Source organism: Spirosoma harenae (assembly GCF_054776975.1).
In genome coordinates this window covers 173,015-222,095 of the sequence record NZ_BAAHBD010000024.1, presented here as the reverse complement: position 1 = coordinate 222,095, position 49,081 = coordinate 173,015, and the positions used below count along the sequence as shown (strand labels likewise).

Sequence of the window (49,081 nt, the reverse complement as noted above, 5' to 3'; positions counted from 1 at the left end):
GATCGTTACCCTCACCAGTCTACTCAGCATCTCGGCTTGGGGGCAAACCCTAACGCCGGAACAGCTCCAGACGGATTTCGCTCGCTTCCGAACCGCCCTGACCGAAGCCCATCCGGAAATGTACCGGTTTACGCCAAAATCGACCTTCGACTCCCTTTTTGCCGCCACAGCTACCCGACTGAATCGCCCAATGACTCAGCAGGAGTTTTATGTAACAATGACCCCGTTGCTGGTCGCCCTGGGCGATGGGCATATCAAATGGATTGTATCGGGTCGAGATGAACATTATCCGTTTTCTACCGACAAATTGTTTCCATTAAAATTGTATTTTCTGGGCGAAAAAGCCTGGGTTGTAGGCAACTATGGAACCAACAAACTACCAGACGGCGCCGAACTCGTAGCGATAAATGGCAAGCCGATAGCAGGCATTATTCAGAAACTATTGCCAAACATGACCTTTGCCGACGGTAATCGGATCGGTGGAAAGTTGGAAGACCTGAATCGCTATTTCTCAGGCTATTACGCGACGTTTATAGAGACACCGAACAGCTTCGACGTGACCTATCAGGTGAATGGCGAAACCCAAACAAAGACGCTCCAACCCGTTTCGGAGCAAACGATTAAAACGTATGCTGAGCAGCATAAAGACAGCCCTCAAAAACCGTTTCGCCTGAAATTTGCCGACAATCAGACGGCCGTGATGACCATCGAACGATTCTGGAGCGATAAAAAAGAACAGGATTATGGCCAGTTTTTAAAGGAATCATTTCACGAGATCAACCAGAAAAATGTCCAGCATTTAGTGCTTGATCTACGGAATAATGAAGGCGGGGAAGAATCGTGGGGAGTTGAGTTGTATAGCTATTTAGCCCGGCAACCATTCCGATACTACGACCACATCCGTGTTCGGCAGAAAAAAGGATTCTCCTTTCCAGCCTGGTCTTCAAAACTTTACCGGATGGCCAAATTTATAGTCGTTAAAAAACGGGGAGATGCCTATGTGTTTACCCATCATCGGGGCCTGAAATTGACTAAACCTAGTTCAGACGCTTATTCGGGGAAACTGTATGTATTACTCAATGGCAACAGTTTTTCCGTTACGACAGAGCTATCGGCTCGGATACATGCCGATAAACGGGCGCTGTTCGTCGGGCAGGAAAGCGGTGGAGGCTATAAGGTGAATAGCAGTGGTATTTTTGCCATCACGCAGCTTCCAAATTCAAAAATTGACCTCGGTATTGGCATGTTTGGATTCAATATGGCTAATGTGGAGGCATATCCCTACGTTGATCGCGGCATTATCCCCGACCATCTGGTCGAACCTACGGTTGAGGATATTTTGACTAAACGGGATCGGGTTATGGATTTTACGTTACAACACATCCAGTCGCAAAAAACAGCGCTGACCAATACGAACTGAATTGTCGTCAGTCATGCCTATAATTGCTTTGTAACCGATTGGCTACGTCAACGGCCAGTTCATCGCGCATGCTGTTGTAAAGACTCCAGCGGGAAGGTGGAAATAAGTTGGCGCTTTTGAGCGACTGCCCATTCAGTGCCCGATCGTCGCCACTGAAACTTTGCCATTCGGTTTGCCACGTACGACTTTCCCATACGGGCTCGTCCCACAACACTTTTCCGTTCTGTGTATCAATTGCCCGCATTTGTAGGGTAAGACCAGCCGAAATCGTTCGAACATAAGTCGTTAGCGTTCCCTGAACCTTCTCCATGATATCGACCTTTGTTGAGTCGTTGATTTTCTTCTCGCCGACTTTATAGGTCTGATTACTGTATACCGTCGTGGATGACGACGAAGTAGTTTCGTTATAGGGAGAATAATCCGTAACCTGCATTTGCACGGCCTGATGAATTGGAAAGCCGTCAATGACAGTCGATTCATTTACGTTGAAGGCTCTGGCCATCTCCTTGGGTGAGTACAATTGGACAAAAGTCGATGGAGTTGTATTACGACTAATTTCCTGGAAAATAAGTTGTTCCAGTTCCTGATTGTCAGATCGATTCAGCGCTCGTGTTGGTCCGAGCGGCTCAATCGCTACGCGAAGAATGGCAAAGGCGAAGGCATCAGCGGCTTTCGCCTTTGCCTGTTTGTAATCAGCAACCCATTCTTCGGTTTTGCGGTATTGAAGATAAGCGTCTTTGGCTGCCAGCCGATTACTTTCCCGGTAAGCAAATGCCTGTTCAGCAGCCTCGTAGCGGTCAGCAGCGGCCAATTGGCGAGTTTCTTGTTGTTGAGTCTGATAGGAGGTAGGGTAAGAAACGAGCCAATCTATACAGTCTGCACAGGTTTGCTCAAGTCTACGCTGGTCAAATCCACGACGGGCATTATCGGTGAGGGCTTGTAGTTGCTCATATTCCCGAAAAACGCGTTCCCAGCGAAAATCGACCTGGCTGGACGGAGCTGAAAGCTGACGGATTGCTGTCTGATGTTGCTCGTAAGCCTGAGTAAACGCTTGTTTCAGTACCTGCGTAGCCAATTCGTGACCCCGTTTGCTAAAGCCAGGTCGCTGCTCCAGCCGTTTGGATGCTCGTTGAACCGCCAGATCATATTTTTCCCGTTTAAAAGCGGTTTTTCCACTGCTACAGGCTATCAGCAGTGGGAGAATGAACAGGCAGAGTAGGATGGAGCGGAACATGATAGTAAGGTACAATTTTCATGACAGTTAGACAACGCGCCGAGTAGTTGGTTTATCTTTGACAGTCAAACAAACCTGCCTATGTCGAAACGTCGACGCAATCGTTCGGCCGAGAAGCTGCTTGGGACCTCGCCGGGTACACTCACGTATGTGGGAGTGGATATTGAACACGCTACAAAAATCAAGCGCATTGAATACAATCCGACAGATTATCGGATCGATGAGAGTAGCCGACTAAGCGCCTGCCGATTACCCAACCTGACAACGCCTTACATTAACTGGATTGATGTCGACGGGATTCATGAACCCAAAGTAGTGGCCGCGCTGGGGCAGCAATATCATTTACACCCCCTTTTGCTGGAAGACGTACTCAATACTGACCAAAAACCTAAAATTGATATCTACGACGGATCGCCAGCCAATGGGGATGGGGTTAAGAATGGGAATCTAACAAGTTCGGTCGTGTTTGTAACCCTCAAAATGCTGCACCACAGTCGCCAGAAACAGGAAATCGATGTCGAACACATCAGCCTGGTTTTGGGTAAAAACTATCTGATTTCCTTTCAGGAAGAACGATCGAGGGATATTTTTGAACCGATCATTGACCGCATTAAAGCATCATCGGGCAAAACCCGACGCAATGGGGCAGATTATCTATTGTACGCGCTGATGGATGTGATTGTCGATCACTATTTCCTGATCACAGAGCGAATAGGTGAAAAGATGGACGAGCTGGAAGATCAACTCGTTCAGGAACAGGCCAATCAGCAAACGCTGGCACTTTTGTATACATTAAAGCGCGAGCTGGCGGTCATTCGCCGGACGATTTTTCCGGTCCGTGAAATCATAAGCACCCTATTACGTGAAGAATCAGACTTGATTCAACACAGTACATTACCCTATCTGCGCGATTTAGCCGATCACAGCAACCAGGTCATTGAAACCCTCGATTCCTATCGCGAATTAATTTCGGGTATGATGGACGTGTATTATTCCATTGTGAGCAACCGTATGAACTCGGTTATGAAAACGCTTACAATCTTTTCGGCGATTTTTATGCCATTAACGTTCATTGTGGGGGTTTACGGAATGAATTTTAAATACATGCCTGAATTGGAAAAAAAAGACGGATATTTTGTTGTATGGGGCGTAATGATTGCGGTAACCGTCGGCATGATTGTGTATTTCCGACGACGCGGCTGGATGTGAGTTACTTATACGTATGACAGCGACTATTTTTCAATTAGCCAATAAGCAATGGGTAACCGATTCCCGTCAGGTAACGGGGCATATCACACCCGATCGGGTAAGGGATGTCGTATTTTTTGCTATTCAGGGCGAACACCACGATGGACATGAGTTTGTTGGTGAGTTGTATCAGAAAGGGATCCGTCAGTTTGTCGTCGAGCGTACGGCATTAACACCGGAGCGACGCGCTGAGTGGTTAGCCTACCCAGCGGCTACATTTATCGAAGTGGACAGTAGTTTACAAACGCTGCAATGGCTGGCCACTGAACACCGACGTCAGTTTCGGATTCCTGTCATTGGCATTACGGGCAGTAACGGAAAGACCATCGTAAAAGAGTGGCTGGCGCAACTGCTTGATGGCGGATCGCCCGATGATTTTGTCGTGGTCAAAAGTCCGAAGAGTTATAATTCGCAATTGGGAGTACCCCTATCGGTGCATGAACTGGCTGAAAATCACACATTAGGTATTTTCGAAGCGGGTGTTTCCAAGGTTCAGGAAATGCAGGCCCTGGAAGCGATCATTCGGCCAACCATTGGCATTTTTACGAACATCGGTACGGCTCACGACGAAGGATTCCGGAGCCGCAAACAGAAGATCGCTGAAAAACTCCGGCTATTTATTCATGCCAATACGATCATCTACAGCACAGATTATACCGACATTGATGAAGAAGTAAATCTCTTACTAAAAGCCGTCAATACTGATTTACATACCATTACCTGGTCATTGACAGGCCAACCCGCAACCTATCAGGGTTTGGTAAACGGCGATTGGTTACACTTAACGAGTAAAGCGGCCTCTTTTACATTAAAACTTCCTTTTACAGACCCCGCTTCGGTCGAGAACCTGATGCATTGTCTGGTCGCAATGCTAGTGCTACGTCCCTGGCAGAATGTCATCCTGCAGGAACGCTTGACTCGTCTCCGACCCGTTTCTATGCGCCTGGAACAGAAAGAAGGCATTCATAACTGCGTGTTAATCGATGATTCGTACAACAACGATGTTGCGGGTTTGCAGATCGCGTTACGGTTTCTTAACCAGCAAAATACCCGTACGCGTCAGATGGTTATACTTTCGGATGTACTACAATCGGGGCAGCCGGAAGCCGAATTATATGAACAGGTCGGCGCGCTGATGCGAACGCATGAGGTTGCTCAGTTCGTCGGAATTGGTCCTGTTGTCAGCCGAAATGCGCATTTTTTTACCAGTGATAGCCTTTTCTACCCAACTACCGACGCTTTTCTGTCGCAGTTTCCTTTTCATACGTTACGTGACACGACGGTGTTGGTGAAAGGAGCAAGACCTTTCTCGTTCGAGCGAATCATTGCCCGACTGGAGCGGAAAATTCACGGGACGGTACTGGAAATAAATCTGGATGCCCTGACGCATAACCTGAATTTTTACCGGGAGAAGGTAGGTCCAGATACGAAGTTGATGGTGATGGTGAAAGCGTTTGCTTACGGGAGTGGCAGTGCTGAAGTCGCAAAACTGTTGCAATTTCATCGGGTCGATTATCTGGGCGTAGCCTATGCTGATGAGGGCGTAACCCTTCGGGAAAACGGAATTCAGCTACCCATTATGGTCATGAATCCCTCGCCCGAATCCTTTTCGACCCTGCTGAAATACGACCTCGAACCCGAAATTTACAGCATGCGAATTTTGCGGGAATGGGGAACGTGGGTGGAAGGGCAGGATGCCCCATGCCCTATGCACTTAAAAATTGATACGGGTATGCATCGGCTTGGGTTTATAGAGCAAGAATTGCCCGAAGTGGTGGAGTATATTAAGCAGCATCCGGCCTTGCAGATTGCTACAGTGTTTAGCCATCTGGTGGGTGCTGATGAGGCCCGGTTTAATTCGTTTTCCGAGCAGCAATACGAAACTTTTCAGCGGTGTACAGCCCTTCTAGAATCAGCATTAGGGTATCGACCCATGCAACATTTACTGAATTCAGCTGGTATTGTGCGCTTTCCGGCCTACAAGCTCGATATGGTGCGCCTGGGCATTGGTCTGTATGGTGTGGAAGCTAGCGGTATCGATCAAGTAGCTTTACAGCCAGTTGGTACGTTACGGACCGTGATCAGCCAGATCAAGACGGTTCCGGCGGGTGAAACCATCGGGTATAGTCGGCGGGGTGTTTTAGAACAGGAATCCCGCATTGCTACCCTGGCTATCGGGTACGCCGATGGTTACGATCGTAGACTGGGGAACGGCGTTGGGCAAATATGGGTAAATGGTACGCGCTGCCCAACGGTAGGAAATATTTGCATGGACATGACCATGATTGATGTAACGGAAGCTGCGGCCAGTGAAGGCGATGAGGTCGTGATTTTTGGACCAGATTTATCGATTTCGGAACTGGCTCAGAAAATAGGAACAATACCTTATGAAATTCTGACGGGTGTGAACGAGCGAGTAAAACGAGTTTTTTTCAAAGAGGGAAACTAACTCAAGCACCCTATAAAAAGCAATTATTACATGAAGCCCTGAAAAGGGCTTTTTTAATGGTATAGTTTGTTATTTGTTTATTCAGTTGATGATAACATAACTAATAATTGACGTAACAAATTCTAAAAATCAACCTTATACTGTTTAGTTAATATATTGATTAATAAATAGTTAACAACCGTTGTGATTTTGTAATTAGTTGAACATTTATCGAAATAATCAGATAAAGGGCACCGGCTACTTTTGAATCACTAAATCGCTCAACGGCATTTAGTGCGCATCGTAACTTGAACGAACTTTAAGAGGAAGAGTACCGTAACTTGACTTTACTATCAGAGTGCCAGCGTAACTTGAACGAATTGAAAAGGGAGTACCGTAACTTGAACTGAAATTGAAACTGAAAAAGGAGTTCCTATCGTAACTAACCTATTTGTGCCCAACTGAACAAACCAATCTTGACCACATCACTTTAGTAACCCAATTGCACTTATTGAGTTAAGTTGAACAGCCCGGCTTCTTTTGGAGCCGGGCTTTGTTTTCTGATTGAGATACAAAAAATCCCGACTCATATAGACATCGGGATTTCTGATTTACCAGCCAATAACTAAGCTGATGAAAGACTAGCGCAACAATCCAGCAAGGATTTGTTACATTTGAATGAAACAACTGTCAAGTTTACAAGTATGAAACAGCCCCCGCCTTTGGCAGGGGTTTTGTTTATGCAAACATAATAGTATACCCTAGCCCCGTAAAGTTTCTTTCGTGAACGGATGATTAAGCACTTCTGCTAAATGGCTTTTATGGCCCAATTCATGAAAATGATCTATAAACAGTACCCTCAAAGGAGCTTTTAAGAAGTTTCTTTGTTATAGGAAATATGAACTCAGTGATCTCTCCCGGCGACCGTGTATTAGTAACGCCCTATGTAAGGGGCTATGCTCGTAAATCCTACCGGGCAGCCGTAATTGATTGGACACCCAGGGGAAAGCTAAAAGTAAAAGCTGTCGGCGATGGCCGTGTCGTTGTGGTCAGTAGTGAATATGTCAGGAAAGTGGCCGATGGCGCTAAAAAAGAGTAATCAACTTATCCTATCACACGTTGTAGCTGTGGTCTTTTTTAGGATTGCTTCCTGGTTGGTTTCTCCGATTCATTAAAAAATGTGTCTGCCACATGAAAGCCGTACATAGTTATAGTGGCTAATAATACGGCCAGAACGCTATTTATCGAGTTTCGATAGGGGTGCATCTTCCCCGATTCATCTACTCGTCCCCAGTCGCTGGGTATAAAGGCCAGGATTTGCGTTAAGCCTCCATACATAACAACGACCAGTACCAGCCCGATGAGAAGTTGATGAAAAATTCCTGACCTGATTCGTTTGATGAGGTACCAATCCTCATGCAGCCAGCTACCGCTGATGAATTTCCACCCGAAGTCCAGGTAATGAGCTATGAAACAAAGTATGGCATATAAAAGTAAAATCGTGGCAAAAACAGTCAGGATAGTAGGGAAATAACTCATCATTCGTCTAGACCATAAAGGCCAGGTTCAGGTCATTGAGCTACAAAAGTAAACCCAGCGGGTCAGGAACAAAGAGAAGATTATAAAACACTTGTTGGCAACCACAGCCATCAAAAGGCTCCCTGTTGGCTCAAACCACCTTTTTTTAAATAGCACACTATACAAGATTACATTTGTCGGCTACAGGATGAGATACTAATTAATTGGCTCTCAAAATGCCTGTTACAGTCATTCAGTGAGTTAATTATCAAAAGTTTAAGCTTTTAGTTTCAGAGCAGAAGGGAGTTCACTATATTCTAATAATCAATTAAAAAGTTAAGCTATGAAGCAAAAGCAGGCTGAGTTGGAACGACGGCTTAACGAACTACTAATACAAAAGTAAAGGTGTCAAACGCCGACTTTGTGAAAAAACAAAACCCTAACCAGTGGCAAGGGTCTGTTGGGTCTTATGATAAGTCAAAGACTCATCTCCTTGTGTAAAAGTAATAACAAACAATATCGTTTACTTATATGTTAGCCTTTTTACAAAAACAAAGCCCCTGCTAACAACAGGGGCCAGTAAACATAACTTGAACTTTAATATGTAGTAAATGTACTCCTGATCGTACGATTTGGGTTATCCTTTAATTATAATTTAATGTTAATGCTATATTGGTAACATTTTGGCTTTTCAGGGTTTATGCGTTAGCGCTTTTATCAAAACTAATGAAGTAAACCTGCGTTTATAATCTGGATCCGTATTTGCTTACAATAAATATTGCTGCATGTAATACGTAAATACATAGTTACCACCACCAAGAATAAGTAGTACTGCGGCAATGGCTAATAGAATAACTGCCCACCCAAAGGCGCCAAAATAGGTCAATATCATTGGGTTTTCAGGGGCATCCGTGCGATAAACAATGGTGGCTTTTTCGCCAACTTGCCAATCGGGGGGTGAACTGGCGACCTTGTAGGAATGATGTATTTCCCGGCCGGTAATGGTTGTGAATCGAAAAACAGGCCTATAGGTATATTTGCCTTTTTTGCGATTTTCTTTAATAAGTTCTTCCACAACCGCGATGGTGCGATTGCCGGTTTTAATCAGTTGTATCGAATCATTGATCAAGTACAATGAGCCTAAAAGTAAGATAATGCCAGCCAGAAATGTGATAAAGTAGCCCATTTAAGTTGCGTTTGATTAGTTTAATTCAGCAAGAAGGATTGATGCTGAGCAAGATACTCAAACGGATAGAGTGCCTACCAGGTTTGTTTTTGATCGGTTAATAAATTTTAAAGATTAAATCGTATGGGCAGCAATCGCCGGGCTGATCTGGTCGAATCGTTCGAGAAGAGATTGATTAGTTCAGATCGTGTCCTTTGTGCAACAGAGACGTATAGCCTTACGTACTGAGTAATGTTGCTGGAGTAATTCCTGAAATGTCAGGGAGGAAAGTTATGAATGGTGAAACAACCCCCGAAAACTGACTTTTAGCTCCCAAAATAGGGCATTAAGCAAAAAAAAATAGGAAGGCTAATAGAAAGCAAAAATCTTTGTTTCTGCTGATTAGATTATCAACGTATATGTACGAAATAGAAACCCACCGCTTGCTGAATCGTTTGCAGACGATTTATTGGGATTTGATAAAAATTAGCCCCGTTGAACGGACAACTTATTACCAGTCGCGGATTGCTGCGATAACCTGCGCTCATCAACGGGTCAGTCAGGATATTGAGAATTGTCAACTAATTCTGGACGAGTTTGCTCCTGAACTACGAATTACTCAAAATGCACTGACTCACATTGTTAATGGTCGGTAGAGTAGACTCCGTTTAGCTCATCATGAACAGGCGTAAAAAAAGTGGCCTCAACTGTATTAGTTGAGGCCACTTTTTTTACGCCTGGCATTTATACTGACATACCATAAATTAATACGTTTCATACTCATAACGTAGGACATCTCTGGTTGTCGTGCTATTGGGAGCCGGGGTCGTAATGAGCCTGACACGTTCGGTCGGCAAATCGGACGAATTGTATTGATATTGATAAATGACCGATTCCGCCGTGTAACCCGGAGGAGGAGTTTCGGTCAGGACATTATTCTGACTTAGTGTCAAAACGTTATCTGTGCCGCCAAACAGAGCAGCTGGTGTAGATGGATTCAATAAAATATTGACAAATCCACTAAATGCCGATGGAATGGTGAATACGCCATAAAACGGATTTACTTTGTTGTCGTGCGTGTAAACCGCACTGTGGACGCCTGGGAATCCGGCACTCATTCCGGGGGGCATGCCCTGGTAAGTGATACCTGTACCACCTGTCGTTTGCGTTAAGTTTTTACCCGAAAAGGAAAACTGTACATTTCCATTAATACTGAAGCGGGGATGGGAATAAAACGAGAACGCGCGCTCTAATTGACCGGCACTGTTGTAACTATAGCCCCAAGCCAGCCCATTTGCGTAGTTAATACCAGCTACTTGGCCTAATGCATTATACGAATAACTATAATTCTCCACAGGCCCAGTAATAACTCCCCCTGCAGGACGCGGAAATGGAACTCCTACGCGTTGCAGTTGTATAAGTCGATTCTGAGCATCGTATCGAAAATTGCTGTAATAAATTGGCACCGTGGTACTATCGGGTGGCTGATAGGTAATCAACGAGCTAAGACGACCTTGAGAGTCGTACCGAAACGCAGTTTGTCGAACCGTGTTGTTAGACGATTCTTCTGTCAACGATTTTATTCGTAAACGAACAGGCGTTGACCCCGGAGTGATGTCGGGAAAACGGTGATCAAAACAGGAGGCTAAGCCACCCACCAGCATCAGAAGGATCAGGTAATTTGTGAAACGAATGTTCATGGTTGTGTATGTTTAAGGGAAGAGCTACCGCCTTTCGCAAGCATACATAGCCATGAGTTCAGAAAGGTAAGTTGCCATGTCCCCAATCTGAAAGGATTTGTCCCGAATGTGAAAGTTTATGCTTTTAGGCAGTTATGGAGCAGAGTAATACCCGGAAAATCATCCATATTGATATGGACGCTTTTTATGCATCGGTCGAACAGCGCGACAATCCTGAGCTTCGCGGGAAGCCTCTTGCTGTCGGTGGTTCTCGTCAGCGGGGGGTGGTGGCTGCAGCTAGCTACGAAGCTCGTCAGTACGGGGTTCGCTCAGCGATGGCATCGTCCATTGCGATTCGTAAATGCCCTGAGCTGATTTTTGTCAACCCCCGCTTCGACGTCTACAAGGCCGTGTCTAGTCAGATACGGGCAATTTTTGCTCAGTTTACGAACCTGATCGAGCCGCTGTCGCTGGACGAAGCCTATCTGGATGTAACCGATCGATCAGACCTTTCCCGAACGGCTACGCAGATCGCCCAGGCGATTAAAGAGCAGATTAAACAGGAAACAGGTTTGACGGCCTCGGCGGGTGTATCCTATAATAAATTTCTGGCGAAACTAGCTTCAGACTATCGAAAACCAGACGGGCTGTTTGTTATTAAACCCCACCAGGGGCTAGCCTTTGTTGAACAACTGGAGGTAGGCCAATTTCATGGCATTGGCCGGGTAACGGCCTCTAAAATGAATCAGATGGGTATTTTTACCGGCTTGGATTTAAGGCAACAGAGCGAAGCCTTTTTAATTCAGCATTTTGGTAAAGTTGGTCATCATTATTATTCCATTGCCAGAGCTGTTGACACTCGGCCGGTAACACCAGATCGGGAACGAAAGTCGGTTGGTTCAGAGAATACGTTTGAGCAGGATTTAACCGATACCACAGCTTTGGAAGCAGAACTGAAACCCCTGATAGCCGATGTCTGGAGCTATTGTGAACGGGTAGGCGTGTCAGGCCGAACAGTCACGTTAAAAGTGAAGTATGCCGACTTTCAGCAGATTACCCGTAGCCGAACAAGGGCCACTCCTGTGGCAGACCAGTTGATGCTCAGTCAGATTAGCCTGGATCTGCTGACTGCTTTATTTCCGTTACCACAGGGTGTACGACTGTTAGGAGTTTCTTTATCGAGTCTACAGAATTTATCGGCAAAACCAGGAGGTCAGTTATCACTGGATTTATAAAAATGGCCTGCCTGAATGGGTGAAACGGCCGTCAATCGCTTCCCCGGAAACGCTTCCCGATGCAGAAAAACGGTAATCTTTATCGGGATTTATCTATCTGCCTGACGAATTTCTATACTTTATGCCTTCCTTATTAGGGCTTTTTTGCTTACTGGATACAAGGTGCAGAGGATGGAAATTAATCACGATTTGCTCGAATCACTTGGGTTTGTTCAAGTGCCTAACCGACGATTTGGATACGCTTACAAAGGTGTCACGGGTAGACTTTTACCGCAGGATGGTACCTTTTACTTTTATGATTTTACACCAGCCATAACAACGAAAGAAGAGTTGACATTTATGGTAATGGCCATTGATTACCGATTACGGATAGAGGGAGATACGTTATTCTAATAAAAAAACTCCCTGCTTATCCGTGTACACACATCGGGAAGCAGGGAGTTTAAGTGACTGAACTTGACCAGCGATTAAAGTTGGTAATGATGGGCGTAAAGTGCTTTTATTTTTTCGCGACTCCGTTTCAGTCGCATCTTGATAGCGCTCTCCGAAACATGAAACCGATGGCTCAACTGCTGAATCGAAAGGTTTTGTTCGTATTTGAGTCGTAGCAGGCCGACTTCATCAGCCGGTAATCGGTTGAGAATGAGGTCTAGTTGCTTGAAACGATCATCGATAGGCTTTCGTTCGTCGGTTTCTTCCAGAGAGGACTCTATCTCGGGAGACAGCTGTTCCACAGTAAATCGTTTTTTGATACGCACATGATCCAGACAATAATTGTGCGCAATTGAATATAACCAGGTCGACAGGTTCGACTTGTTCTTGAAATGTTTCAAGTTCGAATACGCTTTTAAAAAGATCTCCTGTGTACAATCCTCAGCATCAGTCGTATCCTTGGTCATCGAAAGGCATTTCTGAAAAACCTTCTTTACATATTTTTTATAAAGCGTGTCAAACGTATCATTTTGCGTAGATATATCGAGAGCCTTATGGGTAGCAAATGTGGATTGTTTCATAGTTAGCGTTGAGTATGTTTGATACAAAAAGGACAAACAAACGCCAGAAATGTTTATTGCTAGTAACAATAAGTGCTTGTAGTTTATATTAAGAAATCTTCAAACTGTAATTAATGTAAACCTATTTATGGTAACATAATACCGCTATTAATGACTATTATATTACAGAAAATAGAAGAATAATCTAATTTTACTTAGATCTTTTTGTGGATTGTAATTAATTTGACTCGTCTAAAAATTCCCATTCATATTTACTAATCGGTAGATTTGTAAATATATAATTGAGTGAAAATTAAAGATATAGGTTTGTTAATTCGGGCAATTAATTATAAGTATTCGCTCCTCAGTTTGCGAGAAAATAAGTGCCGTAACCAGCCTGCATTCTGGACTGAAATGATCAATAGAGAAGCTCTATTCAGGAAAAGGAAAATGGAGTTTTTAGAAGAAAGGATTGGTATATAAGTAAATTATTTAATTTCGCATTGGTTTTCCGCTTGGTCCACACAATAAGGGCCCCTGGGTAGGCCCCCGTAACAGAACTAACAACCATCACGCACTCATTGCCCCAGTCTTATCGGCGGGGCTTTTTTGTTGGAAATTCTCAGCCAGAGTAGAACGAAGTCAATTAAGGTAATAGCATCTCGCAGGCTCTTATTTTCTGCTTCAGACGATCCAGTGCATCCCAGTTGCCTGCCTGATAGTCTCGTAAATACGCTTTTGCGTGTAAATCGAGCATTGTCCAGGCTTGGGAATAAGGGCTGGCGTCAGGGGCTAGGTCGATGAGTTTCCAGATCGATTCGCGAAAGGTGTTGAAGGCTTGGGTAACATCGGAACCAGGAGCAAGGGCGTACAGATTGGATGCGGCCAGTAACGCCACTGTATTTGGGGTTTCAGCAAGTTGAGTAGAAGATGTATAAGCCATACCGTACTGGGAAAGGGACCTTTTTCAGTTAACCTGAAAAAGGGGCAGATGTTTGGCTAATAGGCAGTTATCTGAGTCAATGGTTTAATCCCCGAGGATTGTTCAAAACTCGAATCGAACGGCAGGCAAGCTGATAAGCTGGTCAGAAACTATTCGGATGCAGACAGGATTTCCAGTAATTAATGATCAGGTTTATTTGTTCCTTAAATTCAACATATTCCTGCGCTTTGATGTGAAATCCCTGAATCGTGCCATTATAAGCCTGTTGGACTAATTCGGGGCCTGCCGACGTAGTATAAAAAATAAACGGAATTGCTTTCTGTTTGAGGTACTCATTCTGATCAATCATCTGGCGTAGTTCAAGGCCAGTTAAAACCGGCATCATAATGTCACATAAAATTAGGAGCGGCTTTTCCTCCGTAGTTTCTAAATAGTGGAGAGCATCCTGACCATTGAAGAAAAAGTGGATTTGATTCCGAAGATTTAATTCCTTGATGGCCCGTTCGAATAAAAATTGGTCATCTTCATCATCCTCAATATATACAAGTGGACCATCTGTTAAAGCTTTCATGGGTCTGTGGAAAAAAAGGCCTGGTTAATTACAGAAACTATCAGGCTCCGTAAAAAATATAGTTACTTCATAACGAAACAGTAACTGATCGGAAAGTTTACCGTATTGAGTGAATGAGTGACTAGATAACTCGGTAGGCGAGTGAACTGTTTTATTTTTTTGTAACTCAAAATGATTTAATGGGAGCTTATAGAGAAGTAAGGAGTTGAAGTGTCTATAAATCATACGAAAAGGTGTTGCAAAAAAAATCGGACCAGCCATTTGTTGGTGGCAATAGGAGAGTAGCTTCGTTGTTCATAGTCGTTTGGGATAGGAGACTCACTTGATAGATCGCAACTCGTTATTTGGAGCCACGGCTTTCCTTCCTGTATCTTCACCGAAGATTTCCCAAACATGCCTTCTTTGGTAGGCGTTACTATCCTCAGTATTTTACTCAATTGACGCTGCATGATTCTTATTGTAGATGATAGGCCCGAGAATATTATCCCGCTTAAGAAGATTCTTGAACTGCATCGCTTTTCAGTCGATACGGCTGAATCGGGCGAAGAAGCTTTAAAAAAGATTCTGAAAACCGATTACTCAGTCATTGTATTGGATGTACAAATGCCCGGTATGGATGGGTTTGAAGTGGCCAATGCCATTTCTGGATTCAGTAAAGCCCGTGATACATCGATTATTTTTCTGTCAGCGGTTAATACCGAAAAGAAATTTATTACCAAAGGCTACACATCTGGTGGCATCGATTACATTACCAAACCGGCTGATCCGGATATTCTGGTCCTGAAGGTCAAAACATTAGATCGACTGTATCATCAGCAGAAGGAATTACGAACCGCCCAGGAATCGTTGCGAAAAGAAGTCAATGATCGTCGGAAGGCGCAGGAAGAACTAGCCCGACGCATGCAGGAACTACAGACTGTACTGGGTTCTTTGCCACAAATGGCGTTTGCGGTCACTGCCAATGGGGAATTAGAATATGTCAACGAACACTGGCTGCACTACGCAACCGATACAAAATCATTGCCCACCACCCATCCCGACGATGAGATCGTTTGTGAAGAATGGAAACAGGCGTTGTCGGACGGTGTTGAATTGACGCGTGAAGTGCGGCTGAAAGAACAGAAAACGGGCGATTATCGATACCACCTGCTTCGTATTATTCCGATCTATCGGGACAATACTGTGGTGCGTTGGATTGGTACATTCACCGATATTCATGTGCAGAAACAGGCAACTGAACTACTGGAACAGGAAGTGGCAATACGAACCAGCGAACTAGTCCTTAAAAATACCGAGCTGGAGCAAACCAACCACGAATTGCAGCAATTCACCTGGGTCGTATCGCACGATTTAAAAGAACCGCTCCGGAAGATTCAGCTACTGAACGATACGATCAGGGAGAAATACCTGAATAATAACCCCGATGCGCTAGCGTATCTCGATCGGTCGATTCGCTCGTCTGCCCGGATGTCGGAACTGATCAAAGATTTACTAACCTATTCGCAACTGTCTGTTCCTGAGCCTTTTCAGCAGACGGATCTTACGGCACTAGTGCGCGATCTGTTGCTGGATTTCGATGAATCCATCACCCGAAAAGGAGCGACGATTACGCTGGATACCTTGCCTACGCTGGATGCCATTCCGACACGGTTACGACAGGTCTTTCAAAACTTACTAAGCAACGCACTTAAGTTTACCCGTCCCGATCAGCCACCTGTCATTCATATTCATGCCGAGCGAATTGATAACAAATCACTTAACGGTAATCCATCGCCAACAGGTGATTATTGCCGGATCATAGTTACTGATAACGGAATCGGGTTTGATGAAAAATTCCTGAATCGCATTTTTATTATTTTCCAGCGTTTGCACAATCGAACCAGTTACGAAGGCACTGGTATTGGTCTGGCCATTGCCAAGAAAAATATCGATAAGCATCATGGACTTATTTCGGCGTATAGTCAGCTCGACAAGGGGGCCACATTTGTGCTGATCCTACCTATGAAACAAACAACCTAATTTACGATTTTTGAGCGCGTCAGCCATTAACCAAACGTACTTCGTAATTCACTTACATGCCACTACGAAAAACATCTACGTCGGTCATTCGACAGTTACAAGTTGTCTTTTCACTTTCGACGTTACTATTGCTAATCAGCCTGGTTGCTTCGTTCTACAGCATCCAGAAACTGATTAGTAATTCGAAGTTAGTGAACCACACCAATGAAGTGCTGATTGAAGCGGAGAACATAATTTCGTTCATGAAAGACGCCGAAACGGGTCAGCGTGGCTATCTGGTTACGCTCGAACCGGTCTTTCTGGACCCCTACAACAACAGTTATGAGTCCGTAACGAAGAGCTATGACCGACTGCGCGACTTGACGGGTGATAATCCGGAGCAGCAAAAAAAACTGGATGAAGTGAAAGCTTTGTATGTTGCCAAATTCGCTCAGATGCGTCGGGTTATTGATTTAGCAAAGCGTGTTCGAGGATTTACGGTTGATACGGCTCGGCAGCAGAGCGAAATGTTGAAGGGCAAGCAGATAATGGATAAGTTGCGATCCGTGATCAGCCACATAAAATCTGATGAAGAAACACTGCTGAAAAACCGCACTGAACAGCAGCAGATTTATATCAATTATACGCCCTTTCTGCTGATCGTTGCCGCCATTATATCAATGCTCATTACGGGCTTTACGTATGTGCGCATCAAAAAAGACCTCGAAGACCGAATCGCCGAACAGGATATTGCCGAAGCAAAATACCGCGAAACGAACCGTCGTATAGCCATTATGGAGGAGGTGACGCAGGACATTGCTGATGGCGATTATACCGCGCGTAGTACAGATACTGCCGATGACGATTTAGGCCGAATCAATACAGCTTTGAACAAGATGGCTACTTCGCTGGAGCAGACATTTACCGATCTGAACCAGCGAAACTGGTTGCAGCTTGGCGCTGTGAAGGTGAGCGATGCCATCAGAGGACAAAAAGATTTTGCCCAACTGGGATCGAATCTGATCAATACACTGGTTGAACATCTGGGGGCTCCTTTGGGTACGATTTATCTGATTGATCATGATAAGCTGTTTACGCTGGCCGGGAGTTACGCGACGCAGCAGGTACCTAATACGATCGTAGCGAGTGAAGGATTGATCGGGCAGGCTATTGAACAGAAAAAACCAATTGTGGTTCGGGATTTGCCTGCTGATTATAGTCGAATAAGCTCCTCGTTGGGCGATAGTCGTCCAGTGGCGCTCATGATTGTGCCGTTGCTGTATGCAGATATCTGTCTGGGGGTCATTGAAATAGGAATGCTTCGGGAGCCTCGTCCAGCCGATATCGACTTCCTGACGATGAACCAGGAGCCGATTGCGATGGGCGTTAATGCGGCCCTCGATTTTGTCAAATTGCAGAATTTCCTGGAAGAGACACAGTCGCAGGCCGAAGAATTACAATCACAGCATTCGGAACTTGAGAATCTGAATGCCGAACTGGAAATGCAGGCGCAAAAACTGCAGGCTTCCGAAGAGGAATTGCGTGTTCAGCAGGAAGAACTCCAGCAAACCAATACGGAACTGGAAGAGCGAGGGTTACTGCTGGAAGAAAAGAACGACGAGATACAGAAAAAGGCCGACGAACTCGAATTGACCACTCGGTACAAATCCGAATTCCTGGCCAACATGTCGCACGAATTACGGACGCCACTCAATTCCATCCTGCTCCTGAGCCGACTGCTGGCTGAGAATTATGAGAAAACGTTGTCAGACGAGCAAGTTGAATACGCGCAGGTAATCCAGTCATCGGGCAACGGATTATTGGGATTGATTGATGAAATTCTGGATCTGTCGAAGATTGAAGCCGGACAGATGAAACTGGAATTTCAGGATATTGCCATCACCGATATTACCGATGAGCTCCAGGCTTTGTTTGGCTTATTGGCGAAAGAAAAAGGATTAGATTTTACAATCTCAGTGGCTTCCGAAGTCCCTCTTCGTATCGTAACCGATCGGATGCGGTTGGGGCAAATTCTGAAAAACCTGCTGTCGAATGCGCTTAAGTTTACCGCTACCGGCAGCGTGAGTTTGACGATTAAACGACAGGAGTCGGATAATCGCAAACTGGGCTTTGTCGTCAAAGACACAGGCATTGGTATTCCGGTTGAAAAACAACCGCTTATTTTCGAAGCCTTTCAGCAGGCCGACGGATCGACGAAGCGGAAATATGGTGGAACGGGCCTTGGCCTATCCATAAGCCGTGAGTTGGTAAAACTCTTGGGTGGAGAAATTACGCTCTATAGCCGCGTTAACGAAGGCAGTGAATTTACGGTAATCCTACCTATCGACTCCGATGGCCCAACTATTATTCCAGAAACAAGCCCTGCTCCGGCGGAAGTAAAAGAGCCCAAGCCAGCACTAATTACACCCAGTACTGATACAACCTACATTAGTACGGTTATTCCCGAAGCTATTCCCGATGATCGGAATGATATCACCGAGAAGGATAAAACTATCCTTATTGTGGAGGATGACCGTAATTTTGCCAAGTCCTTGCTGGATTATGCCCGCAAAAAAGGCTACAAAGGGATTGTGGCCGTTCGCGGAGACGAAGGGCTCAAACTGGCGTCTATCTACAACCCAATCGGTATTTTGCTGGATATTCAATTGCCCATTATGAGCGGCTGGCAGGTGATGGATGCGCTGAAAGCAGATCCCAAAACCCGACCGATTCCGGTGCATATTATGTCGTCGCACAAGATGAAGAACGAAAGTTTGCTGAAAGGGGCGATTGATTTTGTCGATAAGCCTATGGCGTTTGAACAAATGCAGGATGTCTTTAAAAAGATCGAATATGTATTGAGCCGCGATCCTAAAAAGGTACTCATCATTGAGGATAACCCAAAGCATGCCAAGGCGTTAGCGTACTTCCTGGAGACATTCAACATTAATTCAGAACTAAAAAGTACGGTTGTTGAAGGGGTAGATGCGCTGAAGCGAAATGAAGTCGATTGTGTGATCCTCGACATGGGTATCCCGGATCATAAAGCGTACGAAACGCTGGAGGCCGTCAAGAAAAATCCAGGCTTCGAAACTCTGCCGATCATCATCTTCACCGGCAAAAGCCTGTCGATGGCCGAAGAGCTGAAAATAAAAAAATACGCCGATTCAATTATTATCAAGACAGCACACTCGTACCAGCGGATGCTTGATGAAGTGTCGCTCTTCCTGCACCTGGTCGAAGAAGCGAAGCAACCCACGAGCGAAAAAGCGAAAAAACTGGGTGGCCTGAGTCAGGTACTGACCGATAAAACCGTGCTGGTTGTCGACGATGATGTGCGAAATATTTTCTCTTTGTCGAAAGCGCTGGAACAGTATAATATGACGGTCATTGCCGCGCTCGATGGGAAAGAAGCGCTGAAGAAATTGGAAGAAAATCCTACGATCGATGTCGTTCTGCTGGATATGATGATGCCGCAGATGGATGGCTACGAAACCGCCAGCAAGATTCGTGAGCAGTACCAATGGAAAAACTTACCAGTTATTGCCGTAACAGCCAAAGCGATGACGGGCGACCGGGAAAAATGCATCAAGGCCGGTGCATCCGATTACATAACAAAACCTGTCGATATTGACCAATTGGTATCACTGTTGCGCGTGTGGCTATACGAGCGTTAATTACGGTTTATAGTAAACCCTTTTGAGGATGGGAAAGAAACAAGTATTGATTATCGACGATGATGCACGCAATATTTTTGCCCTGTCGGCAACGCTGCGGTCACGATCATTTGGTTGTGTATCCTGCATGAATGCGCAGGATGCGCTGACCCTATTGCGAACAGATCAGGTAATCGATGCGGTTTTGATCGACATGATGATGCCTGATATGGACGGTTATGAAGCTATTCCCCGAATTAAAACCATTGAACAGCGCAAAAACACGCCCATTATTGCGGTTACGGCCCAAGCTATGGTTGGGGATCGGGAGAAATGCCTTCGGGCCGGTGCTACCGACTATATAGCCAAACCAATCGATGTGGATCGGTTATTCGCGATTCTCGACACGGTTTAATTGCTTGTCATGATTGAAGAAGAAGAAATTGATTTGTTGTTAACGGATTTATTTGAGGTGCATGGGTATGATTTTACCCATTACGCCCGAGCTTCGCTGAAGCGACGGATTAATCGTGTTCTAACGCTCGACAAATTTCCTAGTTTCGCTGAAATGCGTTACCGAATTCGGACGGATGGAAACTACCTGAAGCGGTTCGTTGAGGAATTGACTGTCAACGTAACTGAAATGTTCCGCGATCCGTCATTTTACAAAACCTTACGTACTGAAGTACTAAGAACCCTGACAGCCAAGCCCTTTATCCGAATCTGGCATGCCGGTTGTTCAACTGGAGAAGAAGTATTTTCGATGGCTATTCTGCTGAAAGAAGCCAATCTCCTACATAAATCACTGCTCTACGCTACCGATCTGAATCCTGATGTGCTGATCTCGGCTCGTAAAGGTATTTTCGGATTATCGCAGATGAAGCAGTATTCCGAAAATTACCTGCTTTCGGGAGGGATAGCTGATTTTTCATCTTATTATACAGCCCAATACGGCTACGCTAAATTCCGGGAAGAACTGGCCGAACGTATGGTATTCTCCACGCATAATCTGGTTTCGGATCGATCTTTTAATGAATTCGATCTTATTCTTTGTCGCAACGTGATGATATACTTCGATAAAGAATTGCAGCAGCGTGTGCTGACTCTTTTCAATGACAGCCTGAGTGTGTTGGGCTACTTAGCATTAGGTACTAAAGAAACCCTGCGATTCTCTTCGTTAGAACCTGTTTTTAAGCAATTGACTGGCGAAAAAATATGGCGAAAAGTTGGCTAGAAAAATCGTACCGGGCCGTAGTGATCGGTGGTTCTACAGGAAGTATCGACGTGCTGTTGAACGTATTGCCCGCCTTACAGGCACCTTTGCCTTACACACTTATAATTGTCCTTCATCGCAAAAATACCGCTGATTCAACTCTGGTTGACTTATTTTCGCTGAAAACGAAAATTCCCCTGCGAGAGGTTGACGATAAAGATTCCGTACAGCCGGGAGTCATTTATCTGGCCCCCGCTGATTATCATTTACTGATTGAAAAGACAGAACGATTCGCTCTGGATGACTCGGAGAAAGTAAACTATAGTCGCCCGTCAATTGATGTTACGTTTGAATCGGCGTCGGATGTGTATGGGGATTCGTTAATTGGAATTTTGCTGTCTGGAGCCAACGCCGACGGTACGCAGGGGTTATTGGCGATCAAAAAAGCCGGTGGTCTGTTGATTGCTCAGCAACCCGAAACTGCCCAGGTTGCGTTTATGCCCCAACAGGCAATTTTAAATACGCCCGTCGATTTAGTTTTGGATATTGAAGGAATTACCAATTTTTTGGCCTCTCTGAATCGATCTTTAGCCTAGGTCTACAGGGTATTCAAGGGTTGTTCTCTGATACAGCGAAAATACGGTTTAACAAATGACGAGCAGTAATGGCTTCATAGCAGAAACCGCCCGTAAACAGCACATATAGACAGGCAAGTACGAGAGTAGGCGTCCTGAGCGTTTCCTCAAAATGACCTGTCACTATCAATCGGTAGACGATTGCAGCCAGAATAGGAAGTGCACATAAGCTCAAACCAATGCCTATGAAAAGGGCTAACACGTTCAACATCATGACAATATGAACCTGTAAGCCCGCTTCGGTAAGTAGAAAACGACCATGTATCGTGGGTAAAAATGAATTCCTGTACTGGATAATCCGCTCAATATAGAAGTCAGTTTTCGAGAGGGTTCCCGTAAATTCGTGGGGTCTGGTTTCCCGCGAAAAAAGAGGACGTCCTTGTACAGGAGCCACTTCGCCCGACAATCTTGCCAAGGCCTCTTCGTGACTTAATGGTGAGCGGATGACGAATTTCCAATAAGGAAAAAGCGGTATCATATCAATTCGCCTTCTTCGCCTTTACGGCTTCGACGTTACTCTTGCGACTTTCCAGTTCTGTAAGTGCCGTTGCCTGCTCCGTTTTATTGGTTTCAATATCCTTCTGGAGTTGTTCCAGTTCTTTGGCATTATCGTCGATTCGCTTTAGAAGCCGTTCTTTGTCTTTAGCATTCTGTTCGATAGCCCGCTGGAGTTGCTCTCCACGTCGAACCAGTTTCTGGTGATTTTTCTGAGCTTCATCGAAACCTCCTTCAGCCGTTCGCACTTCCTGTCCATAAGATGTATTTTCTGCGAAATTCTTCAAAACGCTTTCAGCAGCCGAATACCCTGAATCACCAGCTTTGACGAAATTGCCATTACCCCGATCAAACGCAACAAAAATAGTGGCCGATGATCGTGATGATTTGACTGTACTGACCAGGTTTATGGGTTCGGAGGAAATGGCGGAAATGTCAGCATTAGGCACCCGGTACGTGCCTCGCGAAGAGGTGAGCCGACCATATTTCTGCAGTTCGGTTTCCCAATCTTTCTCGATTTGTTTACCATCGCCCTGGATGGTTAAATACAGCCCAGATACAGTAGCTTTATCCACGGTGCTTTCTCCAGCGTAAACGGTTTGGGCGTAGCTGGAATAAGTCGATGTGAAGAGAAAAAAGGCTGTTAGAAAGCGTGCTGTGGTGTTCATGATTGCATTTTGTTTATCCGGCTACATAACCGGGCTGGGTAAAATTTGTTACAGATGGCGTTCGTCAGGAATCAACTTTTTGAGTGATCAATAATCGTTTGTCGCTATTTCTGAGCGTCGTTGCCAGTATATAGACGGCTCCTCCCTCGCGTAGTGACAACTTTTTGCGCAGCTCGGCTACCGTTTGCGGAAAGTTACGCACGGTCAGGTTCGCTTTTAAATCAGGAATAATTCGCTTGAGACTTTTTGCATCGGGTTTAATTACCTCCTGAAGCAAAAAAATCCGACCGGGAAAATCACTTCGTAACTCATTACTGGTGTATAAATGACTGTGTGGAGCAAGTTTGGCGAGACCAAATCGGGTGGCTGCCAATCGAAATGCACCTGCCTTTAATACGGCAGCGTTCGGTTCATAGATATAGCGTTGCGGATCGTTGAGAACTATCTGTGCATCAATTTCTTGCTGCCATTGAAACGAAAACGATATAGTTGCCTCTTTACTCAGATTAACAGCGTTAACCTGAACAGTTTCCTGCGCTGTATGTTGATTGGTTAGCACAAATAATACTTCTTTTACTTCTCCCTGAACCGCAACTACGTGGACGAACTTAACCCGACCCGATAGCTCTCTGACGGCCATATCGATGTCAAGTAACGGAGATGCCTTTAGTAAAATGTGCTGAGTGTGGCCGAATAGCTTGTCGATCATCCCCGGTTTCGTGACATCAGGCTCACAATCGCCCAGTCGGACAACTTTACCCCCCTGGTCATCGCGTCGGTGAGGGTCCAGAAAAATCCAGTCAGCAGCCTGGCGAAGAAAATCAGGTTTATCCAGCAGATCTACTCCATTGCCAGTCTGGAAGGAAACATTCGTAGCACCCAGCTCCGGTAGATTGTGAGTTGCCAAAGCCACCAGTCCGGGCTGCTGTTCAACATACACAACCCTCGTCATTTGTTGGGCAAATGCCCAGGTATCGACGCCCATTCCGCCAGTAAGATCAAGCAGTAGATCGCCCTGCACCAGGGATGCTTTATACTGAGCTGTTCGCTCCGAAGAAGCTTGTTCAACGGATAAGGGCAACGGAAAAATTAACTCATCATTCGCATACCAGGTAGGTAATTTCTCTCTGGCTTTTTGACGAGCGATAATCTGTGCTGCCACCGTTTTGAGATCGATCCCGGCGGGCTGGGCACGCAAAAGTAAATTTCGACCATCAGTAGTCAGGTGGGCGCGAATAAAAGCCCGTTCGGTAGCAGATAGATGGATCAATTAGATAGGCTTAATTAATTTTTAATTTATCTTTAATCAATTTTTAATTGATCTCTAATTTTACGTGTAAATTCATCGTTTTCAAACGTTGATAGAACCCTTGACGGATACTATTCCCTTTCATGCAACGCGTTAGCCCTTTTCGCACACTCAGTCACTATAAGATGGCTGATTTTCGGCAGGATTTACCTGCTGGCCTGTCTGTTTTTCTGGTAGCGCTACCACTATGCCTTGGTATTGCACTAGCTTCAGGAGCGCCCTTATTCTCAGGTTTAGTCGCCGGAATGATCGGCGGCATCATAATCGGATTGTTTTCCGGTTCCGAAGTCAGCGTCAGTGGCCCAGCGGCTGGTCTGGCCGTGATCGTTGCCGATGCCATCGCAAAAATAGGGTCTTACGAAGCATTTCTAGTGGTTGTTGTGCTGGCCGGAGCCATGCAATTTTTTCTGGGACTCATCAAAGCGGGGAGATTCAGTAGTTTTTTCCCCGACAGCGTCATTAAAGGCATGCTTGTGGCAATTGGGATTGTTATCATTCTCAAGCAAATTCCACACGCACTAGGCCGGGATAACGACTACGAAGGTGAGTTTGAGTTTCAACAATTGGCAGACGGAGAAAATACGATCTCTGAAATTTATCGGGCCATTGAAACGGCTAGTCCCGGTGCTGTCGTCATTAGCGTCATTTCACTGACTTTTTTGATCTTTTGGGATCGAATAGTTGGCAGAAGTCAGCGGAGCCTGTTGAAAAACTTTCCCTCTCCGCTGATTGTCGTCTGCGGGGGAGTAGCCCTGAATGAGTTCTTTCGGGTAGCAGTTCCCGAATGGTATCTGGGCGATACGGCGCATCAGCACATGGTGCAGATTCCGACAATTGCACCGGGGAAGAGCATCTTTTCCATCTTCGATTTCCCGAATTTCAGTATTCTGAGTAATCCGCAAGTTTACGGAATTGCGGCTACCATTGCGCTCGTAGCCAGCCTGGAAACCCTTCTGAATCTGGAAGCATCGGACCGGCTCGATCCGGCCAAACGCATTTCATCCACCAATCAGGAATTAATCGCCCAGGGCATTGGCAATATGATATCGGGTCTGATTGGTGGGTTGCCAGTAACGTCGGTAGTCGTGCGAACGTCGGCCAACGTATATGGTGGTGCCCGTACGCGTGTATCGTCAATTCTTCATGGCGTATTACTGCTTGTTGCGGTGTTTTTAGGTGGCCCGTTATTGAATTTGATCCCTCTGTCCTGTCTGGCTGCGGTGCTGATTATGGTTGGGTATAAACTCGCGAAACCGGCCATTTTCAAGAAAGTCTATGCCGACGGTTGGAGTCAGTTTGTTCCGTTTATTGTGACGGTTGTCGGCATTATTTTTACTGACCTGTTGATCGGGATTGCACTAGGTTCGGTCGTTGGGATTGTGTTCGTGCTTTACACGAACGTTCATAATAACTTCCGTCTGGATCGTCAGGGCCGTAAAGTAATTATTGAATTTGAAAAAGATTTGTACTTTTTAAGTAAACCGCAACTGAAGGAAATTTTAGGAACACTAGAAGCGGGCGATGAAGTCCTGATTGACGGCACGAAAGCACCATTTATTGATCACGATATTTATAATATGCTTCACGATTACAGGGAAATTGCTAAAATTCAGGGAATTAACTACGAACTTCGAAATGTTGCCTTGAATCGAAAAAAACGTCGATTTAAAGAAAAACTGGTGAGTTAGTGGAGAAACGCTTTACCTTGTAGCCATAACGCAGTAAGCAGGTGGGATGGCTACAAGTGACAAGCATGAGTAAGTTTCGTCTGAAATTCGTTTACTTTTCGCAGTGGTGCGGAAGCGTTATCGAATCCCGGCTACTTACCCATTTATGAGTCTTCGTATTCTTTTTCAACTCATCCTTTTGATTGGTACACTGCTGACGAACCTAAGTCGCAGCAATGGCCAGAACTCGCCAAAACAAGCCCGGAAAGAACCAGCCAAACGAACGTCAATCGAGTACTGGCTCACAGATCCTGGCAGACCCGTTTTATTTCGCAAACAGGCTGATCTTTCCTGGGCTGACGCGAAAAAAGTAGAGCCAGTTATTCATATTGATGCTTCGCAGACTTACCAACCCATTGATGGATTTGGCTATACTCTGACCGGCGGTAGCGCCATGCTTCTCAACCGCATGGAGGCTAAAGCACGAGCAACGCTGCTGAACGAGCTGTTTTCGACCAGGGAAAACGCTATCGGAGTCAGTTATTTACGCGTTAGCATTGGGGCATCGGATCTGGATGATCATGTTTTTTCGTATGATGATTTGCCAACTGGTCAAACTGATCCAACGCTCGTTAAATTCAGCTTAGCTCCCGATCAGGCCAATTTGATTCCGATCCTGAAACAGATTCTGGCCATCAACCCGGCCATTAACATTCTGGGTTCGCCCTGGTCTCCGCCTGCCTGGATGAAAACCAATGGCGACTCGAAAGGGGGGAGCCTGAAATCGGATTATTACGACGCCTATGCCCGCTATTTTGTCAAATACATCAAGGGAATGGCGAAAGAAGGGATTCGGATCGATGCCATTACGATTCAGAATGAACCCTTGCATCCGGGAAATAACCCTAGTTTGCTCATGCTGCCTGCCGAGCAAGCCATCTTTATTAAAAAGAGTTTGGGGCCAGCCTTCAAAGCCGCAGGTTTGAAAACAAAAATCATTCTGTACGACCACAACGCTGACCGACCCGATTATCCGATTTCGGTATTAAACGATAAAGATGCCCGTAAATACATCAATGGCTCTGCGTTTCACCTCTATGCTGGACCCATTAGTGCGCTCTCAGAAGTACATAATGCCTATCCGGACAAAAATCTGTATTTCACTGAACAATGGATTGGGGCACCCGGCAATTTGAAAGGTGATCTGGCCTGGCACGTTCGGGAACTGATTATTGGCGCTACCCGTAACTGGAGTCGAACTGTATTGCAGTGGAATCTGGCTGCTGATCCTAAACAGAATCCGCATACGCCGGGTGGTTGTACAGAGTGCCTTGGCGCCCTGACTATTGATGGAAATTCGGTTAAACGGAATCCTGCCTACTACAATGTCGCAGTAGCCTCAAAATTCGTCCGGCCTGGTTCTGTTCGGATTGCTTCGGATCTGCCCAAAAATTTGCCGAATGTCGCGTTTAAAACCCCCGACGGACATACTGTGCTGATCGTGTTAAACGATAGCTCATCGACGCAAACGTTTGGAATTGAGTTTGCCGGCAAATCAGCAAAAGCAAACTTGCCGGGTGGGGCCGTTGGTACCTATATCTGGTAGGCTAAAAAAAGAAAGCCAGACGACCTGAGTCACCTGGCTTTTACTTTTCGCTTTCGACGGGTTCTGCTAATACTAAAATTCTGTCTCAAGCGAAATACAACTATATAACAGATGGACTTGATGAGTTGTTTGAAAAAAGTTGATTTATTTTTTTAACAACTCAATTATTAACCTGACAATGTGGTTAACTACTTGAAAATAAGTGTGTTTATTTGTTGCCGGTTGGTATCAAGATAACCATATCTTTGGCAGGCCATCCGATGTGCCGAGAATTGGGTCAGTAGTAGGAATAGGTAAGGCGGCTATGGTTTGATCGACCTGTGGACGCTCGCCCGGCAGCCCCCGATTTAGATCCCAACTTCGTCCATCTGGGTAGGCACCGACAATACCTAACTGCGAGCTGCCCAGATTTTTATGACCGACACCGGCTGGAAGAATGAGAATATCACCGGCCTGGACGCTGATTTTCGGGCCACGTTCCCCGCCAATGTGCAGACGAGCGTTGCCGGAATAAATGCCTAACACCTCATGCGAGGTGCTATGGTAGTGATGAAAAGAATAAATCCCGTTCCGCCAGGAGTTTGTCCAGTTATTTTCGGCAAATCGTTTCTCTAGCCATTCCGCTCCCGACGTATTTCGTTCCGTGAATACATTCCGATAGATCAGAACTGGAAATTTGCTGTTGGGTATTTTGCCATCATCTTTGACGTAAATCGTTTCAGGTTGCATAGCTGATTTCTTGGCTGTCTTTGCTTTGTGTATTACGAAAAGGAAGCCGAGAAGAGCTAAAAATGTTTGACGATTCATAGCGAATTTTAATAATTACGCACTATTTGGTAAGATTTGATGGGCCAACAGCTTCGATTTCTGGTGGGCCACCGGGATAGTGCCGGAACGCCGTGTTGGTAATCAGGGTAGGGTAAGGTTTGAAGGTAACCCAGCGGAGCGGCCATTTACGAACCCACAAAGCGCCCTTAGTCATTGCCGTGAACCAACCCGGTGGTTGTTTATACCCAAACGCCAGCCGTAGTTTATCATTAATTAACGCGGCAAACGTGGGTTGAACAAGTCCGTGAAGAAAACCGGGAAACCAACCCTGCACAATTTTTACAGTCGCGTCGGCGATTTTTCGATTGCTTTCGGTGTACCGGAAATGCTGAGTCTCGTATGCGTCGGTGAACGCGCGCAACTCGACCATATTGTTGGGCAAATTCGTCAGGTTCATCCGATGGCCAACTTCCCGGAAAAAATAAAATAAGGCGAGTTCTTCCGAAGGGTTGAGTTTTCGCCAGCCATATCGACTGATCCAGTCAATCGGGTAAAAGACAAACGTAGCCAACACGAAAAGAAAATCGCTGTTGTCGATTCGATAATGGCCGTGAATGTGGTTCATGTGGGTAATAGCCCGCTGTCCTTTCGCACTGTCGTAGCCCGACTCCATAAATTCAGAAATCAATCGACTGGTATCATCATAGCGTTTCTGACCGTGATGCTCAAATTCGCCCGTCCGAGCCAGTAAACCCGACACACGTGGGCTGGCATACGTATGAAATAAGGCAAGTTCAAGCGCGCGGGTTATATCGAATGGGAATTCATAGGCTGTTAACAAATGCACCATCCGCTGGTGATCGCGAATAGGATCGAGGGTTTCCAATTCCTGCTGAACGGCCGGATTTCTAAATAACCCAAACCGCTTTGAATAGACGGTATTCATCATAGCAAACGTGTCGATTACTTCCGAAAGATAAAGCCGAATTCCCTGGCGACACCGGAACATTTAGAGTAAAAATAGTTTAGTACTGCACGAGTAAGTGATTTATGCCTCAATAATACGAATCTGTATACCCTATGAATCCGTTTATCTTTTTGCAAAAATCGTCCGAGTCCAAAGCGGGCAATGAATACATGATCAATGTGAATCACCTCATCAAGGTAGATGCCGCCGTCGGAACAGGTTGTAGAATTCTGACGATAAGTGGTGAGTTTTATTGTGTTGAAAGCTTTGAGGAAGTAGTGACTAAGATTAAGAAGGTATTTGAGAAAACATAATGATTGTCAAACGCTTATCTCAAACATATTTCTATGAAATCGCTGCCAAAGCAATCGGTCATGCGGGCGATTCTAGCCGCCCTGCTGCTAACCTTTCAGGCCATCTACGGTTGGGCCGAAGATCCGAAAACACTGGAAATTGGTACGTCGGCACCTGATTTCAGTATGCCGGGGGTCGACGGAAAAACGTATACACTGAAGAGTTTCTCCGCTGCGAAGGTGTTGGTAATTGTTTTTTCCTGCAATCATTGCCCCACAGCGCAGGCCTACGAAGATCGTATCAAAGCCTTGACCAGCGACTATAAGTCGAAAGGAGTAGCTGTAGTAGCTATTTCTCCCAATTATCCAGCTGCCGTTTCGCTGGATGAAATGGGATATACCGACTTGGGCGATAGCTTTGCCGAGATGAAAATTCGGTCGAAAGACAAAGGCTACAATTTCCCGTATCTCTTCGATGGGGAGACTGAAAAAACGTCTCGTCTCTACGGGCCTGTGGCTACTCCGCACGCGTTTGTGTTCGATCAGCAGCGAAAACTACACTATACTGGTCGACTCGATGCTTCTGAAAAACCGGGTTCAGCCAATGCTGAGGATATCCGGGCTGCTCTCGATGCCATGTTGGTGGGAAAACCAGTTGCCGTTGCCAAAACGAAAACATTTGGTTGCTCGATCAAATGGATGGAAAAAGGCGACTGGGCTAAGAAAGCCCCATCTGTATGGGCCAAAGAGCCCGTTGACTTAAGCCTGATCAATGAGGATAGTCTTAAACGTCTGCTGGCCAACAAAACCGACAAAGTGCGGCTAATCAACGTCTGGGCGACCTGGTGTGGCCCCTGCGTAACAGAACTTCCCGAGTTTGTGACCATGAATCGGATGTACCGCAATCGTGAGTTTGAGTTCATCACCCTAAGTGCCGATGTTCCCGACAAAAAAGACAAAGCCCTGGCAACCTTGAAACGATTGCAATCGTCCAGCAATAACTACCTCTTCAACTCGACCGATAAATACAAGCTCATCGAACTCATCGATTCGCAGTGGCAAGGCGCTTTGCCCTATACGATTCTGATCGAACCCGGCGGAAAAGTCGCCTATCGACATCAGGGAAGCATCGACCCCGCTGAAATGAAAAAGAAAATTGTGGAAAAAATCGGTCGGTATTACTAATTAGAACTGTCCTTACCCCTAAATCCCCTGAAGGGGACTTTGCTCACGCTCAAATAAAGTCCCCTTCAGGGGATTTGGGGGTGAAATATGTCCCACATTGTTGTCCGGCCATGAACAACAATTGTCCGTAACTGGACAACAGCCAATCACAAAAACAGTCTCTATTTACTTCAAATGGTCTTTTTTGATATTGGCAATCTATTTGCTATACAAATGAGGAGGATAAGCACCATATACCAATGAAAGGTTCTCAATTAGGAGAGTTTGAGGAAATCGTACTGCTGACTATCGCCCTGCTCTTCGATGACGCTTACAGCGCTGCCGTCGTAGAAGAATTAGGTCAGCGATTGGAACGGCCGATGAGTTTAGGCGCTGTGCATCGGACGATGCAGCGACTCGAAGAAAAAGGACTGGTACAGTCCCGATTCGGCGAATCGACACCCGAAAGGGGAGGTCGGCGAAAACGACTGTTTACCGTGACCGCTGCCGGAGAGCAAGCATTGCAGGAAGCCCGCACCATTCGAAATCAATTATGGGCTGATATTCCCAATACCGCTTTTGGAGGAAGCCTGGCATGAATAAGAAACAGCCAACTCGCGATGCAGGACAATCACTTCAGCCGCCCCGATGGGCTCAGGCCTTGCTGATGCGCATTGCGGCACCACATCTGCGCGAAGAACTGCAGGGGGATATGAATGAATTATTTCACAAGCGGGCGCAACGCCACGGCTATGCAAAAGCTCGACGAATGTACGTCTGGGATTTAGTCCGGCTAGTGCATCCCCGACTTTGGCGACGTAAACCCGCACTGAGTTTTAAACCCCGTTATAGCAAATACAATGACGTTTCTAACCCTTTACTTTTTCACCCAACTATGCTACGTAATTATTTAAAACTCGCTTTCCGTAACCTGGCTAAATACAAAGGCTATTCAGGGATCAACATTGCCGGGCTGGCTGTGGGTATGGCTGTAGCGATGCTGATTGGCATTTGGATACAGGATGAAGTGTCGGCCAATAAGCACCATAAGAATTACGAATCCCTGTATATGGTCAAAATGAACCAGACGTTTGACGGAAAGCGAGGTACGCAGGATGCTTTACCGTTTGCATTGGGAGAGGAGCTAAGGACTAAGTATCCCGACTTTAAGGCGGTAGCCATGTACGAACGGAGCGAAAATACCCGTTCGGTGATCGTTGGCGGTGAGAAATTCCTCAAACATGGCATTTACATTGGCGAAGATGCTATAGATATGTTTTCGCTAAACGTTTTGAATGGTGATAAAAACCCACTCAGGGATCCGTATTCAGTGGTGCTCACCGATGAAACGGCCCAGGCGCTTTTCGGCAATCACGACCCCATTGGCAAAATCGTACGAGTTGATAATGCAGTCGATTTAAAGGTAACGGCTGTGGTGACTAAACAACCAGCCAATGCGACGCTTCAGTTTGATTTTCTCCTTCCCTGGCAGCTACAGGAAGCAAGATTTGAGTGGGTAAGAAAACAGGCGAAAACGGATTGGAGAAATAACGACTGGGGTGTTTTTGCTCAACTCAAAGAGGGTGTCGATCCTGCACAAACCAATGCTAAAATAAAAGATGTAGTCTTAACTCACTTAGCAGCCAATGATCCCACGTCAAGAAACCAGGTCAAGCCTGAAGTTTTCCTGCACCCGATGTCAAAATGGCGGCTGTATTCAGAGTTTAGCGAAGGGGAAAATACGGGTGGTTTTATTAAATACGTGCGGCTGTTTGGCATTTTCGGACTGTTTATTCTGGTCATTGCCTGTATCAATTTTATGAATCTATCCACCGCCCGATCGGAAAAACGAGCCAAAGAAGTGGGCGTGCGCAAAGCCGTTGGTTCGGGTCGTAGTCAACTGATTGGCCAGTTTTTAAGCGAATCCACGCTGATTGCAGGCATAGCGCTCGTGTTAGCGGTAGGTATAGTCTGCATTTCGCTACCGTACTTCAACACCCTGACCGAGAAAAAAATGGCCATCGACTTCGGAAATCCGGCCATGTGGGGTGCTGTACTGTTTTTTACGGTGTCAACCGGCTTACTGGCAGGGAGTTATCCCGCACTTTATTTGTCATCGTTTAATCCCGTCAGGATCTTGAAAGGGGGAATTCATGTCGGAAAAAGTGCGACGTTGCCACGAAAAATCCTGGTGATTGTCCAGTTTACGTTTTCCGTTGCGCTGATGATTGGTACCATCATTATCTATCAGCAGATACAGCATGGCAAAAACCGGCCGCTGGGTTTCACCAAGCAGGGGCTGATTTCGGTTAATTCGTCGAAAAGTTTACTAGACCACTTCGATGCGCTTCGGGAGGAATTATTGGCAACGGGAGCTGTAACCTCGATTTGTAAGACCAATGCCCCGCCTACGCAATGGTGGAGTAGTAATAGCGGTTGGAAATGGAAAGGAGCTGGCCCGTTAGATGAATCCGTCATTTTTACAACCATTGCCACCAGTTATGACTACACCAAAACCATGGGAATCCGACTCAAAGAAGGACGTGATTTTTCGAGGGACTTCATAACCGATTCTGCCGGAGTCATACTCAATGAAGCGGCTGTGAAGCGTATGGGGTTAAAACATCCCGTCGGTGAAATTCTACGATGGGCAAACCGGGAATGGACCGTCGTAGGGGTAATTCCCAACATCGTGGTCGAATGGTCTCCTTATCGTGATGTTGCACCAATGACAGTCCTTTTTGCTAAGGATTGGGTCAATTTTATCGACATGCGCATCAATCCGGTGATGTTACCCTCGGAAGCCATTCAAAAAATTCGGCCCATTTTTGAAAAATACAATCCGGCCTATCCGTTCGATTATCAGTTTGCGGATACCGAGTACGCTAAAAAATTCCATTACGAAGAACTCATTGGGAATCTTTCGGCCATCGTTTGCTTGCTGGCCATATTTATCTCGTGTTTGGGCCTATTCGGGTTAGCCTCGTTCATGGCTGAGCAGCGGATTAAAGAAATTGGTGTCCGGAAAGTACTCGGTGCCAGCGTAGCGAACGTGTGGGCATTGTTATCGAAAGACTTTGTTCAATTAGTCCTGATCGCCTGTCTGCTTGCTGCACCGATTGCCTGGTATGGCATGAATAGCTGGCTGGAAACCTATACGTACAAAATCAATATTAGTTTTGGCGTATTTATAGTCGTGTTTAGTGTTGCTTTACTCATCACGATATTGACGGTTAGCTACCAGGCCATCAAAGCGGCATTAGTAAACCCCGTGAAGAGTCTGCGAAGCGAATAGCTCATTCTCGCCCTGTAGCAAGCACGTCTATATTGGACGTACGAAATCTCAATAGCCTGATAAAGGAGGTATCTTTGTTAGACTATTGAGATTTCGTTATTCCGTATGCATGTCAAAGTTGCCGTTGTTCAGGCTACACCTGTTTTTTTCGATATCCAGAAAACGATTGATAAACTGGAGGCACTCGTCATGGAGTCGGCGCAGAAAGGATGCCAGTTCGTGTTGTTTCCCGAATCGTTTATTCCGGGTTATCCACGAAAATTTACCTTTGGTGCCTCCATCGGCCTCCGTACCGACGCTGGGCGTGAACTCTACAAAACGTATTGGGAAAATAGTTTTCAACTGCCCAGCCCTGAACTAGTCCGAATTGAACAGATTGCGCGCGAAAATAGCGTTTACCTGGCTGTCGGTGTGACGGAACGGGATGCACTGAATGGAAGCCTGTATTGTACACTGATCTATGTATCGCCAACGGATGGATATCTTGGAAAACACCAGAAAATCAAACCAACGGGCGTAGAGCGTTTGGTTTGGGCAGAAGGAACCGGCCAGGATTCTTTACACGTGTTCGATACGGGAGTGGGCCGAATGGGTGGATTGATTTGCTGGGAAAATTATATGCCGTTGGCTCGAATGAGTATCTACCAGCAAGCGCCCCAATTGTACCTGGCGCCCACTGCCGATGCTCGACCGACCTGGCCTACTACGTTACAGCATATTGCCTGCGAAGGCCGCTGCTTTGTGTTAGGCAGTAATCAATATTTTCAAGCCAGCGATTACCCCCAAGCCTATCAGAAGTTGCTCAACGACGAAGAAATTATTTTATGCCGAGGGGGGAGCGCTATTGTTTCGCCACAAGGTGAATTTATCGCCGGACCACTTTGGGATCAGGAGGGAATACTGATGGCGGAGCTGGACTTGGATGAGGTGCTAAAGAGCAAGCTCGATTTCGATGTGATCGGCCATTACACACGCCCGGATTTATTTGATTTCAAGCGACACATGCCGTGAAAAGTTAAACCTAAAAGGTCTCCAAGACCTTTTAGGTTTGTCCTGGTCAATTCATCAAACTATAGGCAATTTCCAGCCGTTGTGGTAATGCGCGGCAATCAACGCATTGGCTTGTGGATCGTTTTTGAAACCTTTGGCGGCCGCATCCCAATATACCTTACGACCCGTTTTATAGGCGATATTGCCCATATGTGCATTGATAGCGGCAACACTTCCCGTTTCGATACCGCATTTTAACATACTGGCATCATTCGCTTTAATTGCCTGGACAAAGTTTTTCGTATGCTCATTAAGGTATTCCCCGTTGCGAACCTGTTTTGGAATGCCATCCACCTTATAAACCTTGATGCCATTCTTGGTTTCAGTTTCGGGGACTAATTCCCAACCATCCCGATTCAATACGAGCGTAGCATTATTACCAATAAACGCAATGCCCTCTGTTCGGCCATAATTACCACCGTCAATCCCAGTTGCATGCTCCCACAACATATTAAAGCCATCATACTCATAAACTGCCTGTAAGGTATCGGGCGTTTCAGAAGCATCATCCGGATAAGCAAGTTTACCACCTGACGCCATGACTGATTTTGGTGCTTTGGCATTCATGGCATACAGGGCAATGTCAATTTCGTGTACACCCCAGTCGGTCATCAGGCCACCGGCATAATCCCAGAACCAGCGAAAATTGAAATGGAATCGATTGGGATTAAATGGTCGTTTAGGCGCTGGACCCAGCCACATGTTGTAATCGACACCAGCGGGAGGAGCACTATCGGGCCGAACCGGAACCGGATTCATCCAGCCTTGATAGGCCCACACTTTTACTAGGCGAATATTGCCTAGTTTGCCGGAACGAATGTATTCGATGGCCTTAGCGTAGTGCGATCCGCTTCGTTGCCATTGCCCGATCTGTACTAGTTTACTGGACTTTCGGGCAGCCGCCAACATCAAATTACATTCTTCGATGCTATTGGCCAATGGTTTCTCACAGTAAACATGTTTTCCCGCCGATACGGCATCGGTCATCGCCATACAATGCCAATGATCGGGCGTTCCGATGATCACCGCATCAATGTCTTTCATTTCCAGTAATTTCCTGTAGTCTTTGAATACCTGCGGTTTTTTATGCTGCATCGTCTCAACATCGCCAGACCGTTTATCCAGTACGCTCTGATCGACATCGGCTAAGGCCACGCACTCAACATCGCTCTGAAGTAAATGAGAGCGGAGGTCTGACCAACCCATGCCATTACAGCCAATTACCCCAATTCGGAGTTTGTCACTCGGAGCAACCTGAGCCCGTTGGCTGGCAATCGCTTCTACCGTCGGTAGGCTGATGAGTCCGACTCCAGTAGCAGCTGCTGATTGTTGCAAAAAATGTCGGCGTGTTGTTTTCATGTTATTATCGGGATTTAGGGATATCTCTTCAGTATTCGCTATAAAAGCCGTTCGAGTAAGGTAACTAATCAACACAGTCCTTATATTGGTCCGAGATTCACCCGTACAGAACAATTTGTAACGAAATAGTCTTTCAGTACGTTATTGACGTATTGATTCATACTTATGACCAAGCTTACAAAACCACCCGGCCAACGACTCGTCAAACGCATGAGTACCCGAACGAAAGGGCTAATAATTGCTCCTTTAGGCTTTCTGTTGTTCTGCGTAGGGTTGTGCGTCTTTAGTGTGGCCGCCCGGGCGAATCAGGACGGTGCTCCGTTTCGGCAGTGGTTTCTGTGGGGTACGTACAGCTTTATTCTACTAATTGGCGGGCTATTGTTGTTTGGGCAGGCAGTTCGGTATCGGGTGCAGATCGATTACCGTCGATTCGTTCGTCGGGAGTTGAAAAAGCGGGATCGCGAATGGCTCCGTATGCTCCATAAACGAAAAACCTCGCCCGGAAAAAGCGAGGTTAAATGAGGAATCAGATTCCTGGAAATAAGTCAGCGAAACTCGTCTTACGCTTTTTTCTCTGCGAACGAAGCCTTAATCGCTTCAACATCTACATTTTTGATGATCGGTTTACGAAGCAATTGCTTAATTGCGGCCGTTTTATTGTTAGCAACAGCCCGATTCCGGCGAGCTTTGCGTTTTAATTCGGTTACTGCCATGATTGTATAAACTAAATTAGTCGGTTCGTGAAAATCAGAGCGCAAAATTAGCTATTTTTTGCTTACAAAGGGCCGTAGTATCGGTTTTTTTGCCGATAAATTCATCATTATACCACAGTGTGGCCACAATTTCTACCGATTAGTCGACCTTAGCGATTAAAAAAGGCTTTAATTAAGTCTAGTAGAAACGTTTTTTTCTAAATAGTCGTTACACTATTCCCCTCTACAAAAACGGTGCTGAATTGGCCCGAACTTTGTGTTTTGTATACGTTGGGTGGATTAAGTATTTTCTGACCAAGTGAGTCGTTTCGCACCCACTGCCTTTTTGATTCGTATAAATGGAAGAAACAAAAGAGAATGTTCACCGTTCTGAAGCGCAGAGCACCGAACGCATTGCCCACGATTTACCCAAGCGCGACGAGTTACTCCTGACCCCCGACGAACAACGTATTAAAGAAGCTTTCCAGGATCACGACTGGAATGAGATCAAAACAGCGGATTCGTGGGTAATTTTTAAAGTATTGGCTGAATTTGTTGAAGGGTTTGATAAACTAGCTAAAATTGGTCCCTGCGTGTCGATTTTCGGGTCGGCCCGTACCAAGCCCGATAACGAATACTATAAAATGACCGAAGAAATTGCGGCCAAATTAGTACGACATGGGTATGGTGTAATCACGGGCGGAGGACCGGGGATTATGGAGGCCGGGAACAAAGGTGCCTTTGAGCAGGGCGGTAAATCCGTCGGTCTAAACATCAAACTACCTTTCGAACAACACAGCAATATTTATATAGATCCTGATAAAAGCATCAACTTCGACTTCTTTTTTGTTCGGAAAGTGATGTTCGTTAAGTACGCACAGGGGTTTGTCGTAATGCCGGGAGGGATGGGTACACTCGATGAGTTATTCGAAGCCATGACCCTGATTCAAACGCGAAAAATCGCTCGTTTCCCGATTGTACTCGTCGGACGCTCTTATTGGCAGGGGCTGATTGACTGGATTACGAATGTGATGCTGAAAGAGCAACACAACATTAATGAAGAAGATATGAAGCTCATCAGCGTGGTCGATACACCCACCGAGGCTGTTAAAGTCATTGATGATTTCTATAGTAAATACCTGCTTAAACCGAATTTTTAGGTTTACCTACTACTAAACAAGAACTCCAACTGACTATCAGACAGTTGGAGTTCTTGTTTAGTAAAGTACCTGCCAATAAAAGCAGAACTTGAAGGGGTTAAAGATTTCCTAAGAATGCATTAGAATGAAATCGGAACTTCAACCAGCGTATTATCCCAGGCAATCATCATGATGGAATCCTTCATGTTATCGCCCGCCTTTTTAAACTGAATGGAGAGGTTTTCAACGGTTTCCTCGGCCTTTTTTACCGGAGCGGTCACCCGCAAAACATCCAGTTCCGGTTTATAGCTATAGGCTCCCCATTGATCAAGATCGCTGCTGAAGATTAGAGTCCACTCATTTTCAGCAGGAATCGCGTAAAATGAATATACGCCCGCTTTGATCTTTTTGCCCTGAACGGTAGCGTCCGTAAAAAATTTAATTTCAGTAGCCTCATTAGCCCCGACGCGCCACACTTTCCCGAAAGGAGTTTGTTTGCCAAAGATCTCCCGACCATTTTTAGCCGGACGACTGTACGTTACTCGCGCATACACTTTATCCCCAACTTTAGCTGGAGCAAATTTACGGTCGTGCGCAAAATCATCGGGATAATAGGCCATATCCATCGGGCTTTTATCCAGACCCCTCAGCTTTTGAGCCTCGGTGTTGAATGCGATACAAAAAAGCAGGCATGCAAATAATCCAAGCGATTTCATAGGGTTGATGTACTGTAAAGTGAATGAGAAACCAATATACGCCCTTTCTGATCGAAGCATACGTACACCAGCCAAGATTATTAATTCTTCTGAAAAAGTAGGCTTAGAACGGCGTTTCCTGACTTGGGTCAGCGTTACCGAAATTCGACATGTCGTTAGCCTTGCTTCTGAAGACACTGCCTGCCGATGGGGGAGGAGTATCGAAGCTACTTAGCCCGTTCTGGTCTGCCCCAAATCCGTGCGCCTGAACTGGCTCGAAATACGAATCGAGGTCACAGAATTTCGTGAACTTATTGATAAACCGAAGTTGAATGGTATCGAGCGAACCACTTCGGTTTTTGGCAATAATGACCTCACCAATACCAGCGGTCGAGTTGCCGTTTTCATCCTGCGTAATGTTGTAATACTCAGGACGATACAGGAAGCAAACCATATCGGCGTCCTGCTCGATAGATCCCGATTCCCGTAAGTCGGAGAGCTGCGGTTTTTTGTCGCCCCCCCGGGTTTCAACGGCCCGGCTTAACTGCGAAAGGGCAATCACCGGTACGTTCAATTCTTTCGCCAGGTTTTTAAGTGCCCGTGAAATCGATGCAATTTCCTGTTCGCGGTTACCACCACCCCGGCCCGATGTATCGCCTGACATCAACTGGAGGTAATCGATCACCACCATCTGAATATCATGCTGGGCTTTCAATCGTCGGCATTTGGCACGCAATTCCAGAATCGACAAAGCAGGCGTATCGTCGATAAATATAGGGGCTTCGGTAAGGCGCTGGATTTTATGGTGCAACTGGGTCCACTCGTGCGGAGCCAGCGTACCTTTCCGGATTTTCTCGGAATCAATTTCCGCTTCGGCCGAGATCAATCGATTCACGAGCTGCACCGACGACATCTCCAGTGAGAAAATCGCGACGGGTTTACCATGGTCGACTGCTGCATTCCGAAGGGCACTAACAACGAACGCCGTTTTACCCATGGCTGGCCTGGCTGCCAGGATAATTAATTCGGTTGGTTGCCAGCCTGACGTAACCCGATCGAGGTTGGTGAATCCAGAAGGAACTCCAGTAAGACCTTCCTGATTCTTTTTGGTTTCCAATTCGTTGAGGGCCATCCGGACGATGGTACTCATGTCGGCATAGTTCTTCTTGATGTTCGATTCCGAAATCTTGAAGAGCGATTGCTCAGTACGATCCAGTAACTCAAAAACGTCGGTAGTATCTTCGTAAGCGTCGCGCAGAATAGTCGACGACATAGCGATTAATGCTCGCTTCAGTGCCTGCTCCGAAACGATCCGGGCATGGTATTCAATGTTGGCTGCTGAGTTGACACGGAAGGTCAATTCGGAGACAAATCCACCACCGCCAACTAGCTCAATTTCACCTGTTTTACGCAATTGTTGCGTAACAGTTAACAGATCTATCGGGTCGGAATTGCCAAAAAGCGTTAGAATAGCATTGTAAATCCGTTGATGCGCTTCTTTGTAAAACGTCTCAGGTTTAAGAATGTCAACAACAGATGATAATGCATCCTTTTCGATCATCAACGCACCCAAAACGGCTTCCTCTAGGTCCAGGGCCTGTGGTGGCAGTTTACCAAGACCTGTATCGAGCCAGTGGTTGCCGGCCTGCTGGCGCCCTCCGGCAAAAGTGGAGGGTTTACGAAGGTGTTGGTTAGGGCGTGCGTTGTTCTCCATTTTCGTACTGCAAGTTTACGAAATTAACACATTAAAAGGCAAGCCTTAATTTACTGACGTATAGACAACTGTAACAAAAATATTTCGTAACATTCTGGTAATGTTGACACTAGAGAGCGATTTTTTTTTTGCCCCTTTAGGCAACAGCAAATAGGAGAATTGGCGTATAGAATAGCATAATTCTGTAGGCGACTGGCAGTCAATAAGATAAGTATTTCCCCTTAGAAATAGTTACGTAAGTGCCAGTTGCACGTGTCAGATGAGAAACGAAGGCGGGCGAATAAATTTTTTATAAAATGCGTTGTAGAAGTAAAGAAATCGCTTACTTTTCGGAATCACACATTAAACTCATTTATCGTTTGGTCGAAAAAGTCATCACCCTCGACAACATATCGCTCATTGATTTTCTGGGCGTAGAAAACCACAACATCAAGGAAGTTGCAGCCGCCTTCCCAATGAGCAAAATTATCTCGCGTGGCAATGAAATCCGTATTAAAGGAACAACGCCCGAGATTAGCCGCATCAGCGATATCCTGGATTCGCTGATGGAACATTACCAAAAATACGGGAAAATCACCCATGAAAATGTCCAGAATTACATCAGCCACGCTGGTGGGGTAGCCAATAGTACTAACCCCATCCCGCCAACTATACCCGACGATGATGAAGTGCTGGTATACGGCAACCGGGGCGTTGTCGTGCGGGCACGAACCGATAATCAGAAACGACTGGTTGAAGCCGCCGAAAAGCATGACCTAGTCTTTGCGATTGGGCCAGCGGGAACGGGTAAAACCTATACAGCCGTAGCCATTGCCGTACGGGCATTAAAAAATAAAGAGGTCAAAAAGATTATTATCACCCGACCGGCCGTCGAGGCTGGTGAGAATCTGGGGTTTCTGCCTGGTGATCTGAAGGAAAAAATAGATCCTTATCTACGACCCATTTATGATGCGCTTGATGATATGATTCCGGCTGAGAAATTGAAGTTTTACACCGAAAACCGAATCATTGAGATTGCTCCACTGGCTTATATGCGGGGACGAACGTTAAATAATGCCTTTATTTTGCTCGACGAAGCCCAGAATACGACGTCGATGCAGATGAAGATGTTCCTGACCCGGATGGGGCCTACGTCGAAGGCAATTATCACCGGTGACCGCTCGCAGATCGATTTACCAAATCGGCAAAAATCGGGCTTGATCGAATCGGTTGATATTCTGAAAAATATTAAAGGAATTGCGTTCGTTGAACTCGATGGACGTGATGTGGTGCGCCACCGGCTGGTTCGTGAAATTATTACAGCGTATGACAAAGCAGGGCAATAATCGCCTGAGAATACATCAGCGGGCTGCCTGGCATTGGCTGGTCGGTTCGCTGATTTGTTTCGTAACCCCGCTGGCCGGCGCACAAACCCTGCCGGATACTCTTCTGAAACGATGTGCAATCGTGGATTATGAACAGATTCTACAGCGTAGGGACCCCGATCGGTTACGGCAGATTAATGAATTGAATCGCCGGGTTGAACAGCGCCTGGAACTGGCAAAATCACTGCGGACCGTGGCCGCTGATACAACAGTTTACCGCATACCTATCGTAGTGCATGTGGTGCACAGTACGGCTTCTGGTACCATTGGGGGAGCCAATAACGTGAATATCTCGGATGCCCAGATTGCTTCCCAGATTCAGGTGCTGAATGAAGATTATCGGCGAAAACCAAATACGAATGGGTATAATACCAACCCCCTTGGAGCAGATGCCCGTATCGAATTCTTTCTGGCAACGACTGATCCCGATGGCAATCCGTCAACTGGGATTACCCGCCATTATTATGCTCCCAAATCCTCGTTTGATATTCTGTCGGATGATGTATTACTTTCGCAGATTGCCTATTGGCCGAGTGATAAGTACCTGAATATCTGGGTGACCAGTTTCCAGGATAATTATCTTGGGTACACCCAATTCCCGACGGCAGCCGACACGTTGCAGGGGTTGCCGGGCTCCGCCAATGAATTCGTGGATGGTTCGTTGATTGATTACCGGGTCTTTGGGAAGCAAACGGGTACGGTTACTCGTTCACTCTATCTGTTAGGACGAACCGTTACCCATGAAATCGGGCATTGGCTTGGTTTAATTCATCCGTGGGGCGACGGAAGTGGCTGTAATGAGGATTATGTTGCGGATACGCCCCTGACAGAAGACCGTTCTGTAGCACCAAGTGTTTGTCGACAGACGTATTCGACTTGTGTGGCTGGGAAACAAACCCGGGATCTGATCGAAAATTATTTGATGTATTCGCCGGATGTCTGTATGAATATGTTTACGGCTGGTCAGGTAGCTCGCATGCGGGCGGTGCTGCAATTGAGTCCTCGCCGGGCGCGACTAGTCAAATCAGTTACGTCGCCTTTGACCGAAACCGACCGATTAACGCTGACTGTCTACCCAAATCCTGCCGTCACCGACCCACTCATTGATGTACAGTTGAAAGGTTTTCAGTCATTCAAGCTTGATCTGCTCGATCTAACCGGACGCCAATTGCGAACGACTGCCTATACCGATGCTCCCAGTACACGTCTAAGTTTGCCGATTACGGGCCTGGCAAAAGGTGTTTATATTGTTCGGGTAAAAACCGATACGGAAACCGTAAGCAAGCGCCTGCTGGTACAATAATTTTAGTATAATAATCCCATTCTATGATTGCTGTTCTACCGATTTCTAATCCCACAGATCTGGATATTGCTTTTGCAATTCGCCGGCAAGTATTTGTCGACGAGCAGCAAGTAGCGCCTGAGGAAGAGTACGATGAATTTGAGGGGAGCAGCACACACTTTCTAGCTTATGCAGACGAAACCCCCTGTGGAACGGCACGCTGGCGACGAACATCTAACGGTGTTAAGTTAGAGCGTTTTGCTGTTTTATCCGATTTTCGGGGGAAAGGGGTGGGGTATGCGCTGGTGCAGGCTGTGCTCGATGACGTATTCAGTCAACAGCCTGAGCCAATTGAGCGAATTTATTTACACGCGCAGCTGCCTGCAATGCCATTGTATGCCAGGTTTGGGTTTGTTGCTGTTGGGCCAATGTTTGAAGAAGCCGGTATTCAGCATTATAAAATGGTGTTGCCCGGTTCGGCGTATTCGAAGCAATGAAAGGCCAACCGTTTGTTCGTTATGTAGCTGCACTGGTATCCGGGATTATTCTATACGTTATCCTTCCCGATTGGATTTTCCTGCCAGCTAGTGCCCTCGTCGTTGGGTTTGGACTTTTTGCCGCTGGCTTTATCCGAAACGCCAAACGAGGGATAAAACCTTTGCAGTTGACGACAGGAGCTGGTGGCTTACTGGTGCTGTTAGCGTTTGGATGGGCCCTTACCTTTCAGCGAACCACTAGCCACCGCCCGGATAACCTGATTCACCTGACCGATACATTACAGGCGTATGTTGGCGTGGTGTCGGCTCAGCCTGAAGAACGGGCCAAAACGTATCGTGTTGAAGTAGAACTTCAACGAGGGAGTTGGCAACCGCAACCGGATTTGCGTAAGGAAAAGACCCTGAGCCAATCAATTGCGACCTGGCAGGCCCTTAGCGGACGGGTGATTGTGTATCTGGATAAAGCCGATCAACCGATGCCTCGATATGGTGAGGTTTGGCTGGTCAATGGAGCCCCCCGGCCGATTGATCCACCGTTGAATCCAGGCGAATTCAACTATAAACGTTACCTGGAGTACCGAAATATTCGGCATCAGCAGTATTTGCGTCCGTTTCAGCGCCAGATTCTGGCGATTGATCCACCAAATCCCATCACCCATCTGGCCACCCGCCTAAATCGTTGGGCTGACAGGGTATTTACGAAGCAGGTGGGTGCACGGGCTGAATACGGGATTGTTAATGCTATGATTCTGGGGATTCGAGACGATCTGGATACGGAACAATATCAGGCTTATTCAACGGCAGGTGCTATACATATTCTGTCGGTTTCGGGATTACATGTAGGTATTTTGTTTCAGGTACTGACTGTTCTGCTCGGCCTTTTTAAAGTTCGGCAGAATCGAAAAGTGCCGATGGCCATGTTGCAACTGACTATTTTGTGGTTTTATGCCTTGGTAACAGGATTTTCCCCGCCGGTGCTTCGCTCTGCCGGTATGTTCTCAATGGTAATTCTGGCCAATGCCCTTGGCCGCCAGCAGCAGCTACCTAACACGCTGGGTGCCTCAGCTTTTTTTATTCTTTGCTTCGATCCGTATGCGTTGTTTTCTGCAGGATTTCAGCTATCATATCTGGCTGTAGTGGGCATTGGAGCCTGGCAATCTCCCCTCAATCAGGCAGTTACCTTTCGGTCGAAATGGGCCAACAAGCTTTGGGAATTAACCGCCGTTGCTTTAGTGGCTCAGTTGATTACGTCTCCGCTTGGTGTATTTTATTTCCACCAGTTCCCTACGTATTTCCTGCTCGCAAACCCGATTGTTATGGGGCTGTCGCAACTATTATTGCCTTTATCGCTGGCAACGCTGGCGTTGAGTTGGATTCCTTTTCTGAATGATCTACTTGGGTGGTTACTGCAGAAAACGGCCTGGTTGCTGAATGAATCGGTTGGATTAATTAGTCAACTACCCGGTTCTGCCTGGGATGGCCTCTGGTTGGCTCCAGTTTCCTTGTTCTTGCTGTATGGGCTAATCTTTTTGGGAGCTGCTTTGTTACAGACTCGCAATCGGATTTATGTATGGGCCACTTGCTTAACTGCCATCCTGCTGTCGAGACTCACACTTTGGCGTGATTATCAACAGGCTCATCAGCAACAACTGGCCGTTCATTTTCTACCGCACCGAACGGCGGTTAGCCTGACCAATGGGCATCAAAGTACACTGCTGACCGATCTTGATTCGCATGATACGCGTTCGTATGAGTTTTACCTGAAAAATACCTTTGGGCAATGGGGGGTCTCTGACTTGACGGTTGCCCATATTAACCGGGGGACGGGCGCACTGGATTCACAGACCTCTCTGCCAGCCCTGTACCAATCTCCGTCTTACGTACTGGGTGTCTGGCAGGGTAAAACGCTTCTGATCGTGAACAAATTAACCGGCCAGCGTTCCTGGCGGTTGCCTGCCGTTGTCGATTATCTAATTATTCGCCGAAACGCGCTTCAGAATTGGGCGCAATTGAATGGGCGGGTGGTTGCCCGGCACATTGTCTTCGATGATTCGAATAAAACTCCGTTAACGGATAAGCTTCTGGCCGAAGCGAAACAGCGAAATATATCCTGCTATTCGGTTCGACAAATGGGGGCCTACGTTGCTGAGTTGGATTAATGCTAATCGGGTAATGAAACAAAAAATCCGGGAAAGACTGCGTACACGTCTTTCCCGGATTTTTTGTTCAGAGTAAGAAATCTGGTTCTAAGGTTGACCACTCGTTTTCAACGAGTCGGCTTTGGGTGCTGCTGGCCGCCAGCCGCCTACTGCTTTTTGCATATCCTCTTTTTTCGACTGATACAGCGTCCATTGTTCTGGAGTGAGCAGCCCTTTTAGTTTATCTTCTTTCTCCTCGTTCAGCATGATCATCATATCCTGAATCTGTTTGCGCGTATCGGGCCCCGGTTTGCCACTTGGGCCAATGATGTCTTTGATCGCCGACTGCTGCTGGTCGGCGTATTCATTGTTCAGTTGTTTGACCAATTTTACCTGATCTTTCGTTAAATCCAGATTTTCTTTCAGCCATTTGGTTTCCTTTTGTGCCAGATCACCGGCAATATTAGGAATGTTCGCACGCGGACTGTTGGTCATGTCCTGGCTGATGCTTCCGCCCATCCGGCGGCCCATTCCTCCCCCGTAGCCCCCATACCCCCCGTATCCGCCATATTGGGCAAAACTTTGGTGACTTGACAATAGGCTGACTATCAGGCAGAAAAAAGCAAATGAGTATAAGTGAGTTCGCGAGTTCATGACTAACGGCTTAATTGGGGAATACGCTATTCTAAGAACGAAGTTCGGGAAAAAATTGACAATTGCGGTAGTTTCTCTATCGGATCATCGGTGTTTCAGGAGTTTGTATACGCACCTGCATCTGCGGCTGCTCTCCCTGAGGAACAAGAACAATGATATTATTCGTAATCGTTTCGCCGTTTTCAAGCAAGTGTCCAGCCCGAACCTGAACCGTTGTGGTAATTACTTTTCCTTCCGGGTTTTTCGTTGAGGTTGAATAGGGTACGAAAAATTGCCGGGCGCGCACGGTTGTCGTCTTCGAGGTTAGCCGTGCACCGGTAGCATTCAGACAGTCGAAGTTGGCCAGCAAATCCTGATCCTGTAGGCCAAATGTCGTTTGGCGCGGGAAAAACAGTCGGGTGCAACCACTTTTATTAGTCACATAAACCGTTAGTTCATAGCGGCTGAATGTGCCTTTACTTCCCACATCCTTTTTGCTTTCATGTCGGATGGAATAGCCATATTCGATGCCATTGAAAACGGCCGGTTGATCCCGCGTAATTTCATAAGAAGGTTGCGCTATGAGGGGGAAAACCAGGATAAAGGTTAGGAAAGTCAGCAGATAAACGGTACGCTTCTTCATATGGAGAATCAAGAGGATAGGTTCAATCCGAAATTTACAAGTAAACTGCCAGATATGGTAAGCTATTGTGGTAGGAAACACAAACTTTTCTGCTGATCAGACCGTTCCCCTTGTATATGGAAACGCTCGAAAAAATCCGGAAAGCTTATACGGAATACGTGCTTGAACACGGTAAACAACCCATCTCGGTTTTTCAGTTTACGAAGAAATTGAAACTATCAGAAGGTGATTTCTATAACGAGTATACTTCGTTCGATGCCATCGAAGCGGATATCTGGCTGACTTTCTTTAGCGAAGCCAAACGCACCATCGAAACCGATGCGACCTATTCGGCCTACTCCGTTCGGGAAAAACTGCTGGCATTTTACTACACCTGGATCGAACTGCTGAAAGCGCAGCGGAGTTTTGCCGTCTACAGTTTCGAACGACTAAATGGTATGGGGCAGAGCATAAGGGGCATGGGGGGGCATGGTGCCTGGCGTGCGATCCAGAAATCGACTGTACTCGGGCCGTTTAAAGAAGCCTTTTTTGATTTTGCCCGTGATTTACTGGCCGAAGGACGTGAAAGCAAAGAAGTAGAACCTCGCCCTTTTATCACGGATCGGTACCCGAATGCTCTGTGGGGACAGACCCTGTATCTACTCGATTTCTGGATTCGCGATGTGAGTAAAAACTTCGAGAAAACGGATTCCGCCATCGAAAAAACAGTCAATACCGCTTTCGACCTGATCGGCCGTTCCCCCCTGGACAGCCTGTTAGACCTTGCCAAGTTTATGTATCAAAATAAATAGCATGGGGCAAAGGGCGTGGGGCAGAGGGTGAACTGTACTTATAACCCTTTACCCCACGCCCTCTGCTCATTGCCCATTGCCCATGAAAACCCAGACATCCGTTCCGACGACCAAAGTTGCCCGTGCCACCCAGTTTGTGAAGGCAGGGGTGAAGGTGGGCGGTAATTATATTAAGCATTACAGCAAAAAACTGCTTGATCCTGAGTTGCCACGTGAGGCACTTCATCAAGACAACGCAGCTGATATTTATGACGCCTTGAGTGAACTGAAAGGCTCCGCGCTGAAAATGGCCCAGATGCTCAGCATGGATCGGGGCTTATTACCGGTAGCTTATTCAGATAAGTTCACGATGGCGCAGTATTCAGCTCCTCCGCTTTCGGGACCACTGGTGGTCAAAACCTTCCGAACGTATTTTGGGAAATCACCCGCTGAGTTGTTCGATACGTTTGATATCAACGCGGTGAATGCTGCCAGTATCGGGCAAGTGCATCTGGCCTGGAAAGATGGAAAAAAACTGGCGGTGAAGATCCAGTATCCGGGGGTAGCCGATTCGGTAAGTTCAGACCTGAAGATTGCCAAGCCGCTGGCCGTTCGATTACTGAACCTGGATGAACGGCAGATCGACTACTTCATGCAGGAGGTCGAAAGCAAACTGCTGGAGGAAACGGACTACGAACTCGAACTTCGACGCAGCATCGAAATTTCGGAAGCCTGTGCGCATATCCAGGGACTGGTCTTTCCGAAATACTATCCCCAACTGTCGAGTCGGCGGATTCTGACGATGGACTGGCTCGATGGATTGCATTTGCGGGAGTTTCTGGCCACAAATCCGTCGCAGGAGGTGCGTGATCGGATTGGTCAGTTGCTCTGGGATTTTTATGACCACCAGATTCATGCGCTTCGGCAGGTTCATGCCG

Annotated in this window: 45 protein-coding genes (1 of these 45 only partly in view); 27 read left to right on the top strand and 18 right to left on the bottom strand. The window is 46.3% G+C overall.

The window, feature by feature from the left end:
* The first annotated feature begins 1 nt into the window (after position 1).
* A complete protein-coding gene (locus tag ACYVE4_RS23440; RefSeq protein WP_461042687.1) occupies positions 2 to 1,420 on the top strand; it encodes a S41 family peptidase in 1,419 nt (472 codons plus the stop codon).
* A gap of 7 nt (positions 1,421 to 1,427) precedes the next feature.
* Here the strand turns inward: ACYVE4_RS23440 and ACYVE4_RS23435 are convergent, their stop codons facing one another.
* A complete protein-coding gene (locus ACYVE4_RS23435; RefSeq protein WP_461042686.1) occupies positions 1,428 to 2,654 on the bottom strand; it encodes a hypothetical protein in 1,227 nt (408 codons plus the stop codon).
* 81 nt (positions 2,655 to 2,735) lie between these two features.
* On the opposite strand from ACYVE4_RS23435, the gene corA reads away from it, so the two are divergent.
* From corA to ACYVE4_RS23420, 3 genes are all read left to right on the top strand, one after another.
* Positions 2,736 to 3,863, top strand: coding sequence for a magnesium/cobalt transporter CorA (gene corA, locus ACYVE4_RS23430; protein WP_461042685.1), 1,128 nt, complete (start codon positions 2,736 to 2,738; stop codon positions 3,861 to 3,863).
* 13 nt (positions 3,864 to 3,876) lie between these two features.
* Positions 3,877 to 6,351, top strand: coding sequence for a bifunctional UDP-N-acetylmuramoyl-tripeptide:D-alanyl-D-alanine ligase/alanine racemase (locus ACYVE4_RS23425; RefSeq protein ID WP_461042684.1), 2,475 nt, complete (start codon positions 3,877 to 3,879; stop codon positions 6,349 to 6,351).
* Positions 6,352 to 7,228: 877 nt separating this feature from the next.
* Entirely contained in the window at positions 7,229 to 7,429 is a 201-nt protein-coding gene (locus tag ACYVE4_RS23420; RefSeq protein WP_461042683.1) for a hypothetical protein, read from the top strand.
* Positions 7,430 to 7,467: 38 nt separating this feature from the next.
* On the opposite strand, the gene ACYVE4_RS23415 is transcribed toward ACYVE4_RS23420, so the two are convergent.
* Both ACYVE4_RS23415 and ACYVE4_RS23410 read right to left on the bottom strand, forming a co-directional pair.
* A complete protein-coding gene (locus ACYVE4_RS23415; protein WP_461042682.1) occupies positions 7,468 to 7,872 on the bottom strand; it encodes a hypothetical protein in 405 nt (134 codons plus the stop codon).
* 742 nt (positions 7,873 to 8,614) lie between these two features.
* Complete coding sequence (locus ACYVE4_RS23410) at positions 8,615 to 9,034, bottom strand: DUF3592 domain-containing protein (protein WP_461042681.1); 420 nt, start codon at positions 9,032 to 9,034, stop codon at positions 8,615 to 8,617.
* 398 nt (positions 9,035 to 9,432) lie between these two features.
* Here ACYVE4_RS23410 and ACYVE4_RS23405 point away from each other — a divergent pair, with 398 nt between their 5' ends.
* On the top strand, positions 9,433 to 9,669 hold the full coding sequence (locus ACYVE4_RS23405; RefSeq protein ID WP_461042680.1) for a hypothetical protein: 237 nt from the start codon (positions 9,433 to 9,435) through the stop codon (positions 9,667 to 9,669).
* A gap of 108 nt (positions 9,670 to 9,777) precedes the next feature.
* Here the strand turns inward: ACYVE4_RS23405 and ACYVE4_RS23400 are convergent, their stop codons facing one another.
* Positions 9,778 to 10,713, bottom strand: coding sequence for a hypothetical protein (locus ACYVE4_RS23400; protein ID WP_461042679.1), 936 nt, complete (start codon positions 10,711 to 10,713; stop codon positions 9,778 to 9,780).
* 134 nt (positions 10,714 to 10,847) lie between these two features.
* Between ACYVE4_RS23400 and dinB the strand changes: the two genes are divergently transcribed.
* Positions 10,848 to 11,927, top strand: a complete 1,080-nt coding sequence (gene dinB / locus ACYVE4_RS23395) for a DNA polymerase IV (RefSeq protein ID WP_461042678.1) — start codon at positions 10,848 to 10,850, stop codon at positions 11,925 to 11,927.
* Positions 11,928 to 12,098: 171 nt separating this feature from the next.
* Positions 12,099 to 12,320 carry a hypothetical protein gene (locus ACYVE4_RS23390; protein WP_461042677.1) on the top strand — a complete coding sequence of 74 codons (222 nt, stop codon included), beginning with the start codon at positions 12,099 to 12,101 and terminating at the stop codon, positions 12,318 to 12,320.
* 74 nt (positions 12,321 to 12,394) lie between these two features.
* Here ACYVE4_RS23390 and ACYVE4_RS23385 read toward each other — a convergent pair whose 3' ends face one another.
* From ACYVE4_RS23385 to ACYVE4_RS23375, 3 genes are all read right to left on the bottom strand, one after another.
* Positions 12,395 to 12,940, bottom strand: coding sequence for an RNA polymerase sigma factor (locus ACYVE4_RS23385; RefSeq protein WP_461042676.1), 546 nt, complete (start codon positions 12,938 to 12,940; stop codon positions 12,395 to 12,397).
* A 625-nt stretch (positions 12,941 to 13,565) separates the two neighbouring features.
* Positions 13,566 to 13,862, bottom strand: a complete 297-nt coding sequence (locus ACYVE4_RS23380) for a hypothetical protein (RefSeq protein ID WP_461042675.1) — start codon at positions 13,860 to 13,862, stop codon at positions 13,566 to 13,568.
* Positions 13,863 to 14,004: 142 nt separating this feature from the next.
* On the bottom strand, positions 14,005 to 14,433 hold the full coding sequence (locus tag ACYVE4_RS23375; RefSeq protein WP_461042674.1) for a response regulator: 429 nt from the start codon (positions 14,431 to 14,433) through the stop codon (positions 14,005 to 14,007).
* A 447-nt stretch (positions 14,434 to 14,880) separates the two neighbouring features.
* Between ACYVE4_RS23375 and ACYVE4_RS23370 the strand changes: the two genes are divergently transcribed.
* Genes ACYVE4_RS23370 through ACYVE4_RS23350 form a run of 5 tightly spaced genes read left to right on the top strand, consistent with a single transcriptional unit; the run spans position 14,881 to position 21,896 of the window.
* Positions 14,881 to 16,452, top strand: a complete 1,572-nt coding sequence (locus ACYVE4_RS23370) for a hybrid sensor histidine kinase/response regulator (protein WP_461042673.1) — start codon at positions 14,881 to 14,883, stop codon at positions 16,450 to 16,452.
* A 56-nt stretch (positions 16,453 to 16,508) separates the two neighbouring features.
* Complete coding sequence (locus ACYVE4_RS23365) at positions 16,509 to 20,108, top strand: response regulator (protein WP_461042672.1); 3,600 nt, start codon at positions 16,509 to 16,511, stop codon at positions 20,106 to 20,108.
* Positions 20,109 to 20,136: 28 nt separating this feature from the next.
* Positions 20,137 to 20,502: a response regulator gene (locus tag ACYVE4_RS23360; RefSeq protein ID WP_461042671.1), complete on the top strand. Its 366-nt coding sequence runs from the start codon at positions 20,137 to 20,139 to the stop codon at positions 20,500 to 20,502.
* A 9-nt stretch (positions 20,503 to 20,511) separates the two neighbouring features.
* Entirely contained in the window at positions 20,512 to 21,321 is an 810-nt protein-coding gene (locus tag ACYVE4_RS23355) for a CheR family methyltransferase (RefSeq protein ID WP_461042669.1), read from the top strand.
* Positions 21,303 to 21,896: a chemotaxis protein CheB gene (locus ACYVE4_RS23350; RefSeq protein ID WP_461042668.1), complete on the top strand. Its 594-nt coding sequence runs from the start codon at positions 21,303 to 21,305 to the stop codon at positions 21,894 to 21,896. The genes ACYVE4_RS23355 and ACYVE4_RS23350 overlap by 19 nt, the downstream gene beginning before the upstream one ends.
* Before the next feature lie 13 nt (positions 21,897 to 21,909).
* Here the strand turns inward: ACYVE4_RS23350 and ACYVE4_RS23345 are convergent, their stop codons facing one another.
* The 3 genes from ACYVE4_RS23345 to ACYVE4_RS23335 all read right to left on the bottom strand — a co-directional run bounded on the left by ACYVE4_RS23345 (position 21,910) and on the right by ACYVE4_RS23335 (position 24,368).
* Positions 21,910 to 22,413 carry a hypothetical protein gene (locus ACYVE4_RS23345; RefSeq protein WP_461042667.1) on the bottom strand — a complete coding sequence of 168 codons (504 nt, stop codon included), beginning with the start codon at positions 22,411 to 22,413 and terminating at the stop codon, positions 21,910 to 21,912.
* 1 nt (position 22,414) lies between these two features.
* Positions 22,415 to 23,098, bottom strand: coding sequence for a hypothetical protein (locus ACYVE4_RS23340; protein ID WP_461042666.1), 684 nt, complete (start codon positions 23,096 to 23,098; stop codon positions 22,415 to 22,417).
* Positions 23,099 to 23,162: 64 nt separating this feature from the next.
* A complete protein-coding gene (locus tag ACYVE4_RS23335; RefSeq protein WP_461042665.1) occupies positions 23,163 to 24,368 on the bottom strand; it encodes a class I SAM-dependent methyltransferase in 1,206 nt (401 codons plus the stop codon).
* A 122-nt stretch (positions 24,369 to 24,490) separates the two neighbouring features.
* Between ACYVE4_RS23335 and ACYVE4_RS23330 the strand changes: the two genes are divergently transcribed.
* Together ACYVE4_RS23330 and ACYVE4_RS23325 are read left to right on the top strand one after the other, a co-directional pair.
* Entirely contained in the window at positions 24,491 to 26,095 is a 1,605-nt protein-coding gene (locus tag ACYVE4_RS23330; protein ID WP_461042664.1) for a SulP family inorganic anion transporter, read from the top strand.
* 145 nt (positions 26,096 to 26,240) lie between these two features.
* Positions 26,241 to 27,680, top strand: a complete 1,440-nt coding sequence (locus ACYVE4_RS23325) for a glycoside hydrolase family 30 protein (protein WP_461042663.1) — start codon at positions 26,241 to 26,243, stop codon at positions 27,678 to 27,680.
* Positions 27,681 to 27,908: 228 nt separating this feature from the next.
* Here the strand turns inward: ACYVE4_RS23325 and ACYVE4_RS23320 are convergent, their stop codons facing one another.
* Complete coding sequence (locus ACYVE4_RS23320) at positions 27,909 to 28,409, bottom strand: cupin (protein ID WP_461042662.1); 501 nt, start codon at positions 28,407 to 28,409, stop codon at positions 27,909 to 27,911.
* A gap of 100 nt (positions 28,410 to 28,509) precedes the next feature.
* Positions 28,510 to 29,457, bottom strand: coding sequence for an oxygenase MpaB family protein (locus ACYVE4_RS23315; RefSeq protein WP_461042661.1), 948 nt, complete (start codon positions 29,455 to 29,457; stop codon positions 28,510 to 28,512).
* 71 nt (positions 29,458 to 29,528) lie between these two features.
* Here ACYVE4_RS23315 and ACYVE4_RS23310 point away from each other — a divergent pair, with 71 nt between their 5' ends.
* The 5 genes from ACYVE4_RS23310 (at position 29,529) to ACYVE4_RS23290 (ending at position 35,178) form a co-directional block, all read left to right on the top strand.
* Complete coding sequence (locus ACYVE4_RS23310) at positions 29,529 to 29,729, top strand: hypothetical protein (protein ID WP_461042660.1); 201 nt, start codon at positions 29,529 to 29,531, stop codon at positions 29,727 to 29,729.
* A 33-nt stretch (positions 29,730 to 29,762) separates the two neighbouring features.
* Positions 29,763 to 30,893, top strand: a complete 1,131-nt coding sequence (locus ACYVE4_RS23305) for a redoxin domain-containing protein (protein WP_461042659.1) — start codon at positions 29,763 to 29,765, stop codon at positions 30,891 to 30,893.
* A 239-nt stretch (positions 30,894 to 31,132) separates the two neighbouring features.
* On the top strand, positions 31,133 to 31,471 hold the full coding sequence (locus ACYVE4_RS23300) for a PadR family transcriptional regulator (protein ID WP_461042658.1): 339 nt from the start codon (positions 31,133 to 31,135) through the stop codon (positions 31,469 to 31,471).
* Positions 31,468 to 34,167: an ABC transporter permease gene (locus tag ACYVE4_RS23295; protein WP_461042657.1), complete on the top strand. Its 2,700-nt coding sequence runs from the start codon at positions 31,468 to 31,470 to the stop codon at positions 34,165 to 34,167. Before ACYVE4_RS23300 ends, ACYVE4_RS23295 begins: the two co-directional genes overlap by 4 nt.
* Before the next feature lie 105 nt (positions 34,168 to 34,272).
* Complete coding sequence (locus ACYVE4_RS23290; protein WP_461042656.1) at positions 34,273 to 35,178, top strand: carbon-nitrogen hydrolase family protein; 906 nt, start codon at positions 34,273 to 34,275, stop codon at positions 35,176 to 35,178.
* 54 nt (positions 35,179 to 35,232) lie between these two features.
* On the opposite strand, the gene ACYVE4_RS23285 is transcribed toward ACYVE4_RS23290, so the two are convergent.
* Positions 35,233 to 36,576 carry a Gfo/Idh/MocA family protein gene (locus tag ACYVE4_RS23285; RefSeq protein ID WP_461042655.1) on the bottom strand — a complete coding sequence of 448 codons (1,344 nt, stop codon included), beginning with the start codon at positions 36,574 to 36,576 and terminating at the stop codon, positions 35,233 to 35,235.
* 165 nt (positions 36,577 to 36,741) lie between these two features.
* On the opposite strand from ACYVE4_RS23285, the gene ACYVE4_RS23280 reads away from it, so the two are divergent.
* Positions 36,742 to 37,098, top strand: coding sequence for a hypothetical protein (locus ACYVE4_RS23280; RefSeq protein WP_461042654.1), 357 nt, complete (start codon positions 36,742 to 36,744; stop codon positions 37,096 to 37,098).
* Positions 37,099 to 37,136: 38 nt separating this feature from the next.
* On the opposite strand, the gene ACYVE4_RS23275 is transcribed toward ACYVE4_RS23280, so the two are convergent.
* Positions 37,137 to 37,289: a hypothetical protein gene (locus ACYVE4_RS23275; protein WP_461042653.1), complete on the bottom strand. Its 153-nt coding sequence runs from the start codon at positions 37,287 to 37,289 to the stop codon at positions 37,137 to 37,139.
* 338 nt (positions 37,290 to 37,627) lie between these two features.
* Here ACYVE4_RS23275 and ACYVE4_RS23270 point away from each other — a divergent pair, with 338 nt between their 5' ends.
* Entirely contained in the window at positions 37,628 to 38,428 is an 801-nt protein-coding gene (locus ACYVE4_RS23270; RefSeq protein WP_461042652.1) for an LOG family protein, read from the top strand.
* Positions 38,429 to 38,547: 119 nt separating this feature from the next.
* Here ACYVE4_RS23270 and ACYVE4_RS23265 read toward each other — a convergent pair whose 3' ends face one another.
* Entirely contained in the window at positions 38,548 to 39,123 is a 576-nt protein-coding gene (locus ACYVE4_RS23265; RefSeq protein ID WP_461042651.1) for a DUF2911 domain-containing protein, read from the bottom strand.
* Positions 39,124 to 39,226: 103 nt separating this feature from the next.
* Positions 39,227 to 40,816 carry a replicative DNA helicase gene (gene dnaB / locus ACYVE4_RS23260; protein WP_461042650.1) on the bottom strand — a complete coding sequence of 530 codons (1,590 nt, stop codon included), beginning with the start codon at positions 40,814 to 40,816 and terminating at the stop codon, positions 39,227 to 39,229.
* Positions 40,817 to 41,175: 359 nt separating this feature from the next.
* Here dnaB and ACYVE4_RS23255 point away from each other — a divergent pair, with 359 nt between their 5' ends.
* From ACYVE4_RS23255 to ACYVE4_RS23240, 4 genes are read left to right on the top strand one after another with little or no spacing between them, the layout of a single operon-like run.
* A complete protein-coding gene (locus ACYVE4_RS23255) occupies positions 41,176 to 42,141 on the top strand; it encodes a PhoH family protein (RefSeq protein ID WP_461042868.1) in 966 nt (321 codons plus the stop codon).
* Positions 42,104 to 43,483 carry a M43 family zinc metalloprotease gene (locus tag ACYVE4_RS23250; RefSeq protein ID WP_461042649.1) on the top strand — a complete coding sequence of 460 codons (1,380 nt, stop codon included), beginning with the start codon at positions 42,104 to 42,106 and terminating at the stop codon, positions 43,481 to 43,483. Before ACYVE4_RS23255 ends, ACYVE4_RS23250 begins: the two co-directional genes overlap by 38 nt.
* Positions 43,484 to 43,506: 23 nt before the next feature.
* Entirely contained in the window at positions 43,507 to 43,959 is a 453-nt protein-coding gene (locus ACYVE4_RS23245) for a GNAT family N-acetyltransferase (protein WP_461042648.1), read from the top strand.
* Complete coding sequence (locus ACYVE4_RS23240) at positions 43,956 to 46,118, top strand: ComEC/Rec2 family competence protein (RefSeq protein ID WP_461042647.1); 2,163 nt, start codon at positions 43,956 to 43,958, stop codon at positions 46,116 to 46,118. The genes ACYVE4_RS23245 and ACYVE4_RS23240 overlap by 4 nt, the downstream gene beginning before the upstream one ends.
* An 87-nt stretch (positions 46,119 to 46,205) precedes the next feature.
* Here ACYVE4_RS23240 and ACYVE4_RS23235 read toward each other — a convergent pair whose 3' ends face one another.
* A complete protein-coding gene (locus ACYVE4_RS23235; RefSeq protein WP_461042646.1) occupies positions 46,206 to 46,751 on the bottom strand; it encodes a hypothetical protein in 546 nt (181 codons plus the stop codon).
* A 76-nt stretch (positions 46,752 to 46,827) separates the two neighbouring features.
* Positions 46,828 to 47,373, bottom strand: coding sequence for an ABC transporter permease (locus ACYVE4_RS23230; RefSeq protein ID WP_461042645.1), 546 nt, complete (start codon positions 47,371 to 47,373; stop codon positions 46,828 to 46,830).
* A 116-nt stretch (positions 47,374 to 47,489) separates the two neighbouring features.
* Between ACYVE4_RS23230 and ACYVE4_RS23225 the strand changes: the two genes are divergently transcribed.
* Together ACYVE4_RS23225 and ACYVE4_RS23220 are read left to right on the top strand one after the other, a co-directional pair.
* On the top strand, positions 47,490 to 48,164 hold the full coding sequence (locus tag ACYVE4_RS23225) for a TetR/AcrR family transcriptional regulator (protein WP_461042644.1): 675 nt from the start codon (positions 47,490 to 47,492) through the stop codon (positions 48,162 to 48,164).
* Positions 48,165 to 48,246: 82 nt separating this feature from the next.
* A protein-coding gene (locus ACYVE4_RS23220; RefSeq protein WP_461042643.1) for an ABC1 kinase family protein crosses the window boundary here: on the top strand, positions 48,247 to 49,081 show its 5' portion. Its footprint extends 491 nt past the window's final position; only the first 835 of its 1,326 coding nucleotides appear in the window; it begins with the start codon at positions 48,247 to 48,249; its stop codon lies off the right edge, out of view.

Excerpts from the sequence above, each read along its gene's own strand:
- ACYVE4_RS23225 (WP_461042644.1), top strand. The coding sequence starts at position 47,490 with ATGGAAACGCTCGAAAAAATCCGGAAAGCTTATACGGAATACGTGCTT.
- ACYVE4_RS23370 (WP_461042673.1), top strand. The coding sequence starts at position 14,881 with ATGATTCTTATTGTAGATGATAGGCCCGAGAATATTATCCCGCTTAAG.
- ACYVE4_RS23375 (WP_461042674.1), bottom strand. The coding sequence starts at position 14,433 with ATGAAAGCTTTAACAGATGGTCCACTTGTATATATTGAGGATGATGAA.
- ACYVE4_RS23415 (WP_461042682.1), bottom strand. The coding sequence starts at position 7,872 with ATGATGAGTTATTTCCCTACTATCCTGACTGTTTTTGCCACGATTTTA.
- ACYVE4_RS23235 (WP_461042646.1), bottom strand. The coding sequence starts at position 46,751 with ATGAACTCGCGAACTCACTTATACTCATTTGCTTTTTTCTGCCTGATA.
- ACYVE4_RS23435 (WP_461042686.1), bottom strand. The coding sequence starts at position 2,654 with ATGTTCCGCTCCATCCTACTCTGCCTGTTCATTCTCCCACTGCTGATA.
- ACYVE4_RS23360 (WP_461042671.1), top strand. The coding sequence starts at position 20,137 with ATGGGAAAGAAACAAGTATTGATTATCGACGATGATGCACGCAATATT.
- ACYVE4_RS23315 (WP_461042661.1), bottom strand. The coding sequence starts at position 29,457 with ATGTTCCGGTGTCGCCAGGGAATTCGGCTTTATCTTTCGGAAGTAATC.
- ACYVE4_RS23420 (WP_461042683.1), top strand. The coding sequence starts at position 7,229 with ATGAACTCAGTGATCTCTCCCGGCGACCGTGTATTAGTAACGCCCTAT.
- ACYVE4_RS23285 (WP_461042655.1), bottom strand. The coding sequence starts at position 36,576 with ATGAAAACAACACGCCGACATTTTTTGCAACAATCAGCAGCTGCTACT.
- dnaB (WP_461042650.1), bottom strand. The coding sequence starts at position 40,816 with ATGGAGAACAACGCACGCCCTAACCAACACCTTCGTAAACCCTCCACT.
- ACYVE4_RS23290 (WP_461042656.1), top strand. The coding sequence starts at position 34,273 with ATGCATGTCAAAGTTGCCGTTGTTCAGGCTACACCTGTTTTTTTCGAT.
- ACYVE4_RS23270 (WP_461042652.1), top strand. The coding sequence starts at position 37,628 with ATGGAAGAAACAAAAGAGAATGTTCACCGTTCTGAAGCGCAGAGCACC.
- ACYVE4_RS23275 (WP_461042653.1), bottom strand. The coding sequence starts at position 37,289 with ATGGCAGTAACCGAATTAAAACGCAAAGCTCGCCGGAATCGGGCTGTT.
- ACYVE4_RS23405 (WP_461042680.1), top strand. The coding sequence starts at position 9,433 with ATGTACGAAATAGAAACCCACCGCTTGCTGAATCGTTTGCAGACGATT.
- ACYVE4_RS23230 (WP_461042645.1), bottom strand. The coding sequence starts at position 47,373 with ATGAAGAAGCGTACCGTTTATCTGCTGACTTTCCTAACCTTTATCCTG.
- ACYVE4_RS23410 (WP_461042681.1), bottom strand. The coding sequence starts at position 9,034 with ATGGGCTACTTTATCACATTTCTGGCTGGCATTATCTTACTTTTAGGC.
- ACYVE4_RS23425 (WP_461042684.1), top strand. The coding sequence starts at position 3,877 with ATGACAGCGACTATTTTTCAATTAGCCAATAAGCAATGGGTAACCGAT.
- corA (WP_461042685.1), top strand. The coding sequence starts at position 2,736 with ATGTCGAAACGTCGACGCAATCGTTCGGCCGAGAAGCTGCTTGGGACC.
- dinB (WP_461042678.1), top strand. The coding sequence starts at position 10,848 with ATGGAGCAGAGTAATACCCGGAAAATCATCCATATTGATATGGACGCT.
- ACYVE4_RS23265 (WP_461042651.1), bottom strand. The coding sequence starts at position 39,123 with ATGAAATCGCTTGGATTATTTGCATGCCTGCTTTTTTGTATCGCATTC.
- ACYVE4_RS23245 (WP_461042648.1), top strand. The coding sequence starts at position 43,507 with ATGATTGCTGTTCTACCGATTTCTAATCCCACAGATCTGGATATTGCT.
- ACYVE4_RS23355 (WP_461042669.1), top strand. The coding sequence starts at position 20,512 with ATGATTGAAGAAGAAGAAATTGATTTGTTGTTAACGGATTTATTTGAG.
- ACYVE4_RS23300 (WP_461042658.1), top strand. The coding sequence starts at position 31,133 with ATGAAAGGTTCTCAATTAGGAGAGTTTGAGGAAATCGTACTGCTGACT.
- ACYVE4_RS23380 (WP_461042675.1), bottom strand. The coding sequence starts at position 13,862 with ATGGCTTATACATCTTCTACTCAACTTGCTGAAACCCCAAATACAGTG.
- ACYVE4_RS23310 (WP_461042660.1), top strand. The coding sequence starts at position 29,529 with ATGAATCCGTTTATCTTTTTGCAAAAATCGTCCGAGTCCAAAGCGGGC.
- ACYVE4_RS23305 (WP_461042659.1), top strand. The coding sequence starts at position 29,763 with ATGAAATCGCTGCCAAAGCAATCGGTCATGCGGGCGATTCTAGCCGCC.
- ACYVE4_RS23240 (WP_461042647.1), top strand. The coding sequence starts at position 43,956 with ATGAAAGGCCAACCGTTTGTTCGTTATGTAGCTGCACTGGTATCCGGG.
- ACYVE4_RS23295 (WP_461042657.1), top strand. The coding sequence starts at position 31,468 with ATGAATAAGAAACAGCCAACTCGCGATGCAGGACAATCACTTCAGCCG.
- ACYVE4_RS23350 (WP_461042668.1), top strand. The coding sequence starts at position 21,303 with ATGGCGAAAAGTTGGCTAGAAAAATCGTACCGGGCCGTAGTGATCGGT.
- ACYVE4_RS23325 (WP_461042663.1), top strand. The coding sequence starts at position 26,241 with ATGAGTCTTCGTATTCTTTTTCAACTCATCCTTTTGATTGGTACACTG.
- ACYVE4_RS23365 (WP_461042672.1), top strand. The coding sequence starts at position 16,509 with ATGCCACTACGAAAAACATCTACGTCGGTCATTCGACAGTTACAAGTT.
- ACYVE4_RS23320 (WP_461042662.1), bottom strand. The coding sequence starts at position 28,409 with ATGCAACCTGAAACGATTTACGTCAAAGATGATGGCAAAATACCCAAC.
- ACYVE4_RS23385 (WP_461042676.1), bottom strand. The coding sequence starts at position 12,940 with ATGAAACAATCCACATTTGCTACCCATAAGGCTCTCGATATATCTACG.
- ACYVE4_RS23390 (WP_461042677.1), top strand. The coding sequence starts at position 12,099 with ATGGAAATTAATCACGATTTGCTCGAATCACTTGGGTTTGTTCAAGTG.
- ACYVE4_RS23345 (WP_461042667.1), bottom strand. The coding sequence starts at position 22,413 with ATGATACCGCTTTTTCCTTATTGGAAATTCGTCATCCGCTCACCATTA.
- ACYVE4_RS23330 (WP_461042664.1), top strand. The coding sequence starts at position 24,491 with ATGCAACGCGTTAGCCCTTTTCGCACACTCAGTCACTATAAGATGGCT.
- ACYVE4_RS23400 (WP_461042679.1), bottom strand. The coding sequence starts at position 10,713 with ATGAACATTCGTTTCACAAATTACCTGATCCTTCTGATGCTGGTGGGT.
- ACYVE4_RS23340 (WP_461042666.1), bottom strand. The coding sequence starts at position 23,098 with ATGAACACCACAGCACGCTTTCTAACAGCCTTTTTTCTCTTCACATCG.
- ACYVE4_RS23280 (WP_461042654.1), top strand. The coding sequence starts at position 36,742 with ATGACCAAGCTTACAAAACCACCCGGCCAACGACTCGTCAAACGCATG.